At 64.5% G+C, this 54,262-nt stretch carries 40 protein-coding genes and 4 tRNA genes; 27 read left to right on the top strand and 17 right to left on the bottom strand.

Translation table 11 applies throughout. The features are described from left to right. Nucleotides 1-69: 69 nt before the first annotated feature. Nucleotides 70-1,890: a DUF885 domain-containing protein gene (locus ACODSP_RS24055; RefSeq protein WP_488968066.1), complete on the bottom strand. Its 1,821-nt coding sequence runs from the start codon at nucleotides 1,888-1,890 to the stop codon at nucleotides 70-72. Nucleotides 1,891-2,105: 215 nt separating this feature from the next. Between ACODSP_RS24055 and ACODSP_RS24050 the strand changes: the two genes are divergently transcribed. The 5 genes from ACODSP_RS24050 (at nucleotide 2,106) to ACODSP_RS24030 (ending at nucleotide 8,982) form a co-directional block, all read left to right on the top strand. After that, nucleotides 2,106-4,211, top strand: coding sequence for a winged helix-turn-helix domain-containing protein (locus ACODSP_RS24050; protein ID WP_488968065.1), 2,106 nt, complete (start codon nucleotides 2,106-2,108; stop codon nucleotides 4,209-4,211). 126 nt (nucleotides 4,212-4,337) lie between these two features. After that, nucleotides 4,338-4,796, top strand: a complete 459-nt coding sequence (locus ACODSP_RS24045) for a (2Fe-2S)-binding protein (RefSeq protein ID WP_488968064.1) — start codon at nucleotides 4,338-4,340, stop codon at nucleotides 4,794-4,796. A gap of 16 nt (nucleotides 4,797-4,812) precedes the next feature. After that, entirely contained in the window at nucleotides 4,813-6,996 is a 2,184-nt protein-coding gene (locus ACODSP_RS24040; RefSeq protein WP_488968063.1) for a xanthine dehydrogenase family protein molybdopterin-binding subunit, read from the top strand. A gap of 184 nt (nucleotides 6,997-7,180) precedes the next feature. Then, nucleotides 7,181-8,092, top strand: coding sequence for a CPBP family intramembrane glutamic endopeptidase (locus ACODSP_RS24035; protein ID WP_488968062.1), 912 nt, complete (start codon nucleotides 7,181-7,183; stop codon nucleotides 8,090-8,092). Beyond that, nucleotides 8,089-8,982, top strand: coding sequence for a CPBP family intramembrane glutamic endopeptidase (locus ACODSP_RS24030; RefSeq protein WP_488968061.1), 894 nt, complete (start codon nucleotides 8,089-8,091; stop codon nucleotides 8,980-8,982). The genes ACODSP_RS24035 and ACODSP_RS24030 overlap by 4 nt, the downstream gene beginning before the upstream one ends. Here ACODSP_RS24030 and ACODSP_RS24025 read toward each other — a convergent pair. The 4 genes from ACODSP_RS24025 to secA form a co-directional block, all read right to left on the bottom strand. Next, nucleotides 8,963-9,835, bottom strand: a complete 873-nt coding sequence (locus ACODSP_RS24025) for an EamA family transporter (RefSeq protein ID WP_488968060.1) — start codon at nucleotides 9,833-9,835, stop codon at nucleotides 8,963-8,965. The genes ACODSP_RS24030 and ACODSP_RS24025 overlap by 20 nt on opposite strands. Further along, nucleotides 9,832-10,539, bottom strand: coding sequence for a thiaminase II (gene tenA, locus ACODSP_RS24020; RefSeq protein WP_488968059.1), 708 nt, complete (start codon nucleotides 10,537-10,539; stop codon nucleotides 9,832-9,834). Before tenA ends, ACODSP_RS24025 begins: the two co-directional genes overlap by 4 nt. Nucleotides 10,540-10,551: 12 nt before the next feature. Further along, nucleotides 10,552-10,866, bottom strand: coding sequence for a ferredoxin family 2Fe-2S iron-sulfur cluster binding protein (locus ACODSP_RS24015; protein ID WP_054169451.1), 315 nt, complete (start codon nucleotides 10,864-10,866; stop codon nucleotides 10,552-10,554). Between the two features lie 197 nt (nucleotides 10,867-11,063). After that, nucleotides 11,064-13,817, bottom strand: coding sequence for a preprotein translocase subunit SecA (secA, locus tag ACODSP_RS24010; RefSeq protein ID WP_488968058.1), 2,754 nt, complete (start codon nucleotides 13,815-13,817; stop codon nucleotides 11,064-11,066). Between the two features lie 351 nt (nucleotides 13,818-14,168). On the opposite strand from secA, the gene ACODSP_RS24005 reads away from it, so the two are divergent. The 8 genes from ACODSP_RS24005 (at nucleotide 14,169) to ACODSP_RS23970 (ending at nucleotide 23,448) form a co-directional block, all read left to right on the top strand. After that, nucleotides 14,169-15,098: a peptidylprolyl isomerase gene (locus ACODSP_RS24005; RefSeq protein ID WP_488968057.1), complete on the top strand. Its 930-nt coding sequence runs from the start codon at nucleotides 14,169-14,171 to the stop codon at nucleotides 15,096-15,098. Nucleotides 15,099-15,306: 208 nt separating this feature from the next. Further along, nucleotides 15,307-15,840: an inorganic diphosphatase gene (ppa, locus tag ACODSP_RS24000; RefSeq protein WP_488968056.1), complete on the top strand. Its 534-nt coding sequence runs from the start codon at nucleotides 15,307-15,309 to the stop codon at nucleotides 15,838-15,840. A gap of 127 nt (nucleotides 15,841-15,967) precedes the next feature. Beyond that, nucleotides 15,968-16,312 carry a DUF4870 family protein gene (locus ACODSP_RS23995; protein WP_488968055.1) on the top strand — a complete coding sequence of 115 codons (345 nt, stop codon included), beginning with the start codon at nucleotides 15,968-15,970 and terminating at the stop codon, nucleotides 16,310-16,312. 118 nt (nucleotides 16,313-16,430) lie between these two features. After that, on the top strand, nucleotides 16,431-19,142 hold the full coding sequence (locus ACODSP_RS23990; RefSeq protein ID WP_488968054.1) for a bifunctional acetate--CoA ligase family protein/GNAT family N-acetyltransferase: 2,712 nt from the start codon (nucleotides 16,431-16,433) through the stop codon (nucleotides 19,140-19,142). Nucleotides 19,143-19,320: 178 nt separating this feature from the next. Further along, on the top strand, nucleotides 19,321-20,469 hold the full coding sequence (proB, locus tag ACODSP_RS23985) for a glutamate 5-kinase (protein WP_488968053.1): 1,149 nt from the start codon (nucleotides 19,321-19,323) through the stop codon (nucleotides 20,467-20,469). 237 nt (nucleotides 20,470-20,706) lie between these two features. Then, on the top strand, nucleotides 20,707-21,660 hold the full coding sequence (locus ACODSP_RS23980; protein WP_488968052.1) for an IS110 family transposase: 954 nt from the start codon (nucleotides 20,707-20,709) through the stop codon (nucleotides 21,658-21,660). 190 nt (nucleotides 21,661-21,850) lie between these two features. Then, on the top strand, nucleotides 21,851-22,618 hold the full coding sequence (locus tag ACODSP_RS23975; protein WP_488968051.1) for a competence/damage-inducible protein A: 768 nt from the start codon (nucleotides 21,851-21,853) through the stop codon (nucleotides 22,616-22,618). A 191-nt stretch (nucleotides 22,619-22,809) separates the two neighbouring features. Then, the gene (locus ACODSP_RS23970; protein WP_488968050.1) at nucleotides 22,810-23,448 is read left to right on the top strand and encodes a substrate-binding periplasmic protein; all 639 of its coding nucleotides are present in this window, start codon (nucleotides 22,810-22,812) and stop codon (nucleotides 23,446-23,448) included. Here the strand turns inward: ACODSP_RS23970 and ACODSP_RS23965 are convergent. From ACODSP_RS23965 to ACODSP_RS23945, 5 genes are all read right to left on the bottom strand, one after another. Then, a complete protein-coding gene (locus ACODSP_RS23965; RefSeq protein ID WP_488968049.1) occupies nucleotides 23,420-24,391 on the bottom strand; it encodes a tripartite tricarboxylate transporter substrate binding protein BugD in 972 nt (323 codons plus the stop codon). The two genes, ACODSP_RS23970 and ACODSP_RS23965, sit on opposite strands and share 29 nt — an antisense overlap. Nucleotides 24,392-24,442: 51 nt before the next feature. Then, nucleotides 24,443-25,951 carry a tripartite tricarboxylate transporter permease gene (locus ACODSP_RS23960; RefSeq protein WP_488968048.1) on the bottom strand — a complete coding sequence of 503 codons (1,509 nt, stop codon included), beginning with the start codon at nucleotides 25,949-25,951 and terminating at the stop codon, nucleotides 24,443-24,445. Between the two features lie 3 nt (nucleotides 25,952-25,954). Further along, nucleotides 25,955-26,401 (bottom strand): tripartite tricarboxylate transporter TctB family protein, encoded by a 447-nt coding sequence (locus ACODSP_RS23955; protein WP_054169439.1) that lies wholly within the window; start codon nucleotides 26,399-26,401, stop codon nucleotides 25,955-25,957. Between the two features lie 174 nt (nucleotides 26,402-26,575). Next, nucleotides 26,576-27,481, bottom strand: a complete 906-nt coding sequence (locus tag ACODSP_RS23950) for a hypothetical protein (protein WP_488968047.1) — start codon at nucleotides 27,479-27,481, stop codon at nucleotides 26,576-26,578. A 106-nt stretch (nucleotides 27,482-27,587) separates the two neighbouring features. Continuing rightward, complete coding sequence (locus ACODSP_RS23945) at nucleotides 27,588-28,484, bottom strand: LysR family transcriptional regulator (protein ID WP_488968046.1); 897 nt, start codon at nucleotides 28,482-28,484, stop codon at nucleotides 27,588-27,590. Nucleotides 28,485-28,596: 112 nt separating this feature from the next. Here ACODSP_RS23945 and ACODSP_RS23940 point away from each other — a divergent pair, with 112 nt between their 5' ends. After that, nucleotides 28,597-29,178 (top strand): HD domain-containing protein, encoded by a 582-nt coding sequence (locus tag ACODSP_RS23940; RefSeq protein WP_488968045.1) that lies wholly within the window; start codon nucleotides 28,597-28,599, stop codon nucleotides 29,176-29,178. A gap of 115 nt (nucleotides 29,179-29,293) precedes the next feature. Here ACODSP_RS23940 and ACODSP_RS23935 read toward each other — a convergent pair whose 3' ends face one another. Beyond that, nucleotides 29,294-30,508 (bottom strand): acyl-CoA dehydrogenase family protein, encoded by a 1,215-nt coding sequence (locus ACODSP_RS23935; protein WP_488968044.1) that lies wholly within the window; start codon nucleotides 30,506-30,508, stop codon nucleotides 29,294-29,296. Nucleotides 30,509-30,659: 151 nt separating this feature from the next. After that, the gene (locus ACODSP_RS23930) at nucleotides 30,660-32,765 is read right to left on the bottom strand and encodes a 3-hydroxyacyl-CoA dehydrogenase NAD-binding domain-containing protein (protein ID WP_488968043.1); all 2,106 of its coding nucleotides are present in this window, start codon (nucleotides 32,763-32,765) and stop codon (nucleotides 30,660-30,662) included. 254 nt (nucleotides 32,766-33,019) lie between these two features. Here ACODSP_RS23930 and ACODSP_RS23925 point away from each other — a divergent pair, with 254 nt between their 5' ends. Further along, nucleotides 33,020-33,700, top strand: coding sequence for a TetR/AcrR family transcriptional regulator (locus tag ACODSP_RS23925; RefSeq protein ID WP_054169434.1), 681 nt, complete (start codon nucleotides 33,020-33,022; stop codon nucleotides 33,698-33,700). 41 nt (nucleotides 33,701-33,741) lie between these two features. On the opposite strand, the gene ACODSP_RS23920 is transcribed toward ACODSP_RS23925, so the two are convergent. The 5 genes from ACODSP_RS23920 to rlmB form a co-directional block, all read right to left on the bottom strand. Next, nucleotides 33,742-35,772, bottom strand: a complete 2,031-nt coding sequence (locus ACODSP_RS23920; RefSeq protein WP_488968042.1) for an aminopeptidase P family protein — start codon at nucleotides 35,770-35,772, stop codon at nucleotides 33,742-33,744. Nucleotides 35,773-35,879: 107 nt separating this feature from the next. Continuing rightward, a complete protein-coding gene (locus ACODSP_RS23915) occupies nucleotides 35,880-37,568 on the bottom strand; it encodes a hypothetical protein (RefSeq protein ID WP_488968041.1) in 1,689 nt (562 codons plus the stop codon). Between the two features lie 205 nt (nucleotides 37,569-37,773). Beyond that, the gene (locus ACODSP_RS23910; protein WP_488968040.1) at nucleotides 37,774-37,977 is read right to left on the bottom strand and encodes a hypothetical protein; all 204 of its coding nucleotides are present in this window, start codon (nucleotides 37,975-37,977) and stop codon (nucleotides 37,774-37,776) included. Nucleotides 37,978-38,478: 501 nt separating this feature from the next. Continuing rightward, nucleotides 38,479-38,553, bottom strand: a tRNA-Thr gene (locus ACODSP_RS23905). Between the two features lie 52 nt (nucleotides 38,554-38,605). Then, nucleotides 38,606-39,811, bottom strand: a complete 1,206-nt coding sequence (gene rlmB, locus ACODSP_RS23900) for a 23S rRNA (guanosine(2251)-2'-O)-methyltransferase RlmB (RefSeq protein ID WP_488968039.1) — start codon at nucleotides 39,809-39,811, stop codon at nucleotides 38,606-38,608. A gap of 139 nt (nucleotides 39,812-39,950) precedes the next feature. Between rlmB and ACODSP_RS23895 the strand changes: the two genes are divergently transcribed. The 12 genes from ACODSP_RS23895 (at nucleotide 39,951) to rpoC (ending at nucleotide 54,219) form a co-directional block, all read left to right on the top strand. Further along, a tRNA-Tyr gene (locus ACODSP_RS23895) sits at nucleotides 39,951-40,035 on the top strand. A gap of 79 nt (nucleotides 40,036-40,114) precedes the next feature. Next, nucleotides 40,115-40,188, top strand: a tRNA-Gly gene (locus ACODSP_RS23890). Nucleotides 40,189-40,252: 64 nt separating this feature from the next. Next, the gene (tuf, locus tag ACODSP_RS23885) at nucleotides 40,253-41,440 is read left to right on the top strand and encodes an elongation factor Tu (RefSeq protein ID WP_102113007.1); all 1,188 of its coding nucleotides are present in this window, start codon (nucleotides 40,253-40,255) and stop codon (nucleotides 41,438-41,440) included. Nucleotides 41,441-41,773: 333 nt separating this feature from the next. After that, nucleotides 41,774-41,849: transfer RNA gene (locus ACODSP_RS23880), tRNA-Trp, on the top strand. Between the two features lie 105 nt (nucleotides 41,850-41,954). Next, nucleotides 41,955-42,152: a preprotein translocase subunit SecE gene (gene secE, locus ACODSP_RS23875; protein WP_054169740.1), complete on the top strand. Its 198-nt coding sequence runs from the start codon at nucleotides 41,955-41,957 to the stop codon at nucleotides 42,150-42,152. A 4-nt stretch (nucleotides 42,153-42,156) separates the two neighbouring features. After that, a complete protein-coding gene (gene nusG, locus ACODSP_RS23870; RefSeq protein ID WP_054169727.1) occupies nucleotides 42,157-42,687 on the top strand; it encodes a transcription termination/antitermination protein NusG in 531 nt (176 codons plus the stop codon). A gap of 133 nt (nucleotides 42,688-42,820) precedes the next feature. After that, nucleotides 42,821-43,255: a 50S ribosomal protein L11 gene (gene rplK / locus ACODSP_RS23865; RefSeq protein ID WP_488968038.1), complete on the top strand. Its 435-nt coding sequence runs from the start codon at nucleotides 42,821-42,823 to the stop codon at nucleotides 43,253-43,255. Continuing rightward, nucleotides 43,255-43,962: a 50S ribosomal protein L1 gene (gene rplA, locus ACODSP_RS23860; RefSeq protein ID WP_488968067.1), complete on the top strand. Its 708-nt coding sequence runs from the start codon at nucleotides 43,255-43,257 to the stop codon at nucleotides 43,960-43,962. The genes rplK and rplA overlap by 1 nt, the downstream gene beginning before the upstream one ends. 306 nt (nucleotides 43,963-44,268) lie before the next feature. After that, entirely contained in the window at nucleotides 44,269-44,787 is a 519-nt protein-coding gene (rplJ, locus tag ACODSP_RS23855) for a 50S ribosomal protein L10 (RefSeq protein WP_054169729.1), read from the top strand. Between the two features lie 45 nt (nucleotides 44,788-44,832). Beyond that, entirely contained in the window at nucleotides 44,833-45,210 is a 378-nt protein-coding gene (rplL, locus tag ACODSP_RS23850) for a 50S ribosomal protein L7/L12 (RefSeq protein WP_054169730.1), read from the top strand. A 378-nt stretch (nucleotides 45,211-45,588) separates the two neighbouring features. Continuing rightward, the gene (rpoB, locus tag ACODSP_RS23845) at nucleotides 45,589-49,782 is read left to right on the top strand and encodes a DNA-directed RNA polymerase subunit beta (RefSeq protein ID WP_488968037.1); all 4,194 of its coding nucleotides are present in this window, start codon (nucleotides 45,589-45,591) and stop codon (nucleotides 49,780-49,782) included. 150 nt (nucleotides 49,783-49,932) lie between these two features. Beyond that, the gene (rpoC, locus tag ACODSP_RS23840; RefSeq protein WP_488968036.1) at nucleotides 49,933-54,219 is read left to right on the top strand and encodes a DNA-directed RNA polymerase subunit beta'; all 4,287 of its coding nucleotides are present in this window, start codon (nucleotides 49,933-49,935) and stop codon (nucleotides 54,217-54,219) included. Nucleotides 54,220-54,262: the final 43 nt, after the last annotated feature.

Genomic DNA, 54,262 nt, shown 5'->3' with positions numbered 1-54,262 from the left:
CCCGCGGCGGCGGTCGCCGCCGGAGCTGTTTCCGGTCAACCGAAAACAGCTCTAATCCGCGCTACACCCTCACCCCTTAACCTGCTTCACCCACGCATCCACCTGCGCCTCCAGCACCGTCAGCGGCAGGCCGCCGGAGCCCAGGATGACGTCGTGGAAGCCCTTGATGTCGAACTTGTCGCCAAGGGCCGTCTTGGCCTTTTCGCGCAGGTCGAGGATTTTCAGCTGGCCTAGCTTATAGGCACAGGCCTGGCCGGGTAGCACGATGTAGCGGTCGATCTCGATGGTGACCGCTTCCTCGCTCATGCCCGTGGTGTCGCGCATATAGGTGATGGCCTGTTCACGGGTCCAGCGCTTGGCATGGATGCCGGTATCCACGACCAGACGGACGGAGCGGAACAGTTCGGCCTGTAACCGGCCCAGGTCGCCGTAAGGGTCGTTCTCATACATCCCCATTTCCACGGCCAGCCGCTCTGCATAAAGCGCCCAGCCCTCGGCATAGGAGGTGAAGGGATAGACCTTGCGGAAGGTGGGTACATCCTCAATCGTCTGGGCCAGGGCTAGCTGGAAATGATGGCCGGGCACGGCCTCGTGATAGACCAGGGTCGGCAGGCTGAACTTCGGCGCGCGCGCCTTTTCGCCCAGGTTGATATAGAAGATGCCAGGGCGGGAGCCGTCCAGCGCCGGCGGGTTGTAGTAGCCGCCGGGGGAGGTTTCCTCGGCATATTCCGGCACGGCCTGGATATCGACCGGCTGCTTGGGCAGCTTGTTGAACCATTGCGGGGCCTTGGCCATGACCGTGTCGGTCATGCGCTTCAGATCGGCCAGTTCCTGCTCATAGCTTTCGCGACCGGGCGCATACTTCTGGGCAGGGTCCTGTTCCAGGGCGCGCACACGCTCGCCCACGGTGCCCTCTGTCCGGCCAAGCTTTTGCAGCAGCGTGTCCATTTCGGCGGTGATGCGGGCCACTTCCGACAGGCCGATATCGTGGATCGCTTCCGGTTCGGTATCGACCGTGGTGTTGGCCCGCAGCGCCAGCTTGTAATAGCGCGCGCCGTCCGGCAGGCGCCAGACGCCGGCATCCGACGTGGCCTTGGGCCGGATTTCCTCGCGCAGCAGCTTGCCCAGCGCCTGATAGGCCGGATAGACATCCTTTTCCACGGCGGTGGTGGCGGCGGCGATCAGGCGGGTGCGGTCTGCTTCCGGGACGCCGGCCTTTTCCAGGCGCGTCTTGAAGGTGGTGATCAGCGGATTGTCGGCGACCGGGTCCTTGGTGAAACTGTCGATCACCACCAAGCTTTTATCGACCACGAAATCGGGCGGCACCACACCGGCCTTGGCCTGATTGCGCACGGAGTCCGCCAGTTGCCCGAACTTGGTGGAGACGGCATGCAGGCGGCTGATATAGCGCTCTGCCGATTTCACATCCTTGACCACATGCGCGTTGGTCAGGAATTGCGGCAGGCTGACAGGGGCGGAGAATAGCTGGTCAACGGGATAGAGGCCGCCGCCCGGCACCACCCAGGGGAAATCCAGCTGCGCCAGATTAGTGGAATAGAATTCCAGCATCACCTGCTGCGAGATGGCCTGCTGCCCGGTCAGGCCGGCATAGCCTTTGATCTCCGCAATATAGCGGGTCATGTCCCGGCGGGCCTTTTCCAGGTCCTCCGGCTTGATCTCGTCCAGCTTGCCGGAATGGAAATCCAGGAAGGTGCCGTCGATCATGCCCAGCTGGGTCAGCGTCTCCGGACTGTCCAGAACCTGAAGGATGGTCTGACGCTCAATGGTCGGGTGGATGGGCAGCGGGCCCCACAGCCCGTAACCAACGGCCACAGCGGCCAGACCAACGACACCCCCCACGGTGCCCAGCAGGATCTTTTTCAGCTTCACTGTTGTAACCCCCTCTGTTGACGCCGCCCTGTCGTCCGTAGGCATGGCGGTCGCAGGCGACGAGGCTACATCCTGGTTAATTTTCGCGCCAGGGGAGGGATGAGGGGGCGGGGCACCATTCGTCGGCTTGATAAGGGAACCAAGTTTGCCAAACGCGCCGGTTCACGGCACTCTGCCGCCCTTCTTGATCCGGCATGGCAGGGGATGGGTGCGGCATGGGCGTGGCGATGGGCAGCATCGATCTGGCGGTGGAGCCGGATTTCCGCCTGGGCCCCTGGCTGGTGCGCCCCTCGCTGGGCATGGCGTCGCGCGATCGCGCGGTGGTGAAGCTGGAACCCCGCGTCCTGCAAACCCTGATCGTGCTGGTCCGGGCCGAGGGGCGGACGGTGTCGCGCGCCGAACTGATGCGCACGGCCTGGGGGCTGGAGGTCGGGGATGACGCCATTGGCCGCTGTATCGGGCGGCTGCGCGCCGTCCTGGCCATCGATGGGGTGATTGGATTCGAAACCATCCCCAAGATCGGCTACCGCCTGAATGTGGCGGGGCAGGGGGCGGAAACGGTGGAGGAGGAGCCGGCGGCGGTCGCTGCGGTCCCCGCACACGCCCGGCGGTCCAGGCCCTATCTCTGGGCCGGTTTGTCCCTGCTGCTGACCCTGTCCATTGCGGGCACCGCTCTGCTGCTGACCCGCGCGGATGATGCGCCGCCCGTGGCGCAGGTCACCCCCGTCACCACCGATCCGGGGCAGGAGGTGCAGCCGGCGATCAGTCCGGGCGGCGGCCAGATCGCCTATGCGTCCGACCGCGCCGGCCAGGGATTTGATATCTGGGTGCAGTCGCTGTCGGGCGGCACGCCCGTCCGCCTGACCGATGATCCGGCCCATGATCTGTCGCCTGCATGGTCGCCCGATGGCGGGCGCATCGCCTTTGTCCGGGTCCCGGCATCGGGTCCGTGTCAGCTGTTTGTGCGGCCTGTTCCGTCGGGGCCGGAGCGGCTGGTGGCCAGTTGCACGATTTTTCGGGAGGTGAAACCCACCTGGGCCGATGCTGACCATCTGGTCTTCGCCGACAAGGCCAGCGCTGCCGAACCCGCCCGCCTCTGGTCCGTTGCTCTGTCCGGGGCCGATGCCGGCACGCCGGTGCCGCTGACCAGTCCGCCTGCCGGCATCAATGGCGATGGTGATCCGGCGGTGTCGCCCGATGGCCGGCGTTTGGCCTTCATGCGCCACCGGGCCGTTGGTGTGTCGGATGTCATCGTGCGCGATCTGGCCACCGGCGAAGAGCGGCAGGTCACGGATGACGGGCGAAAGCTGCACGGGCTGGAATGGTCGGGCGACGGGCGCTGGCTTTACACATCCTCCAGCCGGGCCGGCGATTTCGGCCTGTGGCGGGTCGATCCCGAGGGCAAGGCCCAGCCCCTGCGCATCGCCCCCGGCCTGAACCAGCTGGGCCGCATCGGGGCCGGTGGCGACCGGGTGGCGGCAGAGGTGCGGACCAACCGCTCCACCCTGCTGCGTCTGCTGCCGGATGGCGGGACCGACCCCGTGGTGCCGCCCAGCAACCGTCTGGACTGGGACCCCGATGTCAGCCGCCAGGGGGCCGTGGCCTTCGCGTCCGACCGGTCCGGCATGTTCGAGATCTGGGTGGCCGATCCCGGACAGGCCCCGTCCCCCGTGACACAGTTGCTTGGCCCCTTCACCCAGTCCCCCCGTTGGGCACCCGACGGGCGGCGGCTGGCGCTGGTCTCGGTGGTCGATGGTTTGCCCGGCCTGTTCATCCTGGATCGCGGGTCGGGCCGGTTGCGCCGTGTGGCCGCCGATCCGGGGGCGGAGGATCGGGCACCCGCCTGGTCGCGCGACGGGCAGCGGCTGTATTTCGCATCCAACCGGCTGGAGGGCTGGCGCATCTGGATCACCCGCCCGCCCTATGAACAGGCCATGCCGATCAGTGAGGCCGGGTGGCGCGTGGCCAAGGAAAGTGCCGATGGCCGCTGGCTCTACATGGTGCGCGACGGGGAGGATGGGCTGTGGCGGCAACCCGCCGATGGCGGGCAGGTGGAAAAGGTGGCCGACCTGCCCAGCGCCTATGACAATGAAAGCTGGGTGGCGGGGCCGGACGGCGTCTATCTGATCGACCGGCCCGGCAATGGGCAGGCGCGCATCATGCTACTGCCCGCCGATGGCGGCCCGCTGCGCGCCGTGGCCGACCTTCCCGACGCGCTCTACAAATCCTCCCTGGCCCTGGACCCGCAGGGGCGCCTGATCATCGGCAAATATCTGGGCACCCTGGTCGATATTGTCGATGTGCGGATGGTAGAGCGCTGATCGGCACAATATCGGCGTTCCATCGGGATGCTGTCGGACCATCGGACTTCCCGGTTTGCCTGGCTTTCGCCACCTTCCATCCCGACCCGCCGGGCCTGCCGGCGATGATGTGACCGGGTGGTTGGAATGCGATATGAGATCGATGTGAATGGGCAGCGGCAAGGCGTGGACGCCCCCGCCGACATGCCGCTGCTATGGGTGCTGCGCGACCTGCTGGGCCTGACGGGGACGAAATACGGGTGCGGTGTGGCGGCATGCGGCGCCTGTACAATCCTGCTGGACGGACAGGCGGTCCGCTCCTGTCAGTTTCCCATGGAGCAATATGCGGGACAGAGGGTGGCGACGGTGGAGGGGCTGTCGCCCGACCGCACCCACCTGCTGCAACAGGCCTGGATCGCCGAACAGGTGCCGCAATGCGGCTATTGCCAGTCCGGCATGCTGATGGCCGCCGACGCCCTGCTGCGCGAAACCCCGCGCCCAACCAATGCGCAGATCGACGCCGCCATGACCAACCTGTGCCGCTGCGGCACCCTGCCCCGCGTGCGCCGCGCCATCCGCCGCGCCGCTGGCATGGCACCGGCCTGAGACGGGGGAGGAGACCATGGCTGTTTCACTTTCGCGCCGCGCGCTGCTTTCCGCCACCGGGGCCGGTCTGACCCTGGGGCTTATGCCGTTCAGCATCGTGGCCGTCGCCGCCCCCGGACAGGGGGCAACCGTCAACAATTGGCTGCATGTCGGCACGGACGGAGTCATCACCCTGTTCTCCAACGCCCAGGAAATGGGCCAGGGCGGGTTCAGCGGCGTGGCGCAGTTGCTGGCCAATGAGCTTTGCGTGGAATGGGACAGGGTTTCGGTGAAGACCGCCCCCCTGATCGACGCCATGGGCATGGCCGATGGCAAAAGCCATTGGACGGGCGGCAGTTCGTCGATCCGCAGCCAGTGGGACAAGCTGCGCCGTGCCGGTGCCGCCGCGCGGGAGATGCTGGTGATGGCCGGTGCCCGCATGCTGGGCGTGCCGGCGGCTGAATGCCGGGCGGTTGCGGGTCATGTCGAACATCGGCCCAGCGGGCGCCGCGTCGCCTATGGTGCCGTGGCCGACATGGCGGCGCGCCTGCCGGTTCCCGCCGATCCCGCGCCCCTGTCGCGTGCCGACTGGACCCTGATGGGGCAGGGGGTGATGCGCAAGGATATTGCCGCCAAGGTGGATGGCAGTGCCGTCTATGCCACGGATGTGAGGCTGCCGGGCCTGCTGTCCGCCACCTTGATGCAATGCCCGGTCTTCGGGGGAACGCTGGTCAGTGTCGATCCCGCTCCGGCCATGGCCATTCCCGGTGTGCGTCATGTGGTGGTGATGAAGGATACCGCCATCCCCATTCCCGGCTCCGACCGGCCCCTGCGTCTGGTCGATGCGGTGGCGGTGGTGGCCGAGCATTGGTGGGCGGCGCGCCAGGGGCTGCTGGCCCTGTCCCCGGTCTGGGATGCCCACGGCAAGGATAATCTCGACACTGACACCATGATCGGCACGATCACGGGCAAGCTGTCCGACCCCGGTAGCATCCGCAAGGGAGAGAAGGAGGATGAGGCCGCGATCCGTGCCGGCCACGATGCCGCCATGGCGGGGGCGGCCAGGGTGCTCTCCTGGGACTATGTCGTGCCGGCCCTGGCCCATGCCCAGATGGAGCCGATGTCGGCCACCATCGACCTCAGCCCCGGTAAGGCGCGGGCCTGGACGGGGAGCCAGTTCCCCACTTCCGTCCGCCGCATCCTGGCGGGCCTGTCCGGCATGGCGGAGGACAAGGTGGAGGTGGAAACGCTGCTGTCCGGCGGCGGCTTTGGCCGGCGCTATCTGAATGACTATGTCGGCTATGCCGCCTTCCTGTCGAAGCAGGTGGCGGCCCCGGTAAAGCTGATCTTTTCGCGGGAGGAGGATCTGTGCCAGGGCCGCTACCGTCCCGCCACGGCCTGCCGCATCACCGCCGGTGTGGGAGCCGATGGGTTGCCGGTCGCCGTTCGCACCCATACGGTCCCGGCGTCCGGTAATGTCTGGGTTTCCATGGCGACGGGCGGGCCGGCACAGCCCGACCATCAACCCAGCTATTCCCTGCCATCCCCCCTGACGACGATGACGGACGGCGGCCTGCCTGTGCCCAATGGTCCCTGGCGCGCGCCGGGCAGCACGCAGGGCGCCTTCTTCTTCGAATGTTTCGTGGATGAACTGGCGCAGGCCGCCGGGCGGGACCCGCTCACCTATCGTCGCCGGCTGCTAGCCAGCAATCCCCGCGCGCTGCGTGTGTTGGATGCTGCCGCCCATGCCGCCGGCTGGGGCCGGCCCCTTCCACCGGGGAGCGGCTTGGGCATCGCCATCTGGAACAGTTTTCAGTCGATTGCAGCGCAGGTGGTGCAGGTGTCGGTCACCGGCACCCGCGTGCGGGTGGACAAGGTCTGGTGCGCCTTCGACTGCGGCACAATCGTCAATCCCGACAGCGTGCGGGCGCAGGGCGAAGGGTCCATCCTGATGGCCCTGTCGGCCAGTCTGGCGGAGAAGGTGACCCTGGAGAAAGGGGCGGTCAGCAGCCGCAATTTCGATCAGTACCACCTGATCCAGATGGATCGCATCCCGCAGATTGAGGTGATCCTGATCGACAGCCCGGACGCACCCGTGGGCGGGGCGGGGGAGCCGATGACCCCACCTCTGCCGCCTGCCCTGGTCAACGCCCTGTTCGCGGCAACCGGCAAGCGGGTGCGCTCACTCCCCCTCACCGACCACGGCTTCACGGTGAGTTGAGGTTCGGTATCCGCACCATTCGTAGCGCGGATTAGCGAAGCGTAATCCGCGGAGAACCCCAGGCGGTGGACCGCGGATTACGCTGACGCTAATCCGCGCTACGAATACCGGTTGATCCAACCCCGCTTGCGCCGCCCCGCCGCCAGGGGGTACACCGGCTGTTGCAACAGCGACGGATGACACCATGCGGCAGGGGGGCGAAGGTCGGGGCTGGGTGCCTGTGCCGGTGCATATGGTGGGGGTGCATCTGGGCCTGTCCTTCTGGCATTACGCCGCGGGCATGGTGGCGCTGGGCCTGCTGGTCTTTCCGGTGGCTTGGGCTGCTGGCGGCATCTCCGAAACCGTCAGCCTGTCGCTGGGCTGGATGGAGGGTGATCCGGCCATCCGCCGCATCACCAATCTGCTGGCGCTGGCTGCCATCATCCTGCTGCTGACCGCCGTGCTGAACATGCAGGGCCGCTCACTGATGAGCGTGGTGGCCCCCGAACAGCATCTGGACCTGGGCATGATGGCCCGGTCGGCCGCCACCTATGCCCTGGCCTTCACGCCCGTGATCATCATGGCGGTGATGAGTGGTCAGTTGGGCCTGGGCGATTGGCGGGCGGCCCTGGCGCTGCTGCCCATGATGCTGGTGCTGGTGGCGTTGCAGGCCACGGCGGAAGAGATGGTGTGCCGGGGCTATCTGGCGCAGGGTTTCCAGGTCCTGTTTGGCCATGCGCTGCTGGCGGCATTGCCGGTGGCTGTCATTTTCCTGTCGCTGCATGACACGGGCGGTTTTGATACCGGCTGGGACCGCAAGATCAATATCCTGACGATCAGCCTGGCACTGTCCTGGCTGACCACGCGGGCCGGGCGGCTGGAGCCCGCCATGGGCGTGCATTTCGCCCATAACATTATCGTCTTCACCCTGGCCGCCCGCCCCGACCATGGATTGCCTGCGGTCAGCGGCTTCCAGGAAGATTTCCGCGACAGCAGTTTCGACATCAATGCCGTGCTGGCCCAGATGCTGATCTATGGCGCCGTCTGCGCCAATTACTGGTTCATCGGCCTGCGCACCGGCTTTGTCGCGGGCCACGCACAGGGGCAGCCGGAATGACGGGTGAAGAGACGCCGGTCCACATGGCAGGCGTGGCGACGGGGCAGTCGCGTGGGGCCTATCTGTTCGGCACCGTTGTGATTGTCGTGCTGATGCTGCTGGCGGGCATCGCCATCTTCATGATGGTGACGGGGCTGGCGCGCGTGCTGCCGGGCACTCCCTACTTGCAGACCTATGGGCTGCTGACCATCAACTCCATCGCCATCCCGGTTATGGCCCTGGTGCTGCATTGGCTGCACCGGCTGCGCCTGTCCGACCTGATCGCGCCGGGGCGGCGGCTGGATTGGGGGATGATGGGGCGGGCGGCCCTGATCTTCGCGCTGCCCATGCTGGTGCAGGTGGGGATCGGGTTATGGGCCGGCGAATTGCGCCTGTCGCAGACCAGTCTGATGACCTTCCTGATGCTGGCGCCCCTGTCCATTCTGCTGTTCGGTCTGCAGGCCTCGGCGGAAGAGCTGCTGTTCCGGGGCTATCTGGCGCAGGGCGCGCAATTGCTGTTTCGCCATGCTGTGCCCGCCTCGTTGTTGACGGCTGTGCTGTTCACGCTGGTGCATGAAGGGTCGGACGCGCAGGCCGTATGGGCCATGCGGGCGGAGATTTTCTGCATGGCCCTGTTCTTGTCCTGGATCACCACCCGCTTCGGTCGGCTGGAGGCCGCGATGGGCGTGCATATCATCAATAATGTGCTGTTTTCCTTCTTCGTGGGCGGTGCCGATCTGTCCTTCCCCGACCTGACCACGCGTGTGGACCTCGACCCGCCCGACCTGTCGGGCTGGGCCGACTGGGGCGAGTTCGCCCTTTATCAGGCGGTGCATGTCGGGTTCTTCTGGCTGGCCGGGATCAGGACCGGCTTTATCGAGAAGGGCTGGATCAGCCGCCGCGCCGCGTAAGGTTGGACCCCAGTGCGGCCAGACAGATCAGGATGATGGCCGCCATCGCCGACAGCGATAAGACCTCACCCAGCAAGAACAGGCCGACAACGGCGGACAAGGCCGGCTCCATGGCCATCATGATGCCGAACAGCGCCGTGGAGACCCGGCGCAACGCCACGAATTCCAATGCATAGGGCAGCAGGGTGGACAGCATCGCCACCGCCACCACCTTGGCCATCATCTCCGGGCTGGACAGGTAGGGGGCGGAGACGGGAAGGCCGACCGGGGCCGTGAACAGGGTGGCGAACAACAGCGCCAGGGCCAGCCCCGTCATGCCCGGTATCTGTCGCCCCGCATGCCGCGACATCAGGATATAGGCGGCCCAGCCCACGGCGGTGACGATGGCGAAGAACAGACCCAGCGGGTCCAGCCGTTCCGCCCCCGCCAGCGGCGTCAGCAGCAGCACACCCGCCAGCGCCAGCAGCGGCCAGAGATAATCCACCACCCGCCGGGCACCGACCATGGCAACGGCCAGCGGCCCCAGAAACTCGATCGCCACCGCCACACCCAGCGGCAGCCGCGCCAGCGCCAGATAGAAGCACGCGTTCATGGCCGCCAGCGATGCGCCAAGTGCCGCCGCCGCCCGCCATTGCGCGCCCGTCAGATTGCGCAAGGAAGGCCGGACGATGGCCAGCATGATGGCGGCGGAGATGGCGTTGCGCAGAAAGGCCAGCGCCAGAATGTCATGCCCTTGCGCCACATCCTTGGCCAGCCCACCCCCCAGCGGCGGCATGGAGACGGACAGGACCAGCAGCAGCGGCGCCAGCAAGGTCAGGCGGTCGGCGCGCGCGGGGTGCGCCGCCTTGTTCATGGCAGCAGCCCCAGCCCCATGTCCCAGAACCCGGCTTCCAGCCGGCTGGCGGCATCGAAGCTGCGGGTCAGGTCGTTGAACCGGGCTTCACCGCCGCGCGTTGCCGACAGCCGGTCCAGCAGGGCCACCTGTGCCGCCGCTACGGCCCGATATTCAGGGTCGGCATACATGGCGATCCAGTCGCCATAGGGATTGCCGTCCAGCTTTGTCGCCGGATCGGTCAGCAGGTTGGCCGCAATCTCGGCATAGCCGATGATGCAGGGGGTCAGCGCCACATGCAGGTCCAGCAGATCACCGGCCAGCCCGCGTTCCAGCACGAAGCGCGTATAGGCCAGCGTGCCCTGCGCCTCGGGTGCGGCCTGCATTGCCGCCTCATCCAGGCCCCAGCCCGCGCAATATTTGACGTGCAGCCCCATTTCAAGATCCAGGATCGCCGCCATGGACCGCGCCGCCGCCCGCATATCGGCCAGATTGTCGGCCTTGAAGGCGGCCAGCGCATAGGCACGGGCGAAATGGATCAGGAACAGGTAATCCTGGATCAGGTAATGCCGGAAGCAGGCTTCCGGCAGGGTGCCATCGCCCATGCCCGCCACGAACGGGTGGCGGACATAGCGGTCCCAGGCGGGGCGCGTGGCCCCGCGCAGCCGGTCGAACAGGCCGCCCGGCGTGGCAATGTCCGGCAGGGTCTGACGGATCAGCGCCATGACGTGTCTATCTTACTTGGCGCCCGGCAGCTTGACCGTCAGCCCGTCCAGTTCCGGGGTGATGCGGATCTGGCAGCCCAGGCGGGAGGTCTTGGTCAGGCCGAAGGCCAGATCCAGCATATCCTCTTCATCTTCCTGCGCGTCGGGCAGCAGGTCGTACCATTCCGGTGCGACCACGACATGGCAGGTGGAACAGGCCAGCGAGCCTTCGCACGCGCCTTCCAGGTCGATATCGTGGCGGCGGGCCACTTCCAGGATCGACAGGCCCAGGGGGGCATCCACCTCGCGGCGGGTGCCGTCGGTTTCAATGAACACCATCTTCGGCATGACGCCAGAACTCCTAACAAACGTGCCGCTTCTATGATGCGGCGGATGGTAGAGCGGATTAGACGTAAGCCGTAATCCGCGGGACAAGATTAACGGGGTCTCCGCGGATTACGGCTTGCGCCTAATCCGCGCTACGCAAGCGCCCAACTGTTCAGCCGCCGTCAGCCGGCGGCACTTCGGCTTAGTGCGTGCCGCCGTTAACCGGCGGCACCGTGGCAATGCTTGAACTTCTTGCCGCTGCCGCAGGGGCAGGGGGCGTTGCGCGGGGTGTTCACCCAGGCTTCGCCATCGGTCAGGTCGGTTTCCTGCGCCACCGGCAAGGCGGCGGCACCCATGCCGAAATTCGGGATGGAAGCGCGGCGCACCATGCCCTCGGGCAGGGGGGCATCGGCGGGCGGCTGGCCGCCGAAGGCCGGGTCCATGCGGGTTTCCTGGCCGAATTCCGGCATCGGCATGGGCATCGGCTCCGGCTCGTTGACGCGGACCTGGATCAGCATCAGCATCTGGGTCACCTGCTCACGCAGGTTATCCAGCAGGCCGGAGAACAGCTCGAACGCTTCCTTCTTGTACTCGTTCAGCGGATCACGCTGCGCATAGGCGCGCAGATTGATGCCTTGGCGCAGATGGTCGAGCGAGAGCAGATGATCCTTCCAGACCTGATCCAGGATCTGGAGCAGCAGGCTCTTCTCGATATTGCGCAACAGTTCGGCGCCATAGGCGGCTTCCTTTTCCGCCATCTTGTCGTCGGCGAACTTCAGCAGACGCTCGCTGATCTCCTCATCCGCGATGCCTTCCTCCTTGGCCCATTCCCGGACCGGCAGGTCGGCACCCAGCAGGCGCAGGCATTCCTCGTGCAGCAGGTTGACGTTCCACTGCTCGGCATAGGCATTTTCCGGGATGGCGCGGCGCACCATGTCGGTGATCACTTCATGGCGCATGGACACCACCATCTCCTGGATGTCCTCGGCCTCCATGATCTCTTTGCGCTGCTCATAAATGACCTTGCGCTGGTCATTCATGACATTGTCGTATTTCAGCAGGTTCTTGCGGATTTCGAAGTTATGGGCTTCGACGCGCTGCTGCGCCTTTTCCAGGGCCTTGTTGATCCAGGGATGGATGATCGCTTCACCCTCCTGTAGGCCCAGCTTCTGGAGCATGCCGTCCAGACGCTGGCTGCCGAAGATGCGCATCAGATCGTCATCCAGCGACAGGAAGAACTTGGACGCACCCGGATCGCCCTGACGGCCCGAACGGCCACGCAGCTGGTTGTCGATACGGCGGCTCTCATGGCGCTCGGTACCAACCACATACAGGCCGCCGGCCTTCAGCACGACATCCTTGGCCGCCGCGATCTCGTCGCGGATGGTCTGGATGCGGCGGTCGCGCTCCTCACCCTCCGGCACGTCGGCCAGTTCGAACTCCACCCGCATCTCAAAATTGCCGCCCAGCTGGATATCGGTGCCGCGACCGGCCATGTTGGTGGCAATCGTTACGGCACCGGGACGACCCGCCTGCGAAACGATATAGGCTTCCTGCTCGTGATAGCGGGCGTTCAGCACATTATGCGGAATGCCCCGCTTCTTCAGCAATGCAGCCAGGGTTTCTGATTTCTCAATCGAAACGGTACCAACCAGCATGGGCTGCTGCCGCGCGCGGCATTCCTCGACCAGCTTGACGATGGCCTCGTACTTCTCCGCCGCAGAGCGGTAGACCTCGTCGTCATTATCCGTGCGGGCCACGGGCAGGTTGGTGGGGATGTCCACCACCTCCAGACCATAAATCTCCGCAAACTCGGCGGCTTCGGTCATGGCAGTACCGGTCATGCCCGACAGCTTCGGATACAGGCGGAAATAATTCTGGAACGTGATGCTGGCCAGCGTCTGGTTCTCGCGCTGGATCGACACGCCTTCCTTGGCTTCCAGCGCCTGATGCAGGCCTTCGGAATAGCGGCGGCCTTCCATCATGCGGCCCGTGAACTCGTCGATGATGATGACCTTGTCATCCTTGACGATGTAATCCACGTCGCGCGTGAAAAGCTGGTGGGCCTTCAGCGCCTGGTTCATGTGATGGACCAGGGAGATATTATGGATGTCGTACAGGTCGCCGGTCTTCAGCAGTTCCATGTCCTTCAGGATCTGGGCCACCTTCTCGGTGCCCGACTCGGTCATGGAGACGGCCTTGGCCTTCTCGTCCTTTTCGAAATCGCCCTCGCCGATATGCGCCATCACCTTATTGATGGCGATATAGAGTTCGGAACCGTCGGTTGACGGGCCGGAGATGATCAGCGGCGTGCGAGCCTCATCCACCAGGATGCTATCCACCTCGTCGACGATGGCGTAATTGAAGGGCCGCTGCACCATGTCGGTCAGGCGGTACTTCATATTGTCGCGCAGATAATCGAAGCCGAATTCGTTGTTGGTGCCATAGGTGATGTCGCAGGCATAGGCGGCGCGGCGTTCCTCGTCATCCAGCCCATGCACGATGACGCCCGTCGTCAGGCCCAGGAAGCTGTATAGCTTGCCCATATGCGTGGCGTCGCGGCGGGCCAGATAGTCGTTCACGGTGACGACATGCACGCCCTTGCCCTGCAGCGCGTTCAGATAGACAGCCAGGGTGCCGACCAGGGTCTTGCCTTCGCCCGTGCGCATTTCGGCGATCTTGCCAGAATGCAGCACCATGCCGCCGATCATCTGTACGTCGAAATGCCGCATGCCCATGACGCGCTTGGACGCTTCGCGCACGGTCGCAAAGGCATCGGACAGGATGGCGTCCAGCGTCTCGCCCTTTTCCAGCCGGTCGCGCAGCCAGTCGGTGCGCATCTGCAGCTCGGCGTCGGACAGGCCGGACAGCTTCGGCTCCAACGCGTTGATGGCTTCCACCCGCTTGCGCAGACCCTTGACCACCCGCTCATTGGCGCTGCCGAACAGCTTGCGGGCGATGGAACCGAACATAGAGGCACTCCAGAAAAGGAACAGGCGCGAAGGACACCGGACATGACGATATCCCGGTTACGGCCGGTCGGGCCGCCGGGAAGGCTGTTTGTACCGGAACAGGCCTCGCCCATTCCAGCGCCCGTCACAGATAAGACCGCGCATCGCATCGGTCAATGCGGCAATGCCACATCAACGCGCCTTTCCGGGGCGTTGCAGCCATGAAATGGCCACGCGGATGGGTTCTGTACTGGCCTTAAGGCCATGTGCGTGGCCCCTTGCCTGCCCATGGCCTGTCATGCTTTATGCCGGTGCGGTCTGCTGGGGATGTTCCTGCCGACCGACCAGATTGTTTGCAGGGAACCCCCACAGATGTCGTTCAAGACCATGCGTGCCGCTCTGGTTGTCGCCGCCCTCGGGTCGGTCGCCGCCGTTGCCCTTTCTCCGGCCATGGCCCAGGACGCGGCCAAGCCCGCAGCACCCGCCGCCAAGCCCGCCGCCGCTGGTTCCACCCTGGCTGACGACCCGGTCGTCGCCCGCGCCAACGGCAAGGAATTCAAGCGTTCCGACGTGATCGCCCTGTTGCAGCAGCTGGACCCGCAGGTACAGCAGATGCCCCTGCAGATGATCTATCCGCAGCTGGTCGATCAGCTGATCCAGGCCCAGCTGGTGACCGAGGCCGGTTACAAGGCCAAGTTGCAGGACAGCGCCGACGTCAAGAAGCGCCTGAAGCAGGCCGAGGAGCAGTTCGTCCAGCAGGCCTGGCTGAAGGCCGAGATCGACAAGAAGATGAGCCCTGAGAAGATCAAGGCCGCCTACGACAAGTGGATCAAGGAAAACCCGCCGCAGGACGAAGTGCGCGCCAGCCACATTCTGGTGAAGACCAAGGAAGAGGCCGACGCTATCATCAAGCAGCTGAAGGGCGGCGCCGACTTTGCCAAGCTGGCGGCGGAGAAGGGCACCGACGGGACCAAGGACCGTGGCGGCGACCTGGATTATTTCACCAAGGACCGCATGGTGCCCGAGTTTGCCAACGCCGCTTTCGCCATGAAGGTTGGTGACGTGAGCACCACCCCGGTGCAGAGCGAATTCGGCTTCCATGTCATCAAGCTGACCGACAAGCGCAAGCAGGTCCCCCCGACGCTGGACCAGGCCACGCCGCAGCTGCGCCAGATGGTGGCCCAGGAGATCGCCGAGGACGTGGTGAAGGGTCTGGAGAAGACCGCCAAGGTTGAGAAGTTCAACATTGACGGTTCGCCCATGCCCGCCGCCCCGGCTGCCCCGGCGCCGCAGAAGAAGTAAGCAGGGATCAGACCCAGCCCTAAGGAAAGGGCCGCCGGGGCAACCCGGCGGCCCTTTGCCGTTCCAGTGCCGGGTTTGACCTACGACCTTGGTAGATGCGGCGGAAATGCACAGCGGGTCATCCTTCCGCAAACTTCATTTCGCACGTGCACTCGGCTAGGATCGCGCCGGTAATTCACTCTGTTCAGTTGCCAAGAAGGCCGTAACCATGGACATCACCAAGATCCCCGTCGGCAAGAACGCGCCCTGGGACATCAACGTCGTCATCGAGATCCCGCAGGGCGGCCAGCCCGTGAAGTACGAGCTGGACAAGGATAGCGGCGCGCTCTACGTCGATCGTTTCCTGCACACGGCGATGTTCTATCCGGCCAATTACGGCTTCGTCCCGCACACGCTGGCGCTGGATGGCGATCCGATCGACGTGATGGTGGTGGGTACGACCCCCGTGGTCCCCGGCGTCGTCCTGCGCTCCCGCCCCATCGGCGTGCTGATCATGGAAGATGACGCGGGCATGGATGAGAAGATCCTGGCCGTGCCGGTGGACAAGCTGCATCCGTTCTACAAGGACATCACCAGCTACCGTCAGCTGCCGCAGATCCTGGTCGAGCAGATCGCCCACTTCTTCGAGCACTATAAGGACCTGGAACATGGCAAGTGGGTCCGCATCGTCCGCTGGGACGAGGCGGATGTGGCCGCCAAGCTGATCCAGGAAAGCATTGAGCGGGCTGCTGCCCAGGGCTGATACAAAAACCGTGTCGGTTGGAAAAAAGGCCACGCCGGTTCAGCCCGGCGTGGCCTTTTTGTTGTCGTTCTGTCCGCAATGCCGGCATGGTTTGGTTTCCATACGGAACAAAGGGGGGAGACATAGGATGACCGATTACGGTAGGCACAGAAGCAACAGTTCCCTGCGCATGATCGTGGTGATCTGCAATCTGCTGACCATTGTCGGGTTCGGCCTGATCGGCGTCATCATCGCCTACCTGAAGCGGGGCGAGGCCTATGGCACGATGTGGGAAACGCACATCACTTATATCATTCGCACCTTCTGGATGGGGGTGGTGGGGATCGTGGTTGCAGCCCTGACCAGTTTCATCGGCATCGGTATCCTGCTGGGTTTCGTGGTGGCCCTCTGGTGGCTGGTCCGGTCCATCGTCGGCCTGCTGCGCGCCATTGACGACCGGCCGATCCTCAATCCGGAAACCTGGTGGATCTGATCGCTGTTTCCGGGTGAATGATTGACCCATGTCATCGCCCGCCCATGGTCGTGGTTTATGGTGACCGCCGTTTGCGGCATGCTGCCGTGACGCGTGATCCCGGACGCCAGGAGCCGCCATGACCATCCGTAATCTGAACAGCCTGTTCAAGCCCGCCTCCGTCGCCCTGATCGGGGCCAGCCGGCGGGACAAGTCGGTGGGCAAGGTGGTGGCCCGCAACCTGTTCAATGCCGGGTTCGACGGGCCGATCATGCCCGTCAATCCGCGCGAACGCTCGATTGAGGGGGTGCTGGCCTATCCGTCGGTCTCCGACCTGCCCATCACCCCGGAACTGGCTGTCATCGCCACCCCGCCCGCCACCGTGCCGGGCCTGATCGCCGAACTGGGTGCGCGCGGCACCAAGGCCGCCGTGATCATCACCGCCGGCTTCGCTGAAATGGGGGAGGAGGGCCGCAAGCTTCAGCAGGCGGTGCTGGACGCCGCCCGCCCGCATCTTCTGCGTATCATCGGGCCGAACTGCCTGGGCATCATGGTGCCCGGCCAGGGGCTGAATGCCAGCTTCTGCCATGTGCCGCCGCTGAAAGGTGATATCGCCCTGGTGGCGCAGTCGGGCGCGGTGGTCACCTCCATCGTCGATTGGGCCACACCGCGTGGCATCGGCTTCTCCCACCTGATCTCGCTGGGTTCCAAGGCCGATGTCGATTTTGGCGACATGCTGGATTATCTGGGGCAGGACGGGTCGGTGCGGGCCATCCTGCTTTATGTGGAGGCCATCACCTCTGCGCGCAAATTCATGTCGGCGGCCCGCACCGCCGCGCGTGCGAAGCCCGTGATCGTCATCAAGGCGGGCCGCAGCGAGGAAGGGTCGCGCGCTGCCAGTTCGCATACCGGCGCCCTGGCTGGCGCCGACGCCGTCTATGACGCCGCCTTCCGCCGTGCCGGCATGCTGCGCGTGGGTGAGCTGGACGAGCTGTTCGCGGCGGTGGAAACGCTTGCCACCGGCGTGCAGATCGGCGGCGACCGGCTGGCCATCCTCACCAATGGCGGTGGGGTGGGCGTGCTGGCCACCGATACCCTGATCGCCGGCGGCGGGCGGCTGGCGCAATTGTCGCCGGAAACGCTGGCCCAGCTGGACAAGGTGCTGCCGCCGACCTGGAGCCATGGCAACCCCGTGGACATTATCGGCGACGCGGATGGCAGGCGCTATGCCGACGCCCTGAAAATCGTGATGGCGGACAAGAATATCGACGCCGTCCTGGTCATGAATTGTCCCACGGCGGTGGCCGACGGCGCCGACGCTGCCCAGGCCGTGGCCGATATCGTGCGGGAACAGAACAGCCGGGCCGGCGGTGGCCGCCGCCTGCCGGTGCTGGGCTGCTGGCTGGGGGAGCAGCAGGCGGCCCCGTCGCGCCGTCTTCTGGACCAGTCACGCATCCCGCATTACCAGACGCCGAACCAGGCCATCCGCGCCTTCCTGCATCTGGTGCAGTATCGCCGCAACCAGGAACTGTTGATGGAAACGCCGGTCAGCGCGCCGGAACAGTTCGATGTGGATATGGGGGCCGTGCGCCCCGTCATTGATACCGCGCTGGCCGACGGGCGCGGCTGGCTGTCGGAGTTTGAGGCGAAGGAGGTCCTGCGCGCCTATGGCATTCCGTGCGTCCAGACCGTCACCGCCGCCGCCCCGGCAGAGGCGGAACGGGCGGCCAAGCGGCTGGGCGGGCGTATCGCGCTGAAAATCCTGTCGCCCGACATCACGCATAAATCCGACCTGGGCGGCGTCTCGCTGAACCTGCTGCCAACGCAGGTCTGGGCGGAGGCGGAGGCCATGCTGGAACGTATCCGCACCGCCATGCCCGACGCCCGGATCGAGGGTTTCACGGTACAGGAAATGGCGCACCGGCCCGGCGCGCAGGAACTGATCCTGGGCATGGTGGATGATCCGCTGTTCGGGCCGGTCATCCTGTTCGGGGCCGGTGGCGTGGCGGTGGAGGTGCTGGACGACAAGGCCCTGGCCCTGGCGCCGTTGAACCTGAACCTGGCGCGCGACGCCATGGCCCGCACCCGTATCCATAAGCTGTTGCAGGGTTTCCGCCACATGGCGCGGGCCGACCTGGACGCCGTGGCCCTGACCATGACCAAGGTCAGCCAGCTGATCACCGATTTCCCGGAAATCGCGGAGCTGGATATCAACCCGCTCTATGCCGATGAGGCCGGCGTGCTGGCCCTGGATGCCCGCATCAAGGTGACGCCGCTGACCGAGCGGTCGCTAAAACGGCTGGCCATCCGCGCCTACCCCAAGAAGCTGGAACATACGCTGACCTTGCGGTCGGGCCGCGAATTCCTGGTCCGGCCCATAAGGCCGGAGGATGAGCCGGCGATCCATGACATGATCGCGGCCACCAGCGTGGAGGATATGCGCCTGCGCTTCTTCGCGCCCATGCGCCGCCTGTCGCATCAGATGGCGGCCCGCCTGACCCAGATCGACTATGACCGCGAAATGGCCCTGGTCGCCATCCCGCAGGATTTGAGCGACCCGGACAAGCCCGGCCCCATCTTCGGCGTGGTCCGCATCACCGCCGACCCGGACAATGAGCGGGCCGAATATGCCGTGCTGGTCCGGTCCGACATGAAGGGCAAGGGCCTGGGCTCCCGCCTGATGAAAGAAATCCTGGCCTATGCCGACAGCCGGGGCATCCAGGAGGTGTTTGGCGAGGTCCTACGCGAAAATGCCGGCATGCTGGGCCTGTGCCGCGACCTGGGCTTCACTTTCCATGACAGCCAAGACGATCACGGGATCGTGGAGGTCAGCTACCGGTTCAAGCGCTGATCGCTAATCCGCGCTACGCTCCATCCCATGCTTGAAATTGTAGCGCGGATTAGGCGTAGCCGTAATCCGCGGAACCACCCCGCCGCCAAAGCATACCGGCAATATTCCTTCGTGCATTGACCCCGATGCTTGCCGAAAAGCATAAGCGAGGCAGGTTTCTTGGGGCGGGATGATTGCCATGGGTGCGTTGTTGGCGGGTTCGCAGGATCTGGGTTCGGCGCGGCGGCTGATCGTGAAGATCGGGTCGGCCCTGATGGTCGATCCCGACACCCACAAAATCCGCACCGAATGGCTGGATACCGTGGCCGACGATGTCGCCGCCCTGCGCGCACGCGGGGTGGAGGTGGTGATCGTCACCTCCGGTGCCGTTGCCTGCGGGCGGGAGCATCTGGGTCTGGTGGGCCGTCCCCTGCGGCTGGAGGAAAAACAGGCCGCCGCCGCGACGGGGCAAATTCGTCTGGCGCACGCCTATCAGGAAACGCTGGCCCGCCATGGCATCACCGTCGCGCAGGTGCTGCTGACCCTGGACGATACGGAGGATCGCCGCCGCCACCTGAATGGCCGCGCCACCATTGAAACCCTGCTGAAACTGGGTGCGGTGCCGGTCATCAACGAGAATGACACGGTGGCCACCGCCGAAATCCGCTTTGGCGATAATGACCGGCTGGCCGCCCGCGTGGCGCAGATGATCAGCGCCGATACGTTGATCCTGCTGTCTGACATTGACGGGCTCTACACCGCCGATCCGCGCAAGGACCCGGACGCAAAGCACATCCCCATCGTCCAGGAAATCACGCCGGAGATTGTGGGCATGGCCGGTGAGCCGCCGCCGGGTTACAGCAGCGGCGGCATGGTGACCAAGATCGTGGCTGGGCGCATCGCGCTGTCCGCTGGCTGCCGCATGGCCATCGCCATGGGCAAGCGCCCCAATCCGCTGTCGGCCCTGCTGACGCCGGTGGACCAGGGCGGAGCGCTGGCCACCTGGTTCGTGCCAGGGTCGGAGCCGCGCACGGCCCGCAAGCGTTGGATCGCGGGCAGCCTGAAGCCGCTGGGCACCCTGGCGCTGGATGCTGGTGCCGTCGCCGCCCTCCTGAAGGGCGGGTCGCTGTTGCCCGCCGGGGTGCGTGGGGTGGAAGGAGAGTTTGAACGCGGCGATCTGGTCCTGATCCAGGGACCGGACGGGCGCACCGTCGGGCGCGGCCTGTCGGCCTATGGCGCTGCTGACGCCCGCGCCATCGCCGGGCGGCGCAGTGCGGAGATCGAGGCCGTCCTGGGCTATCGCGGTCGGGACGAGATGGTGCATCGCGACGATCTGGTGCTGGGGTAAGGGAGGCGGGGTTACCCTCACCCTTGTGTGTGGAGATTCGTGATTAAGTAGGTGTTGTCGGGGTTGGGGCGCGCCCCCCCCCCCCCGACAGCGGCTGTCCGACCGTTCACCCTTAGATGCCCTTCGTTTTGGCTGCGAACCATCGTATGGGAGCCTGGTCAGCACCGTTTTTCGCCCCACCCGAACAGTTGCCCGGGCATACGACGCCCGTACAGGCAAGGCAGGGAGACGCGGATTATGGCACTTTCTCTGATGTTTGTCGGCATCGACGTTTCAAAGGCATGGCTTGATATCTGGTTTGACGCGGAGAAACGGTTCGAGCGTTTCAGCAATGACGAAGCAGGCTGGTCGGGCCTGATCGGGCATCTTGCAGCGGGTCCTGGCCCGTTGTCGGGGGTTGTGGTTGCTTTTGAGGCGAGCGGTCACCACGAACTCGGGGTGCGTCGCCGGTTGCTGGAGGCGGGGCTTGACGTGCGGCGGGTCAATCCGTTGCGCGTGCGCCTTTATGCTCGCAGCCTTGGCCGGTTAGCCAAGAACGACCGGATTGATGCGCGGATCATCGCCCGATATGCCCAGGCAGCGGAGATCCATCCGGAGACCCTCGACCCCGCGCGCGAGGCGTTGGCCGAACTGGTGAGCCACCGGACACGGCTGGTGGCGGAGAGGACGGCCAACACCAATCAGACCGGCATGACACGCAACCCGGTGCTGCGCGAGCAGAACACCCAGCGCCTGTCCCTGATCAACCGGCAGATCAAGGCCACGGAGGCGCTGATCCTCCAGACCCTGCCGATACTCGACGGGGCCGCGGAGAAGCTGGCATTGCTCAAGTCCGTCAAAGGGGTCAAGCAGGTGGTGGCCACCACCTTGCTGGCCTTGCTACCCGAACTCGGCACCCTCAACCGACGCGCCATCGCCGCCCTGGTCGGCGTGGCTCCTTTCGACCGTGACAGCGGGGCCGGAAAGGGAAAACGAGCCATCGCCGGCGGTCGAGCCCCCGTGCGTACCGCTCTCTACATGGCCGCCCGCGCCGCAGCTCGAAGCAAATCCACCCTCGGGGAATTCTACCAACGCATGCTTCAAAACGGCAAATCCAAGAAAGTTGCCACAGTCGCACTCATGCGAAAAATCATTGTGACTCTCAACGCTATCCTGCGTGACCGCAAAACTTGGAAACAAGCTCCATCCTAAAACAACACAGTTGCTCCCATTGGCTGGCGCCAACGGGCCCCTCCCTCTCCCACCTTCGTGGGCGAGGGGTGAAAGTTAAGTCCCTCGCCCGCTTGCGGGAGAGGGAGGGTGAGGGTGCAACCCATGCCTTCCCCTCGCCAACCAGGCCCCCTGGCGTTATGATCCCCGCGCCCTGAACTCGGAGCCCTGAATGACCGACACCGCCCCCACGGCAGCCCTGCTGATCATCGGCAATGAGATTCTGTCCGGCCGGACCCAGGATGCCAACATGGCCTTCATCGCCAAGCATCTGGGGACGCTGGGCATCCGGTTCCGGGAAGCGCGCGTGGTGCCGGATGAAGAGGCGGAGATCGTGGCGGCGGTGAATGCGCTGCGCACCCGTTACACCTATGTCTTCACGACGGGCGGTATCGGCCCCACCCATGATGACATCACGGCGGAATGCATCGCCAAGGCCTTCGACCTGCCCCTGATCCGCAATCCGGAGGCTGTGCGCCGGCTGGAGCTTCATTATGCCGGCACCGGCATGTTGAACGAGGCGCGGCTGCGCATGGCCAACACGCCGGAAGGGGCGATCCTGATCGACAACCCCGTCTCCACCGCTCCCGGCTTTCAGATCGGCAATGTCTTCGTTATGGCCGGCGTGCCCATGATCATGCAGGCCATGCTGACCGGTATCGGTGACCGGCTGGTGGGCGGGCCGGTGGTGAAGACCAAGTCGGTGGCCTCTGCCATCCCGGAGGGCAGCTTCGCCGACACGCTGCGCGCCATCGCCGCCGATTATCCCGGCGTCGATATCGGCTCCTACCCCGCCTTCCGGCAGGGCAAGGTCTCCACCGCCCTGGTCCTGCGCTGCACCGACCCGGCCCTGCTGGAAACGGTGACGGCGCTGGTGGCCGACATGCTGCGCGGTCTAGGCGGCGATCCGATCATCATGGACGGGTATGGGGATCAATAGGCCGGCATAGTCGTCTTGGGTGAGGGTGGCCTATGATCAGGGTTCCGCGCCGTACGATGCTTGGAACGATATTGGCCGCCGCCGCAACGGGCCTGCCGGCGCAAGCCCTGGCAAGAACCTTGACCTGTGGAGTTATGGAGGCACCGCCCTGGCATTTGCCGGAGGACCCTCAACAGGGAATTGCCAACGAGGTGATCGCGGATCTGTCCCGGCATAGCGGCTTTGACATTCAAAGCCGGCCCGGCCCGCCGATCCGCCTGATCATGGGCATCAAGTCCGGTCAACTTGACCTGATCATCTTCTTCGAACTGCCGGAATTGCGGGGCGCTGCGGTACCCGTTGGTATCTTCGGCTATGCCGACATGGGGTTGGTCACAAGACCGGGCCTACGTCCGCAATCCCCGGATGACCTGGCGGAATGCCGTATTGGCGTGCTGCGCGGGAATAATCGGAAGGATGTTACGGACAAGCTGCCACCCTCGGTTACGCTGGTGGAGCTTCGCGACCTTTCCCTGGGGCTATCCATGATCATGGGCGGGCGGCTGGACGCGCTGATCGGCACCCGCTTGGCCCTGGGCTGGCATCTGAAGCAGGGCGGATTCAGACCGGAAGCCGTGGGGGCCTTTTTCTCGCTGCTGCGGGAACCGATCTATCTCTATCTCAGCACGGTCCGCCAGTATGAGGATGGCACGTTGGCAAAGCTACAGGCCGGTATGCGTGGGATGGACCGTAGCCTGTCACGGGTCACCGACTATTACTGGAAGGGGGCGGGCTATGTGGACCCGCCCCCTTCCGATCCCATCAATCCGCGTAGACCCCCGCCGCCGTGATGATCGGCTTCCAGCGGTCAATCTCCGCCACCACGAAATCGCCCAGAACCTTGGGCGTGGCGCGGTCGTCGCTGACCGGCTCCGTCCCCAGTTCGTTGAAGCGCTGCTTCACGGTCGCGTCCTTCAGCGCCACTTTCAGGGCGTCGGACAGTTTCTTGGTCACGGCGTCGGGCGTGCCCTTCGGCGCATAGATGCCGTGCCAGACGGCGACCTGCACCGCCGGCAGGCCGGCTTCCTTGGTGGTCGGCAGGTCGGGCAGGGAGGGGACGCGGGTCGCCGTCGTCACGGCATAGGCCTTGATGGCCCCGCCCTTGATCTGACCCGTGGTGTTGGTGGTCTGGTCGCACATCAGGTCGACCTGACCGCCGACCAGATCATTCATGGCCGGACCTGTGCCCTTGTACGGCACGGTGGTCAGGGCGGTGCCCAGCGCCTGCATGAACAGCATGCCGCACAGATGGGACGCCGCGCCCACGCCGGCATTGGCCAGCGTCACCTTGTCCGGGTTGGCCTTCACATAGGCGACCAGTTCCTTCAGGTCCTTGGCCGGGAAATCCTTCTTGGCCACGATGGTCATGGGCACATCGGTGACCAGGCCCACGGGCGCGAAATCGGCCTTGGGATCATAGGGCAGCTTGCGATACAGGGTGGCCGCCGTCGCCTGCCCGATATGGTGCAGCAGGATGGTGTAGCCATCGGGATCGGCCTTGGCCACGCGTGCCGCCCCGATGGTGCCGCCGGCCCCGCCGACATTCTCCACGATCACCTGCTGGCCCAGCGTCTTGCTCATCGACTGCGCGACGAGGCGGGCCACCGTATCCGTCGGGCCGCCCGCCGCGAAGGGGACGACCATGGTCACGGGACGGGTCGGGTAATCCTGTGCCTGGGCCGTGCCGGCCCCGATCAGCAGGGCCGCCGCGAGGGCGATGGGTGCAAAGCGCATGGATCCTCCTGGTTTGGTCTTGTGTGATTTGTTTCGGGGACAGGGGTGGGGTCAATCCTCTTCCTGGAAAACCTCCTCGCGCCGCTTGCGCACCGAGGGCAGCAGCACGATGGCGATCAGGATCAGGGCAATGACCAGCAGGCTGGCCGACAGGGGCCGCGTGACAAAGATCGACGGATCACCGCGCGCGATCAGGAAGGACCGGCGCAGATTCTCCTCCATCAGCGGCCCCAGAACGAAGGCCAGCAGCAGGGGTGCGGGTTCAAAACCATGCTTCAGCAGGAAGTAGCCGACACCCCCGAACAGGGCGACCAGCATCACCTCCACCCCCGATGAGTTGATGGAATAGACCCCGATGCAGCAGAACATCAGGATGGCCGGGAACAGGATACGGTAGGGCACCTTCAGCAGCCGGACCCAGACGCCGACCAGCGGCAGGTTGATGATGACCAGCATGGCATTGCCGATCCACATGCTGGCGATCATGCCCCAGAATAGCGTCGGGTTCTCATTCATCACCTGCGGGCCGGGGACGATGCCCTGGATGGTCATGGCGCCGACCATCATCGCCATCACGGCATTGGGCGGAATGCCCAGGGTCAGTAGGGGGATGAAGCTGGTCTGTGCGCCGGCATTGTTGGCACTTTCCGGTCCCGCCACCCCCTCAATCGCGCCCTTGCCGAATCGCGACGGGGTCTTGGAGATTTTCTTTTCCAGCGTGTAGCTGGCATAGGGCGCCAGGACGGCCCCATTGCCGGGCAGGATACCCAGGACCGACCCGATGCCGGTGCCGCGCAGGATGGGCATGGCGCTTTGCTTGATATCGGCCCAGGTCGGCATCAGGCCCGTGATCTTGGCGCCTAGGACGGAGCGGTCGGCGGTCTTCTCCAGATTGCGCAGGATTTCCGCCACCCCGAACAGGCCCACGGCCAGGGTCGTGAAATTGATCCCCTCCGCGATCTGCGGGATGCCGAAGGTCATGCGCGGTTCGCCCGTTTCGATATCCGACCCGACACAGCCCAGCAGCAGCCCGACAATGATCATAGCCACCGCCTTCACCACCGACCCGCTGGCCAGGACCGTGGCGCCGATCAGACCCACCAGCATCAGCGCGAAATATTCCGGTGGCCCGAAATTCTGGGCAAAGGCGGCCAGTACGGGGCCGAACAGGGCCACGATGAAGGTGGCGACACAGCCCGCAAAGAATGAGCCCAGCGCCGCGATTGCCAGGGCCGGCCCGGCCCGGCCCTTTCGCGCCATCTGATGCCCGTCCAGGGTCGTGACGACGGACGAGGTTTCGCCCGGCATATTGACCAGGATGGCCGTGGTGCTGCCGCCATATTGCGCGCCGTAATAGATGCCGGCCAGCATGATCAGCGCACCCAGCGGGTCCAGGTAGAAGGTGATAGGCAGCAGGATGGCGATGGTGGCGATGGGCCCCAGGCCCGGCAACACGCCGATCAGCGTGCCGACCAGGGCGCCGATGAAGCACAGGCCCAGATTGATGGGCGTGGCCGCCGCCCCGAACCCCATGGCGAGGTTGGAAAAGACATTATCCATGGATCAGAACCTCGGCCAGAGGGGGAAGGGCAGGCCCAGGGCCAGCACGAACAGCCCGACCGCGAACAGGATCAGGGCGGCGCTGACCACCAGCAATTCCCGCCATTTCGTGTCGGACGAGGCAAACGCCGCGATCCCGAACAGCAGTGCCGACGCGATGACCAGCCCCAGTGGCCGGATGGCCAGCCCGAAGGCCAGAATGGCCCCCAGGATGGGCAGGGCCTGACGCCAATGCAACTGGTCCAGCGCCGGCCCGTCCAGCACCAATGACCGGCCCGCGATGATCACGCCCATCAGGCCCGTCAGACCGGCCAGCACGGTTGGGAAATATCCCGGCCCCATGCGCGACGCTGTGCCGAATTTCAGATCGCCGATCTGGCTGAAGGCCAGCAGGGACAGGAGGATGAGGGCGATGCCGCCCACCAGATCCTGGGGGCTACGCACACGCATTGCGGCCCTCCCCAGCATGACGGTTGAAGCCGGTCGCGGGTCGCCGCATGCGTCCATCCCTCCCCTGCTGTAACCCCCGGCTTTACCGGGTTCTCCGGGCGCCGGGTGGTGGGCTTTTCGCCATGTGTGCAGAGTAAACCGGCCATGAACAGGGCGCAATGCCCGCCCGGAAGCTTACGACCTTGGTCGTGGGGTCATCTCCGCCTCCACCTCCAGCCACAGGGCCTTGTCGGTCAGGGGCGTCTGGGCGGGCAGGTCGGGATTGGGCAGATGGAAGATGCGGGCGCCCTGGAACCGGGTCAGGGGGAAGATCATGGAGGTTGCGGGATGCTGCTCCATAAAACGGCGCAAGTCCCCGCCATAGGCCATCCGCTCCAGACCGACCCGCATGCGTTCGGCCAGTTCCGGCTGGTTAGGCGCCACGAACAGATACATGGGCAGCGGGTAGGTCAGCAGCAGCCGGTCATAGACGATGACATTCTTGTCGCCGATGGCGTCTACTTCGCCGTCAATCTCGTTCAAGGCGCGGGGAAGATAGTCGCAGCGGCCATCATGCAGGCCGGGATAGGCCATATCGATCCAGTTGAATTCCACCACCCGCAATCCCGCTGCGCGCAGCACGACCGTATCGGGCCAGTAGGAACCCTGGCAGGCCTTCAGTTGCGACAGTTCCTCCAGCTTGGTGATCTTGTCGAATTCCGCCTTGCGGTCGGCGCGGATGACCAGGGCGCGCTGTCCCGTCAGGCCCATATCCAAGGGGATGCGGATGGGGGTGACGATCCCTTCGCGCAGATTGCTGGTGGTGGTCCAGAGCAGGTCCAGCTTGTTATGCGCCAGCTGCGCCAGAAGCCGGGCCTGGGGCACATCCTCCGGTACCTTCTGCAACCGTGCGGGCCCATATTCCGCCTCCGTATCGGCCAGGATTTTCTCGATCAGATCCAGGTAATAGGAACGGACGCTGTGACCGGCGGGGGAGGCGTTATGTTCGATGCGATAGGTGCGAATCTCATTATCCGCCGCCCGGCCCTCGGACGGCGTCAGCATCACCAATGACAGCAGCAGTGCCCCTAGCCACCGCATGCAGTTCCTCCCGTTCGTCCGTTTACCGGACTTTTTGCATGCCAACGTATGACTAACAGCACACATCGGATTCGCCCAAGGGGCAAGTGGAAAACGCCACCTGTTTTCAACCGCTCGTCAAAGCGAAACCGGCGGTTACATGGTCCAGGAAGGCCCTGATCCGGGGTGACAGATGGCGTCCGGCGGGCCACAGCAGATGAAATTGTCCCGCGGCCATGACATGGTCGCCAAGCATATCCACCAGCCGCCCCGCATCCAGCAGCGGGCGGGCCACGAAGTCCGGAACGCAGGCAATGCCCAACCCATCGGCGGCCAGCATGGCGCGTGCCTGGGCTGTGCCGGCGATCCCGGCGACGGGAAGGTCGGGTGGTGGGGCGTCATCATGCGCGATCAGGGGCCAGGGTTCCGGCTTGCCCGTCACCGGGTGGCGATGGTGCAGACAGGCATGCCGGCACAGGTCCGCCGGCGTCTGCGGTCTGCCCCGTTCCGCCAGATAGGCAGGCGCCGCCACGATCTGATGACGGAAGCCACCCAGCCGCCGGCCCATCAGCCGCGAATCGGCCTGGGCGCCGGTACGGATGGCGGCGTCAAACCCCTCTTCGATCAGGTCGACCAGCCGGTCGCTGGCGTCGATCTCCAGCATGATGTCGGGATAGGTCCGCATGAAGCCGGACAGCAGCGGCAGCAATGCCGCCTCCGCCACCGCCGGGATAGCGATGCGCAGGGGGCCGGCGGGGGTGGTGCGTGCGCCGGCCAGGGCCGCCTCCGCTGCCGCCATTTCCGCCTGGATGCGCTGGCAATGGTCCAGGAACAGTTTGCCTTCTGGCGTCAGGGTGATGCTGCGGGTGGAGCGGTGGAACAGCCGCACGCCCAGCCGTTCCTCCAGCCGTGCCACCGCCTTGCCCACGGCGGAGGCAGAGACGCCCGACAGCCGCCCCGCCTCCACGAAGCTGCGCGTCTGGGCCGCCTGCATGAACAGATGAATGCCGCCGAACCGGTCCATGATCTGCTCCTATTGCGGACCAATCCGTCCGTAGTGTCGCGAACCATAGCCGGTTTTGTCCGGCCCCGCCCGCCCTTATCCTGTTGTGCAGACAAGGCACAGGAAGGGTGTGATGGAACAGGTGGTGGCGTTCATTCTGGAACTGGACCGGTTGAAGGCGGTGACGCGCAAGGTGAAACCGCTGGGCCAGGATCGGTATGAGAATTCAGCCGAACATAGCTGGCACCTCGCCATGCTGGCCCTGGCCATGGCACCCCATGCCGAACCCGGCACCGACATGGACCAGGTGATCCGCATGCTGCTGGTCCATGATATCGGGGAGATTGAGACGGGCGACACGCTGTTCTTCATCGAAGCGGGCCGGCAGGTACGCAAGGCTGCGGAGGAACAGGCGGTGGCGCGTATCCTGGGGCTGCTGCCGGACGGGCAGGGGGCGCCGCTGTTGGACCTGTGGCGGGAATTCGAGGCGGGGCAGAGCCGGGAGGCGCGGTTCGCCCAGGCCATGGACCGCGCTGCCCCCGTCCTGCTGAACCTTGCCAATAATGGCCAGAGCTGGTGGGAGAACGGGGTGCGCTATGAACAGGTGGTGTCCCGCGTCGGTCCGCCCATCGCGGCGGGGTGCCCGGCGCTTTGGGACCATATCGCAGACCGCCTGAATGCGGCCCGCGATGCGGGGTGGTTCGGGATGGGGTGAATTATACCGGCGCTCATTGAAAATGACCGCCGGAGGTCGGCGACTGCCGGCCCGGCACCCCGTGGTGCCGCAAGCCAAGCCGCCGGATGGCGGCGCCCGGCGCTTGAGGGAACAATCAACGATACTTGCCCAGTTCCATCTTGCCGATCTGGTTGCGGTGGACCTCGTCCGGGCCGTCGGCGATGCGCAGGGTACGGGCACTGGCGTAGGCCCAGGCCAGGGGGAAATCATCGCAGACGCCGCCGCCGCCATGGGCCTGGATGGCCATGTCGATGACCTGACAGGCGACGTTGGGGGCTACGACCTTGATCATGGCGATCTGGGCCTTGGCCACCTTGTTGCCCACCGTATCCATCATATGGGCTGCCTGCAGGGTCAGCAGGCGGGCCTGATCGATGGCGATGCGGGCGTCCGCAATACGTTCCAGCCAGATCGACTGCGCCGCCACCGGCTTGCCAAAGGCCACACGGCTGGAAAGCCGCTGGCACATCAGCTCCAAGGCGCGTTCGGATGCCCCGATCAGGCGCATGCAATGATGGATGCGGCCGGGACCCAGGCGGCCCTGCGCAATCTCAAACCCCCGCCCCTCCCCCAGCAGCAGGTTGCTGGCCGGCACGCGCACATTCTCAAACAGTACCTCTGAATGACCATGCGGCGCGTCGTCATAGCCGAAGACGGGCAGGGGCCGCTTGACCGTGACGCCCGGCGTATCGGTGGGGACCAGGATCATGGATTGCTGGCGATGCCGGTCGGTGCCGTCCGGGTCGGTCTTGCCCATGACGATCATGATCTTGCAGCGCGTGTCGCTGGCCCCGCTGATCCACCATTTGCGGCCATTGATCACATAATCATCGCCGTCGCGGATGATGCGGGTGGCGATGTTGGTGGCATCCGATGACGCCACCTCCGGTTCCGTCATGGCAAAGGCAGAGCGGATTTCACCGGCCAGCAGCGGTTTCAGCCAGCGTTCCTTGTGTTCTTCCGTGCCATAGCGAACCAACACTTCCATATTGCCGGTATCAGGGGCTGAGCAGTTGAACACTTCCGGCGCCCAATGGCTGCGCCCCATGATCTCGCACAGCGGTGCATATTCCAGGTTGGTCAGGCCGGCGCCCAGGTCACTTTCCGGCAGAAACAGGTTCCAGAGGCCGGCCTGTTTGGCCTTGGCCTTCAGTTCCTCCAGCAACGGCACCGGCTTCCACCGTGTCGGACCTTCGGCCACCTGCGCGGCCAGCGCCTTTTCGTTGGGGTAGATATAGGCATCCATGAAGGCCGTGACCCGCTCATGCAGGTCACGGGCGCGGGGCGACATCTCGAATATGGCGGTCATGGCGGGGGCTTTCATTCAGGTGAAGCTCCTTCCCGTCATCCCGGCGAAAGCCGGGACCCAGGGTCAGGGGCGAGACGGTTGGATGGAAACGCGCGGACCTTGTGGCCCCTGGGTCCCGGCTTTCGCCGGGATGACGATCAAGCAAACCCCGTCACCCAAAGCCCTTCTTCCCCTCCGCCACCAGCCGTTGCAGCAGTGGTGCCGGCTCCCAATAGCCGCCATCGGCATCGCCCGCCGCGACCGCATCATTGTGGTAGCGGGTGATGTCGGCCAGGACATTGTCCAGCCCCGACAGTTCCGCGAACTTCATCGGGCCGCCGCGCCAGGCGGGGAAGCCGTAGCCATAGATATAGACAATGTCGATATCGCCGGCCCGTAGTGCCATGCCGTCTTCCAGGATTTTCGCGCCCTCATTCACCAGCGAATAGATCAGGCGCTTTGCGATCTCATCGTTGCTGAACGTCCGGGGCGTGATGCCACGTTCGGCGCGATAGGCGTCGATCACGGCTGTCACGTCGGGGTCGGGCAGGGGGGTGCGGTTGCCCGGCTCATACCGGTACCAGCCGCGCCCGTTCTTCTGCCCCTTGCGCGCCGGATCGATCCGGTCGGACAGCGGCGTGCCATAGATCAGGCCGGCGGCCACACGACGGGCGCGGATGAAGCCCATGACGTCCAGCCCGGCCAGATCGCCCATGGCGAACGGCCCCATGGCCAGACCGAATTCCAGGGCCGCCTGATCCACCTGTTCGATGGACGCCCCCTCAATCACCAGACGCTGCGCCTCGGTCGCGTAATACTGCACCATGCGGTTGCCGACGAAGCCGTCGCAATTGCCGACCAGCACGCTGACCTTGCCGATCTGCTTGCCCACGGCCATGGCGGTGGCGATGACATCCGGCGCCGTATGCGTGCCGCGCACCACCTCCAGCAGCTTCATCACATTGGCCGGGCTGAAGAAATGCATGCCGATGACATCGGCGGGCCGGCCCGTGTTGGCGGCGATGGCGTCGAGGTCCAGGGTGGAGGTGTTGGACGCCAGGATGGCACCTTGCTTTGCCACCTCATCCAGGCGGCGGAAGACCTTGGCCTTCACATCCGCATCCTCAAACACCGCCTCCACGATCAGGTCGGCATCGGCCAGATCGGCATAGTCGGTGGTGGGCTGGATCAGGGACAGGCGCTTGTCCATGTCGGCCTGGGACAGCTTGCCCTTGGCGACGGTGCCGGCATAATTCTTGGCGATCACACCAATGCCACGGTCCAGGGCCGCCTGATCCAGGTCCAGCAGGCGCACGGGAATGCCGGCATTGACGAAGTTCATGGCGATGCCGCCGCCCATGGTGCCGCTGCCCAGCACCGCGACTTGGCCGATCTTGCGCGCGGGCACGCTGGGCGGCACATCGGGGATCTTGGTCACGGCGCGTTCGGCAAAGAACACATGGATCAGGGCCTTGGCCTGATCATGCGCCATGCATTGCATGAACAGGGCACGCTCCCGCGTCAGCCCCTGATCAAACGGCAGGGTAAAGGCCGCTTCCACGGCATCGACGCAGCGCTGGGGCGCGAACTGGTTACGGGCGGATTTGGCCAGGGCCGCCCGCGCCTCATCAAACACGCTGCTGCCCCGGTCGGCGGCCAGCCTTTCCTCGCGGTCGCGGGTGCGCTTATGCGGGCCAGCTTGCAGGGATGCGGCGAAGGACAGGGCGACGGAAAGCGGGTCCGACCCCTCGCCGACATGATCGACGATACCCAGCGCCTGGGCCTTGGCGGCGGGGATGAAGGCGCCGCTGGTGATCATTTCGATCGCGGTCTTAGCCCCCACCAGTCGCGACAGCCGCTGTGTGCCGCCGCCGCCGGGCAGGATGCCCAGCTTCACTTCCGGCAATCCGACCAGCGCCTTGGGCACGGCAACGCGGTAGTGGCAGGACAAGGCCACTTCCAGCCCGCCGCCCAGCGCCGTGCCGTGCAGGGCGGCGATCACCGGCTTCGGGCCCGATTCGATCAGGTCGTTGACGTCGTTCAGGTCCGGCTCGCCCATGCCGCCCTTGATGAACTCGGCAATGTCGGCCCCGGCGATGAAGGTGCGGCCCGCACCGACGATGATCAGTGCCGTCACGGCGGGATCGTTGAACCCTTCCGTCACCCGGTCCCACAGGCCCTGACGTACGGCCTGCGACAGGGCATTTACGGGCGGGCTGTCCACGGTGACGATGCCGACCGCACCCTGGCGGTCATAACGGACGGGCGACTGGGTCATCTGGCCTTCCCCCTGCTGACGGCATCCAACCATGATGCCGCGTTGTTCCTTTGACAGCATGCTAAATTCAAACGCCCGTTTAAGTCAATGCATGCGGGGGCATGGACCTTCCGTTACGTCAGCCATGCGGAATGATGGGGTTACAGGACGGTTGGCGCGGCCGCATCCGCCCGGTAAAGTATGAACAGCCGTTTGATACGGACTCAATATGCCCCGGCAAGGGGTGGTTCAGGGCAAACTGGGGACGAAGCAGGATGAAGGCAGGGGCCGATATCGCCGCCGACATGGAATCGACCGGCGGGCGTCAGGATACCAAGGAGGTGATCCTGGACGCGGCGGAAAAGCTGTTTGCGGAGAAGACCTACTCGGCGGTGTCGCTGCGGGAGCTGACGCAGGCGGCGGGCGTCAATCTGGCCGCCGTGAATTACCATTTCGGGTCCAAGGATGCGCTGCTGATCGCCCTGTTCCGGCGCGGCGCCATCGAGCTGAACCGCGCCCGCGCCCGCCTTCTGCGGGAGGCGGAGGAGAGGGCCGGCGGCGGCACCCCGCCCGTGCGGGAGATTGTGGCGGCCCTGGTCCTTCCCGCCATCCGCTATTCCTTCACCTCCACCCGGCTGGCGCTTTACAACCAGTTCGTGGCCTTTGCGCGCGGCGATGGCCCGGCAGAGGCGCGCGAGATGCTGGACAAGGAGGTGGGGCATTTGCAGCGCTTCGCCCTGTCGCTCGCCCGCGCCCTGCCGCATTTGCCGCAGCATGAGGTCTATTGGCGGCTGCATTTCGCCATGGGCGTGCAGCACTCGCTCTACACCGACATGAAGCGTCTGGAAACGCTGTCGGGCGGCCTGTGCCAGCTGGATGATCTGGACGCCGTGGCCGCCCGCGTCATCGATTATGTGACGGCGGGCCTGGAGGCGCCGTACACAGCCAAGGGGTGATGGGTTTTGTCGCATAAGCGCAAGCGCATGCGACAGCCCTGTTACAGCAACGGCGCCGTCGCCTGTTCCAGCCAGGCCAGATCATCGCCCGAGACCAGCGGCGACAATTCCGCCTTCACCCGCGCATGATAGGCGTTGACCCAATCCCGCTCTTCCCCGGTCAGCAGGTCGCGGTCGACCATGCGGCGGTCGATGGGGCAGACGGTCAGCGTCTCAAAGCCCAGCATGGGCCGCTCCGCACCCTGGATCGCCACCGGCACCACCAGCTCCAGATTCTCCATGCGCAGGCCATAGGACCCGGTCAGGTAATAGCCCGGCTCGTTGGAGAAGATCATGCCGGGCAGGATGGTGACGCTGTTCAGCTGTTTGCCGATACGCTGCGGCCCTTCATGCACCGACAGGTAGGAACCGATGCCATGGCCCGTGCCATGGTCGTAATCCAGCCCGTACTGCCACAGGAACTGGCGGGCCAGACTGTCCAACTGGCTGCCGGCGGTGCCGGCGGGGAACCGGGCGCGGTTCAGCGCGATATGGCCCTTCAGCACCAGGGTGAAATGCCGGCGCGCCTGCGGCCCGACATCGCCGACGGCCAGGGTGCGGGTAATGTCGGTGGTGCCGTCCAGATACTGCCCGCCGCTATCCAGCAGGAAGACGCTGTTATTCTCGATCCGGCGGTTGGTGGCCGGGGTCGCGCGGTAATGCACGATGGCGCCGTTGGGGCCGGCCCCGCTGATCGTCTCAAAGCTGGGACCCCGGAAATCGGCAGCCCCCTGACGGGCCTTGTGCAGCCTGTCCACCACGGTCAGCTCGTCCAGCCCACCCTTCGGCGCCTCTTCATCGAACCAGCGCAGGAAGCGGACCAGGGCCGCACCATCGCGGCGATGGGCGGCCCTGGCGCCCTCGATCTCGGTCTGGTTCTTCACGGCCTTGGGCAGGACACAAGGGTCGCCGCCCTGGTCCAGCTTCGCCCCCGCCTTGGCCAGACGATCCACCACCCACAGGGCGGCGGTGCCGCCATCCAGGCGGACCTTGGCACCCGCCGCCCCCAGGGTGTCCAGCGCGCCGGCCAGCTCATCAGGTGCGCGGATGGAAACCTGATTGCCCAGATGCTCCTCCAGGCCCGGTGCCAGCTTGCGGCGATCCACGAACCAGTCGACATTGCCGTCGGCACGGATAGTGGCAAAGGACAGCGGCAGCGGCGTGCAGGGCACATCGGCCCCGCGCACATTCAACAGCCAGGCAATGCTGTCCGGCTGGGTCAGCACGGTGGCATCGGCTTTCAGCTTGGCCAGGGCTTGGGCAATATCGGCGCGCTTGTCCGACGCGGAACGACCGGCGGCGGACAGCGGCTGGATGTTGACCACGCCCAGCGGGGCGGGCGGCTGATCGGCCCAAACGGCGTCAACCGGGCTGCCCTCTGTCGCCACCAGTTCCACGCCGGCGGGCGTTAGGCTGGCACGCATCTTGTCGGCCCAGGCACCCGTATGCATCCAGGGATCAAAGCCCAGCTTGGCGCCGGCCGGCAGGTTGGCCGCTGCCCAGTCGCCGTGAAACTCCTCTATCAGATGGTGATAGCTGAACAGGCCCGGCGACACTTCCTGGCGCGCCTGGATCGTGTAGCGGCCATCGATGAAGATGGCGGCCCTGTCCAGCAGCACGACGACGGCGCCCGCCGACCCTGTGAAGCCGCTGATCCAGGCCAGACGGCTGCCGCGCAGCGGCACATATTCGCCCTGATACTCATCGGCGCGCGGCACGACGAAACCGTCCAGCCCCCGGCGCTTCAACTCGGCGCGCAATGCGGCCAGACGGGCGGCATGGTCGCCCGTGGCCGGGTCGGCGGGCCGGTCGATGGTGGCACGCAGGGCCGTCAACTGCTCCGACGTCGCATCCGACCGCCGGGCCGACACAAGATCCAGCCAGGCATGGGGCAATTCCCCATCCGGCGCAGCATTGACCCCGGCGATCAGGTCCCGGACGGACGCGACCGACCGGTCAATCCCGTCGGCACGCAACAGATCGGCCAGGACGGCGTCACCCTGGTAGGGAACGGTATGGAGGCTGACAGACACTTTATGGCTCCCGCGAGCTTTATTGGTGCCGCCACGCTAGTGCGCTGGGCGCGGGTGCGCAAGGGGTGGGGTGCCCCCGGCGATATTGCCGCCGGGGGCACGTCCTCTCAGGCTGTCACCACTTCGGCGCCAACCACGAACTGCGGCGCCGCCGTATAGGTGCCGCCGGCGGCGGTCACCTGTGCGGTGGTGTTGTTCATCGCAGCGGTTGCGCCGGATATGCGGACGCGGGCACCAACCACGTTGATCTGATAGCGGATGCCGTAATCCTGAGTCGCGGCACCACCATTGACCGCCAGCACCCCCGTATAGAGGTGGACATCCGCCGCCGCCGCGATCAGGCCGAAAATGCCGCAATCATTGGAACCCGCTCCGCTATTGTAGGAATAGGAGCCGCCGACCACGTTCAACGTGGTGCAGCGTTCCGTATGCATACCGCGGAACCGGTTGCCGTTGGCGATCAGGCCGGTATAGCAGACAGTGTCGCCCGCCGTTTCATTATAGGCGCCGTACCAGAAGTTCCGGACCCGCCCACCCGTGATCGACACGGTGCCGCTATTGTTGATGACGGCAATGCCTTTGTTGCTGCTGGGCGTGCCGTCATAGACCTCGGCCTGGAAATTCTCCACCAGCACGCCGGAAGCCGCTTCGATGCGCAGACCGTCGGCATTGCCATACATCTTGGCACTGCAATTGGTAAGCTGCGTCCATGGCGTGTTGACCAGCCAATAGCCCAATGTAAGGAACTGGCCTTCCACGGCGCAGTTGATGATCTGGGCCTTGGTCGTGGTTCCTGTCACCACGATGCCCAGGCCGCCCGACTGCGCCTGATCACGGCCCACGACGCGGACATTGTCCATCACCGTGATGCCCTGATTATCCTGATGCTCGATGATGATGGCGTTGCCGCAGAGGAAAACCTCACCATCGCTGACGGTCGTGCCGCCGCGCTGTACACGCAGGCCCTCAGAGCAATGCTCGACCACGAAATTGCGGGCGAACTGGTCCGTGCTGTCCAGTCGCAGGCCCGTGGAGAAGCCGCTGATCCAGACATCCCGTACCTGGGCGCCATTGGCATAGACCATCAGCCCGTTGCAGCTGAAGGCGCCCCCGATCTCCGCGACCAGCATGAAGCCGCCCACTTCCGATGGCGGACCCTGCGTGTTGGGGGCGCCGACGGAGATGACGTTGCCGCTGCTGGTATTGCCGACGATGATGGTGCAACTGTCCCAGCCTTCACCCGTCATGCAGTCACCGGGATAGAGCTGCAGCAGCCCGGCTGCGGCCAGCCCCGGCACTGCCGCCGCCGCCGGCCCCTCGATCAACCAGCGACCGGCGGGCACGAACACGCGCGCCGCCACGCTGTCGGAACGGTGGCGGGCCCGCAGGCATTCCTGGAAAGCCTTCAGATTATTCGTTCCGGAACCGTTGGGGTGACCGTTCGGCACCGCCCCCCACCAGCCTGGGGAGATGCTGCTGTTGCCAAAGGTGCCGACGACGCTGGCATTGGATGCGCTCGTATCGAAAATCTGCTGGTACCAGTCGGCATCGATATGCGCGTTGATTGTCAGCGTGACACCGGAAGCGATGACAAGCCGCGCTCCGATGCAGAATTGCAGCGGCTGCGTGATCGTGACGTTCGAGGTGATGGGGTAGGAACCCGCCCCCACCTGAAACGGCCCGGGCATTCCCGACAGGATGGGGCCATAGTTCGATGTGGTGCCGCCGGGTGTCTGGTCGAGCACGGTCAGCGGCGCACCGGCGATGGTGCGCGGATACATGACGGTCAAAGGCATAGGATTCGCTCCGATATGGGTCTGGAACGCGCCGTTCCTGTCGAATGGCGATGACGCAAGGATTCAAGGCCGCGTTCGGGCGGCTGTCAGCCTCTACCGACCGGTAAGGCGCAGCACCGGCGGGATATGCGTCGAGGGTGCAGGTCGCGCTGATTGTCCGGGCGCCAGAGCCCGGAAGGGGGGCGCTCCCCCGTGGGGCGCTAAGTCACGACAGGTTTCGCCAGCAAATCTGCGCGTTGTTCGGCGGTGCGCTGGTATAGGTGATCGTCGTGCCGCTGATCGTATAGGCCGTGGGCGGGACACAGGCGCCGTCCTGGAAAGACAGGAAAAGCAGAGGATTGGAAACCGTCCAGGGCATGGTAAAGGCCGTGGTCGATCCATTACCGGTTGCATAGGCAACAGCAGGCATTTCTATGCTCCATCAAGTCATTGTTATTTAGGATCTCCGAATACCGCCTTCCGCGGTTGCTTGGGGCAGGGCGCACGTCGCCTCGCCCGCCGATATGCCGGGGCAAACCATTCTGTCGGTGCTTGTGAAAGCCGCAGGCTGATCTGTCAGCAGCCCGAAAGGTCACTGGAGTTCTGTTCCTGGCCGTTCCTTTCAGCAAGGACAAAACGGCAGTCGGCGTATCCATTTACGAGAATATCTGTTGGTTATATGACTCTTCAACGTTTAAATTGGTGTAGCTCTAACGTATAGAGAGAATATTGAATATATTCACTCAACGAACCAAATTCGGGCGGGCGGATGCATAGGCGCGCGCCTGCACGATCCGTCTGGATCAGCGGCGGCGGAAGACGGATCGGGACAGCCGAAAGGGCCCCGTGGGTTCCGTAACGAATTTCGGAAAAGATGCTGCGGCGTCCGCAGCTTGAAAGCCGCCTGCAACCCTTTGGTCAGACGGGGCACTGGTGCCGGCTGTCAGGATTGAACTGACGACCTACCGCTTACAAGGCGGTTGCTCTACCACTGAGCTAAGCCGGCGATCCAGGCGAGTTGCCGGAGGGAGGACCCCTCCGGCGAACGGGCGGGGACATTAGCGTCGCCGCGCGACCTCGTAAAGAGCCACGGCGGCTGCCGTGGAAACATTCAGGCTGCCGACGGGGCCGCCGGTGGGCAGCTTGACGATTTCATCGGCCCGTTCGCCCGTCAGACGACGGATGCCGTCGCCTTCGGAGCCGAGAATCAGGGCCGTGCGGCCTGACAGATCGACCTCATGCAGGTGACGGGCACCCGATTCGGCCAAGGCGACGGTCCAGAAGCTGGCGGCTTTCAACTGATCGATGGCGCGGGCCAGGTTGGTGACGCGCACCAGCGGCACCGCCTCCACCGCGCCCGATGCCGTCTTGGCCAGGGTGCCGGTGACGGGCGGGGCGTGGCGGTCCTGCACGATCACGGCCTTGGCGCCAAAGGCGGCGGCGGAACGCAGGACGGCGCCGACATTGTGCGGGTCCGTCACCTGATCCAGCACGACCACCAGGGCCAGCGGATCGTCGGCGGCGGCATCGACGACATCCTCGATCTCCACCTCGGCCAGCGGGGCGCAGGACAGGGCCACGCCCTGGTGCACGGCGCCGGGCGGCAGCAGCTTGTCGATCTCTTCCTTTTCCACCAGGCGCGGCTCGGGCCGGTCCAGCTCGGCATCGGACGCCTTCTGGAACGCCTCTTCCAGCGCCTCCAGGCCTGATTCGGTGACGAACAGGTCGCGGATCTTGCGGCGCGGGTTCATCCAGGCCGCCGAGGCGGCATGCACGCCATATAGCAGATTGTGCTTGTTCAGCGCCGGGCCGGTGGTGGCGCGCAGGGGCGTGGGTTCGAAACCCAGCTCCTCGGCCGCACTCATCGGGCGGCGGCGTTCGGCGCCGCTTCGGTCCTGGCCGGCAGCGGGCCGGCGGTCATCGCGGCGATCGTCACGCCGATCATCCCGGCGGTCATCGTTCCGCTCGGGGCGCCGATCGGGACGCGGGCCACGGGGCGGACGGCTGTCGCCGCCGGTACGCGCGCCGCGCGTATCATCCTCACGGCGGGGGCCGCGCGGCGGGCGCGCGTCACCATCGCGGGCGGGCTTGGCAAAGCCGGGCTTGCCCCCGGCCTTGGGGCCACGCGCCGCGCGGGGATTGTCATCATCACGACGGGTATCGCGCGAGGGGGAGCGGGCGCCGGGGCGTCCGGCGCCGCTACCGCTGGCGCCGCCTTTACCACCGGGGCGACCGGATTTAGGGGAGGGGGGTCGGTTTCTCATTTACGCACTTTCGTTCAAACCCAGGATTTCCGCCAGCGGATAGAAAGAATGAAGACGCATGTCAGATTGGCGTTGACAGGGGCGATTTAATCCTTATAACCCGCACTCCGTTCAGGCCGCTGGCCGAGAACGGCACCGCGGAAGGGTGGCCGAGTGGTTAAAGGCAGCAGACTGTAAATCTGCCCGCATAGCGTACGCTGGTTCGAATCCAGCCCCTTCCACCAGTTCAGGCGCGCCCCAGAATATGGGGCGCGCCGTTCTGCTTGTGGTGACGTTAGTCGGTTGAGTGGGCGAACGACCCGTGCGGGTGTAGCTCAATGGTAGAGCAGAAGCCTTCCAAGCTTACGACGAGGGTTCGATTCCCTTCACCCGCTCCAGACAATCCGTTTTCCACGACCCGGCGTCTTCTAGAGATCGCAGCAGGCAAGGGCACAGGATACCATGGCTAAGGCAAAGTTTGAGCGGACGAAGCCGCACTGCAACATCGGCACCATCGGTCACGTTGACCATGGCAAGACGTCTCTGACGGCCGCCATCACGAAGGTGCTGGCCGAAAAGGGCGGCGCCACGTTCACGGCGTACGACCAGATCGACAAGGCGCCGGAAGAGAAGGCCCGCGGCATCACGATCTCGACCGCTCACGTCGAGTACGAGACGGACAACCGTCACTATGCCCACGTGGACTGCCCCGGCCACGCCGATTATGTGAAGAACATGATCACCGGCGCGGCGCAGATGGACGGCGCGATCCTGGTGTGCTCGGCCGCTGACGGCCCGATGCCGCAGACGCGGGAGCACATTCTGCTGGCCCGTCAGGTCGGCGTGCCGGCCCTGGTCGTGTTCCTGAACAAGATGGATCTGGCCGATCCGGACCTGGTTGAGCTGGTGGAGCTGGAGCTGCGCGAGCTGCTGACCTCCTACGGCTTCCCCGGCGACGACATTCCCATCGTCCCCGGCTCCGCCGTCTGCGCCCTGAACGACACGAACCCGGAAATCGGTCGTGAAGCCGTGCTGAAGCTGATGGCCGAGGTTGACCGGTACATCCCGCAGCCGGAGCGTCCGATCGACAAGCCGTTCCTGATGCCGATCGAAGACGTGTTCTCGATCTCGGGCCGCGGCACCGTGGTGACGGGCCGCGTCGAGAAGGGCATCGTCAAGGTCGGTGAGGAAGTCGAGATCGTGGGCCTGAAGGCCACCGTGAAGACGACCGTGACCGGCGTTGAAATGTTCCGCAAGCTGCTGGACCAGGGCCAGGCTGGCGACAATATCGGCGCGCTGCTGCGTGGTACGAAGCGTGAGGACGTCGAGCGTGGTCAGGTTCTGGCCAAGCCGGGCTCGATCAACCCGCACACGGACTTCGAGGCTGAGACCTACATCCTGACGAAGGAAGAGGGTGGCCGTCACACGCCGTTCTTCGCCAACTATCGTCCGCAGTTCTACTTCCGCACCACGGACGTCACCGGTTCGGTGACCCTGCCGGAAGGTACGGAAATGGTGATGCCCGGCGACAACATCCGCTTCGCCGTGAAGCTGATCGCCCCGATCGCCATGGACGAAGGCCTGCGCTTCGCCATCCGTGAAGGCGGTCGTACCGTCGGCGCCGGCGTTGTGTCGAAGATCGTCAAGTAAGGTCCCCCCAGGTCAGCGACTGCTGACCCGGCACCGTGTGGTGCCGTAAGCCAAGGCGGCGGATGCCGCCGCCCGGCGCTTGAGGAACAAAGTAAAGGACAGGGCCGCTGGTGACAGCGGCCCTTTTCCTTTTGTAGGAAGGCTTTGCCGGCAACGGCGACGTTTTTCCGGGAATGCGGTGGGTGCAATGATCCCCTGCAACGGGTATCAGCAATCAGTGCAAACTGGTTGTTGCGTTGCGGGCGCAACTGCGCTATCAACCCGCACTCCCCGGGACCGCTCGGGGCGATGGTGATGTTTTGTCACTGGCGCCCGGATTGGAACCGACGGTGTAGGAGTGTAGCTCAACTGGTAGAGCACCGGTCTCCAAAACCGGGGGTTGGGGGTTCGAGCCCCTCCACTCCTGCCATCCCTTAAATAAGGATGGCCCCCTGCCGAAGTCCGGCCCCCAGCCGGTGCCAGTGCCAGGGTGACAACACGGTATGTGCATTCAGGAATGATGGCCAACGCCGACATGGCTAAAACCAATCCCGCAGAATTCTTGCGCGAGGTGCGCCGTGAGGTCGCCAAGGTCACTTGGCCGACGCGGAAGGAGACTCTTGTCTCGACCGCCATGGTCTTCGTGATGGTGATCCTGGCCTCTGTCTTCTTCCTGACGGTGGACCAGATCCTCGGATTCGGCATTCGCCTCATTCTTGGTATCGGGGGCTGATCCCATGGCCATGCGTTGGTACGTCGTCCACGTCTATTCCGGCTTCGAAAAGAAGGTCGCGCAGGCGGTTCGTGAGAAGGCTGCGCAGAAGGGCTTGGAAGAGCTGTTCGGCGACATCCTTGTCCCGACCGAAGAGGTCGTGGAAGTGCGCCGCGGCGCCAAGATCAATTCCGAGCGCAAATTCTTCCCCGGCTATGTGCTGGTGAAGATGGAGCTGACGGATGACACTTGGCATCTGGTGAAGAATGCGCCGAAGGTGACTGGTTTCCTGGGCGGCGGCGGCAAGCCGCAGGCCATTTCGGAAACCGAGGCGCTGCGCATCATGAACCAGGTGCAGGAAGGTGTGGAGCGGCCCAAGCCCTCCATCACCTTCGAGGTGGGCGAGAATGTCCGCGTCACGGACGGTCCCTTCACCTCCTTCACCGGTCTGGTGGAAGAAGTGGACGAGGACAAGTCCCGCCTCAAGGTCGCGGTCTCCATCTTCGGTCGCGCCACCCCGGTGGAACTGGAATATACCCAGGTCGAGAAGATCTGACGAATTTCCGGTCGGTGGTCTCCACCGGTCGGCTCCCGCGTGGGAGGCTTCAGCCCGCAAGTCCAAGGGCGGCCGCACCACGCAAATCCCATGACGGAACGGCCCGGCCCTCCGTCAGACTATGAGGATCATCATGGCGAAGAAAATCGTCGGCTATATCAAGCTGCAGGTTCCGGCCGGCAAGGCCAACCCCAGCCCGCCCATTGGTCCGGCGCTGGGTCAGCGCGGTCTGAACATCATGGAGTTCGTCAAGCAGTTCAATGCGAAGACGGCCCAGCTGGAACAGGGCATGCCCATTCCGGTCGTGATCACCGCCTATGGTGACCGTACCTTCACGTTCGTGACCAAGACCCCGCCGGTGACCTACTTCCTGAAGAAGGCCTCGGGCATCACCAAGGGCTCTCCCACGGTCGGCAAGTCCGCCACCGTCGGCAAGGTGACCACCAGCCAGGTCCGCGCCATCGCCGAACAGAAGATGGTCGATCTGAACGCGAACGACGTCGAAGCCGCGATGACCATGATCGTCGGCTCCGCTCGTTCCATGGGTCTCGAAGTGGTGGAGGGCTGATCATGGCCATCGGTAAGCGTCTGAAGAAGGCCAACGGCAACGTTGACCGCGCCAAGTTCTATGACCTGGGCGACGCCGTCGCCACGGTGAAGAGCAACGCCACCGCCAAGTTCGACGAGACCGTCGAAATCGCGATGAACCTGGGCATCGACCCGCGTCACGCCGACCAGCAGGTCCGTGGCATGGTGGTTCTGCCGAACGGTACCGGCAAGACCGTCCGCGTCGCCGTGTTTGCCCGCGCCGCCAAGGCCGAAGAAGCCAAGGCCGCTGGTGCCGATCTGGTCGGTGCCGACGATCTGGCCGAGCAGATCCTGGCCGGCAACATGGATTTCGACCGCTGCATCGCCACCCCGGACATGATGGGCGTGGTTGGTAAGCTGGGTAAGGTCCTGGGCCCCCGCGGTCTGATGCCGAACCCGAAGCTGGGCACCGTGACCCCGAACGTCGCTGACGCCGTCAAGGCGGCAAAGGGCGGTTCGGTTGAGTTCCGCGCCGAGAAGACCGGTATCATCCATGCCGGCGTCGGCAAGGCCAGCTTCTCTGCCGAAGCTCTGGAAGAGAACGTCAAGGCCTTCGTTTCCGCGATCAATCGCGCCAAGCCCTCGGGCGCCAAGGGCACCTATGTCGAGAAGGTCTCGCTGTCCTCCTCGATGGGCCCGGGCCTGAAGCTGGACGTGGCCGCTCTGGTCGCCGCGCTGAACGCCTAAGTTCAAACGAGTTTCCCGTTCCGGTCTCGGCCGGAACGGGACCGGGTCTCCAAGAGTTGGAGACCCACCCTGTCCGAGACCGCCGCGCGCCGATGGGACCTGTCCCTGACGCTTAATAGACCAGCCGGCGCAGACAGGAGCGAAAGCATTGATACGCCGGGACGGCGACAGCCGCCCTGGACATGATGGCTTGAAGCTTCTGGGACAGGTAACCCCGTCTGGGCTGGTTCGTTTGAACCGGCCTGGATGTGTTGTAACCGGGCGGAACGGCCTTTTTGGCTGTCCTGTCCCAAATGGAGGCGAACCGTGGATCGTTCACAGAAGGAAGCTACGATCGCGGCCCTTAATCTTGAGCTGCAGTCGGCAGCCCTCGTCGTCGTGACTAAGCAGTCCGGCATGACGGTGGCTGAAGTGACCGACCTGCGCCGCAAGATGCGGGCTGCGGGCGCTAGCTACAAAGTGACCAAGAACTCGCTCGCCGTCATCGCCCTCAAGGGCACGCAGTTCGAGAAGACCGAGGGCCTGTTTAAGGGCCCGACCGCCATGGCCTGGTCCAAGGACCCGGTTGCGGCGGCCAAGGTTGCCATCGATTACGCCAAGACCAACGACAAGTTCAAGGTCATTGGTGGCTCCATCGGCGCTGTCACGCTGGACGCTTCGGGTGTTGATGCCCTGTCCAAGCTGCCGTCGCTGACGGAACTGCGTGCTGGCCTGCTCGGCATGATCCAGACCCCGGCGACCCGTATCGCTGGTATTCTGCAGGCACCGGGTGGCCAAGTGGCCCGCGTTCTCGCGGCCTACGCCAAGAAGGACGAGGCGGCCTGAGCCGCATCAAACTCAACGTTTATCTAGTTCCCTTAGGAGAGCATCATGTCCAAGCTGGAAAAGCTGGTTGAAGAACTGTCGGCCCTGACCGTCCTGGAAGCCGCCGAACTGTCGAAGCTGCTGGAAGAGAAGTGGGGCGTTTCCGCCGCTGCTCCGGTCGCTGCTGCCGCTCCGGTGGCCGCTGCTGCCGCTGCTCCGGCTGCTGAAGAGCAGACCGAGTTCACGGTTGAGCTGGTCGACGGTGGCGACAAGAAGATCAACGTCATCAAGGAAGTCCGCGCCATCACCGGCCTGGGCCTGAAGGAAGCCAAGGACCTGGTCGAAGGCGCTCCGAAGGTCGTCAAGGAGGCCGTGTCGAAGGACGAGGCCGCCAAGATCAAGAAGCTGCTGGAAGACGCCGGCGCCAAGGTCGCCGTCAAGTAATAGTGGCGATCTTCGCTGCATAAGAGGGCGCTGGACGGTGGCCCCCGGAAACGGGGGGCGCCGCCCGGCGTCGTCTGTCTTTTCTGAACCGGAACGTTCCGCTATCATGGCGGGCTTTTCCGGGACGGGACCATGGCGGTTCCGGAAGGGGTGGGGTCGAACCCTGCTTCGGACGGGAAAAACCAAGGCAGATCCTGGCTTCCACCGGCAGCGGAAGTGGGTGACGCTGATGATAACGACGTGGCTAAGCGCCTATCCGAACTGGATTTGCGCCCGCGTCGATTCGTGTTTTGGGGCGGCGGGTTTCGGCCCGATGCCTTGAATTTGGGCATTGACTAGAGCGCGCATTGCACCGGGCGAGTTCACGAGAGGCACTCTATGGCCAAGTCGTTCACGGGACGTAAGCGTATCCGCAAGAGCTTCGGGCGTATCCCCGAGGTGACCCGCATGCCGAACCTGATCGAGGTTCAGCGCAGTTCCTATGACCACTTCCTGCAAATGGATGTGGCGCCGGAAAAGCGGGCGGTCCTCGGTCTCCAGGAAGTCTTCAAGTCGGTATTTCCGATCCGGGACTTCTCCGAGCGCGCCGTGCTGGACTTCGTCCGGTACGAGCTTGAGCAGCCGAAATATGATGTCGAGGAATGCCAGCAGCGCGGCATGACCTTCGCCGCGCCGCTGAAGGTGACGCTGCGTCTCACCGTGTTCGATGTTGATGAGGATACGGGCCTGCGCTCGATCCGCGACATCAAGGAGCAGGACGTCTACATGGGCGACATGCCCCTGATGACGGCCAACGGCACCTTCATCATCAACGGCACCGAGCGCGTGATCGTCAGCCAGATGCACCGCAGCCCCGGTGTGTTCTTCGACCACGACAAGGGCAAGACCCACAGCTCGGGCAAGTACCTGTTCGCCGCCCGTGTCATCCCCTATCGCGGCTCGTGGCTGGATTTCGAGTTCGATGCCAAGGACATTGTCTATGTCCGCATCGACCGCCGCCGCAAGCTGCCGGCCACCACGCTGCTCTACGCGCTGGATGGCCTGGACACGGAAGCCTCCCGCGCCGCCCGCAAGGCGCTAGGCAAGGACCTGCAGCCGTACGAGGCGCAGGGCATGACCAAGGAGGAAATCCTTGGCGCCTTCTATGAGACCGTGACCTACACCCGTTCCGGCGCCGGCTGGAAGACCGCCTTTGAGCCGGAGCGTCTGAAGGGTCAGAAGCTCGCGACCGATCTGGTGGATGCCCGCACGGGCGAGATCCTGGTCCAGCGCGAGACCAAGATGACCCCGCGCGTCCTGAAGCGCCTGGTCGAGCAGGGCCTGACGGAAGTATCCGCCCCCATCGAAGAGATCATCAGCCGCTATCTGGCCGTCGATATCATTGATGAGCGCACCGGTGAGGTCCTGTACGAGGCTGGCGACGAGATCAGCAGCGCGTCGCTGGACAAGCTGGAGAAGCAGGGCGTACAGGAACTGCCCGTTCTGGCCATCGACCATCTGAATGTCGGTCCCTATATCCGCAATACCATGGCCGCCGACCGCAACGCGTCCCGTGAGGATGCGCTGGTCGATATCTACCGCGTCATGCGTCCGGGTGAGCCGCCGACGCTGGAAAGCGCGGAAGCGCTGTTCCAGGGCCTGTTCTTCGACCAGGAACGCTACGACCTGTCGGCCGTGGGTCGCGTGAAGATGAACGCCCGTCTGAATTTTCAGACGGACGATCAGGTGCGCGTGCTCCGCAAGGAAGACATCCTGAAGATCCTGAAGATCCTGGTGGAACTGAAGGATGGCCGCGGCGAGATCGACGATATCGACCATCTGGGCAACCGTCGCGTCCGCTCCGTCGGCGAGCTGATGGAAAACCAGTACCGTGTCGGCCTGCTGCGCATGGAACGTGCGATCCGCGAGCGTATGAGCTCCGTCGAGATCGACACGGTCATGCCGCATGACCTGATCAATGCCAAGCCGGCGGCCGCTGCCGTCCGTGAATTCTTCGGCTCCTCGCAGCTGTCGCAGTTCATGGATCAGACGAACCCGCTGTCGGAAATCACGCATAAGCGTCGCCTTTCGGCCCTGGGGCCGGGCGGTCTGACGCGTGAGCGCGCGGGCTTCGAAGTCCGCGACGTGCATCCGACCCATTATGGCCGTATCTGCCCGATTGAGACGCCGGAAGGCCCGAACATCGGTCTGATCAACAGCCTCGCGACCTATGCCCGCGTGAACCAGTACGGCTTCATCGAAAGCCCCTACCGCAAGGTGGTGGACCAGAAGGTGACGTCGGAAGTGGTGTACCTGTCGGCCATGGAAGAAGGCCGCTATATGGTGGCCCAGGCCAACGCTCCCTTGCAGGGCGATGGCAAGTTCGCCGAGTTGCTGGTGTCCTGCCGTAAGGGTGGTGAATATCTGCTGGCCCGTCCGGACATGATCGACCTGATCGACGTGTCGCCCAAGCAGGTTGTGTCCGTCGCCGCCGCGCTGATCCCGTTCCTGGAGAACGACGACGCGAACCGCGCGCTGATGGGTTCCAACATGCAGCGTCAGGCCGTGCCGCTGATCAAGGCGGATAGCCCGCTGGTCGGTACCGGCATGGAAGCGACGGTTGCCCGTGATTCGGGCGTGACCATCGTTGCCCGCCGCGCCGGCATCGTCGACCAGGTGGACGCTACCCGTATCGTGGTCCGCGCGACCGAGAATACGGACCCGGCGGCTCCCGGTGTCGACATCTACAACCTGCTGAAGTTCCAGCGTTCCAACCAGAACACCTGTATCAACCAGAAGCCGCTGGTGAAGGTGGGCGACCGGGTGATCAAGGGCGATATCATCGCCGATGGTCCCTCGACCGACCTGGGTGAACTGGCCCTGGGACGTAACGTGCTCGTCGCGTTCATGCCCTGGAATGGCTACAACTTCGAAGATTCGATCCTGATTTCCGAGCGGATCGTGCGCGATGACGTCTTCACCTCGATCCATATCGAGGAATTCGAGGTCATGGCCCGCGATACCAAGCTGGGCCAGGAAGAAATCACCCGCGACATTCCGAATGTCGGCGAAGAGGCTCTGAAGAACCTCGACGAAGCCGGCATCGTCTATATCGGCGCCGAAGTCCGTCCGGGCGACATCCTGGTCGGCAAGGTCACGCCGAAGGGCGAAAGCCCGATGACGCCGGAAGAAAAGCTGCTGCGCGCCATCTTCGGCGAAAAGGCTTCCGACGTGCGTGACACGTCGCTGCGTCTGCCGCCGGGCGTTGTCGGTACCGTCGTGGAAGTGCGCGTCTTCTCCCGCCGTGGCGTGGACAAGGACGAACGCGCCCTGGCGATCGAGCGGGCCGAGATCGAGAAGCTGGCCAAGGACCGCGACGACGAGAAGGGCATTCTGGAACGCTCCTTCTACACCCGTCTGAAGGAACTGCTGATCGGTCAGACCGTCGTGTCGGGTCCCAAGGGCCTGAAGGGTGGCGAGGCGATCAGTGCCGAGCTGCTGTCGGGTCTCAGCCGCAATCAGTGGCGCCATGTTTCCGTCGCCGATGACGGCGTGATGGAGTTCATCGAGCAGACCGGCAAGGTGTTTGACGACAGCGTCCAGCGCCTGCAGGAGAAGTTCGAGAACAAGGTCGAGAAGCTGCAGCGCGGTGACGAGCTGCCGCCCGGCGTGATGAAGATGGTCAAGGTCTTCGTGGCTGTGAAGCGCAAGCTGCAGCCCGGTGACAAGATGGCCGGTCGTCACGGCAACAAGGGTGTTATCTCGCGCATCACCCCGATCGAAGACATGCCGTACCTGGAAGATGGCCGGAATGTCGACATCGTGCTGAACCCGCTCGGCGTGCCGTCGCGCATGAATGTCGGTCAGATCCTGGAGACCCACCTTGGGTGGGCCGCTGCGGGTCTGGGCCGTCAGATCGGCGAGATGCTGGACAAGATGCGGGCCAAGGCGACCGATGCCGCCATCAAGTCCAAGACCCTGGATGAGCTGCGGGCCCGCCTGCGCCACATCTATGGTGAGGATGTGTGGGGCAGCGACATCTCCGACATGGGCGATGCTGAGCTGATCGAGCTGGCTAATAACCTGCGTCGCGGCATCCCCTTCGCCACCCCCGTCTTCGACGGTGCGCGCGAAGAGGATATCTGCCGCATGCTGGAAGATGCCGGCATCGACCGTTCGGGTCAGATGCAGCTGATCGACGGGCGTACGGGCGAGCCGTTCGACCGCCGCGTCACGGTCGGCTACATCTACATGCTGAAGCTGCACCACCTGGTCGACGACAAGATCCACGCCCGTTCCATCGGCCCCTACAGCCTTGTGACCCAGCAGCCGCTGGGTGGTAAGGCCCAGTTCGGCGGCCAGCGCTTCGGTGAAATGGAAGTGTGGGCACTGGAAGCTTACGGCGCTGCCTACACGCTGCAGGAAATGCTGACGGTGAAGTCGGACGACGTGTCCGGCCGTACCAAGGTTTACGAAGCCATCGTCCGTGGCGACGACAATTTCGAAGCCGGCATTCCCGAAAGCTTCAACGTTCTGGTCAAGGAACTGCGTTCTCTGGGCCTGAATGTCGAGCTGAACGAGCGCGATTATTGACGGAAGCTTGGCCGCTTGTCGGGGTGAGCGCCAAGCGAACCCCGACAAGCGGCGCTTCCGACGTAACGTTGGGGTTCGGCTTTGCCTCACCCCAACCTACGGCGCCTGCCATTGTTGACGACGAAGCCACACCCCCAGGGGAGACGGCACATGAATACCGAATTGATGAACATCTTCGGCGCTCCGCAGGGCCCGCAGAGCTTCGACCAGATCCGCATCTCGATCGCCAGCCCGGAGCGTATCCGCTCCTGGTCGTTCGGCGAAATCAAGAAGCCCGAGACGATCAACTACCGGACCTTCAAGCCGGAGCGCGACGGCCTGTTCTGCGCCCGCATCTTTGGTCCGATCAAGGATTACGAGTGCTTGTGCGGCAAGTACAAGCGCATGAAATATCGCGGCATCATCTGCGAAAAGTGCGGCGTGGAAGTGACCTTGTCCAAGGTCCGCCGCGAGCGCATGGGCCATATCGAACTGGCCTCGCCCGTTGCCCATATCTGGTTCCTGAAGTCGCTTCCCAGCCGTATCGGCCTGTTGCTGGACAACACGCTGAAGGATCTGGAGCGCATCCTTTACTTCGAGAACTATGTCGTTATCGAGCCGGGCCTGACCGAGCTGAAGCAGGGTCAGTTGCTGTCCGAAGACGAGTTGATCGACTTCCAGGACAAGTACGGCGAAGACACCTTTACCGCCAAGATCGGCGCCGAGGCCCTGAAGGACATGCTGTCCTCCCTGGACCTGGTGACCGAGAAGGCGAACTGCCGCGACGACCTGCGCGAGACCGCATCCGAGGCCAAGCGCAAGAAGCTCGTCAAGCGTCTGAAGATGCTGGAAGCCTTCTTGGGCAACCCGGTCGAGGTTGAGACGGTCGCCGATTACGAGCGGTTCGAAGGTTATAAGGAGCGCATTGAGCGCCCCGATGGCCCGACCATCTACAAGACCTACCCGGAGGCCACGCGCCCGGAATGGATGATCCTGGAAGTCGTTCCGGTCATCCCGCCGGAACTGCGTCCGCTGGTGCCGCTGGATGGTGGTCGTTTCGCGACGTCGGATCTGAACGATCTGTACCGCCGCGTGATCAACCGTAACAACCGTCTGAAGCGCCTGATCGAGCTGAAGGCCCCAGACATCATCGTCCGTAACGAAAAGCGCATGCTGCAGGAAGCTGTGGACGCGCTGTTCGACAATGGCCGTCGCGGTCGCGTGATCACCGGTGCCAACAAGCGTCCGCTGAAGTCCATCAGCGACATGCTGAAGGGCAAGCAGGGGCGCTTCCGTCAGAACCTGCTGGGTAAGCGCGTCGATTATTCCGGTCGTTCGGTTATCGTCGTGGGTCCTGAGCTGAAGCTGCACCAGTGCGGCCTACCGAAGAAGATGGCGCTTGAGCTGTTCAAGCCCTTCATCTACGCCAAGCTGGAACTGTACGGTCTGGCCAGCACGATCAAGGCCGCCAAGCGCATGGTGGAAAAGGAACGTCCCGAGGTCTGGGACATCCTGGAAGAGGTCATCCGCGAGCATCCCGTGATGCTGAACCGTGCGCCGACCCTGCACCGTCTTGGCATCCAGGCGTTCGAGCCGACCCTGATCGAAGGCAAGGCCATCCAGCTGCACCCGCTGGTCTGCACCGCCTTCAACGCTGACTTTGACGGCGACCAGATGGCCGTGCACGTCCCCCTGAGCCTTGAGGCTCAGCTGGAAGCGCGCGTCCTGATGATGTCGACCAACAACATCCTGTCGCCCGCCTCTGGCCGTCCCATCATCGTGCCGTCCCAGGACATCATCCTGGGTCTGTACTACATCACGATGGAACTGCCGGGTGCCGTGGGTGAAGGCATGGTCTTCGGCTCCATCGGCGAGATCGAGCATGCGCTGGCGGCGAAGGTCGTCACGCTGCATTCCAAGGTGCAGGCGCGCTATCACACGGTGGACGCCGACAACAAGCCGATCACCGTCCGCGTCACCTCGACGCCGGGCCGCATGCTGCTGTCGGAGATTCTGCCGCGCCACCCGGCCATCAAGTTCGACCTGATCAACCGCCTTCTGACCAAGAAGGAAATCGGCAACATCATCGACGTCGTCTACCGCCATTGCGGTCAGAAGGAGACGGTGATTTTCGCTGACCGGATGATGCGTCTGGGCTTCACCAACGCGTTCAAGGCCGGCATCTCCTTCGGCAAGGATGACATGGTCATCCCGGCGGAGAAGCAGACACTGGTCAAGGAAGCCCAGGATCGCGTCAAGGAGTTCGAGCAGCAGTATCTGGACGGCCTGATCACCCAGGGCGAAAAGTACAACAAGGTGGTCGACGTCTGGTCGGAAACCACCGAAAAGGTCGCCGGCGCGATGATGAAGGTCATCGAGCAGCCGCGTCCGGGTCTGGGCGTGAATTCGGTCTACATGATGGCCCATTCCGGTGCCCGTGGTTCGCCGGCCCAGATCAAGCAGCTGGCGGGTATGCGCGGTCTGATGGCCAAGCCCTCGGGCGAAATCATCGAGACGCCGATCATCTCCAACTTCAAGGAAGGCCTGTCGGTTCTGGAGTACTTCAACTCCACCCACGGTGCCCGTAAGGGTCTGGCCGACACCGCCTTGAAGACGGCGAATTCCGGTTACCTCACCCGCCGTCTGGTGGACGTGGCGCAGGACGCCATTATCACCACGGTGGATTGCGGTACGAAGAACGGCCTGACCGTGAAGGCGGTTATCGATGGTGGCGACGTTATCGTTCCGCTGTCGGAGCGTATCCTGGGCCGTACCTCGACCGCCGATCTGGTCAACACCCTGACCGGTGAGATGATCGTTCCGGCCGGCGAGCTGATCACCGAGCGCGAGCTGGAGCTGATCGACGCCGCTGGTATCGATACGGTTCATATCCGTTCGGTGCTGACCTGCGAGACCGAAGACGGCGTGTGCGCCCACTGCTATGGCCGCGATCTGGCCCGTGGCACGCGGGTGAACATGGGCGAGGCGGTCGGCGTCATCGCCGCGCAGTCGATCGGTGAGCCGGGCACGCAGCTGACGATGCGTACGTTCCACATCGGTGGTGCGGCACAGCGTGGTGCGGAGCAGAGCTTCATCGAGGCAACGCTCGACGCCAAGGTCATTGTCCGCAACCGCAACCTCGTCATGAACAGCGAGGGTGTGCCCGTGGTGATGGGCCGCAACTGCGAACTGGCGCTGCTGGACGACCAGGGCCGCGAGCGCGCCAAGCATCGCGTGCCCTATGGTGCCAAGCTGAACAAGGCGCTGGCGGTTGATGGCGCGTCCATTAAGCGCGGTGACCGTCTGGCCGAATGGGACCCGTATACCCTGCCGATCCTGACGGAACGCGAGGGTACGGCCACCTATGTCGATCTGGTGGAGGGCCTGTCCGTCCGCGAAGTGATGGACGAGGCCACCGGCATCTCCGCGAAGGTCGTGGTCGATTGGCGCCAGCAGCCGCGCGGCGCCGACCTGCGTCCGCGCATCGCTCTGCTGGATAGCAATGGCGAAGTCTTGAAGCTGCCGAACGGTGCGGAAGCCCGCTACTTCATGAGCGTGGATGCCATCCTGTCGGTGGAGAACGGTGGGAAGGTCCAGGCCGGTGACGTGCTGGCCCGTATCCCGCGCGAAAGCTCCAAGACGCGTGACATCACCGGCGGTCTGCCCCGCGTGGCCGAGTTGTTCGAAGCCCGCCGTCCCAAGGACTTCGCGATCATCGCGGAGATCGAGGGCCGGGTGGAGTTCGGCAAGGACTACAAGACCAAGCGCCGTATCGTCGTGAAGAATGACGAGACGGGGGAAGAGCGTGAGTACCTGATCCCGAAGGGCAAGCATATTGCCGTTCAGGAGGGCGACTATGTCCAGAAGGGTGACAGCCTGATGGATGGTAGCCCGGTGCCGCACGACATCCTGTCGGTTATGGGCGTCGAAGCGCTGGCTAACTACCTGATCAATGAGATCCAGGACGTCTATCGTCTGCAGGGCGTGAAGATCAACGACAAGCATATCGAAGTGATCGTCCGTCAGATGCTGCAGAAGATCGAAGTCTCCGATCCGGGTGATACCACCCTGCTGATCGGTGATCAGGTTGATCGTGTGGAGTTCGAGCAGGAAAACCGCGCCGTTCAGCAGCGGATCAAGGAAGGCGAAGTCGATCTGCGCTTTGCGGTCGGCAAGCCGGTTCTGCAGGGCATCACCAAGGCTTCGCTGCAGACCCGTTCCTTCATCTCTGCCGCGTCGTTCCAGGAAACGACCCGCGTCCTGACGGAAGCTGCCGTCCAGGGCAAGGTCGACAATCTGGAAGGCCTGAAGGAGAACGTGATCGTCGGTCGTCTGATCCCGGCTGGTACCGGTTCGGTCGTCAACCGTCTGAAGGCCATCGCTGCCGAGCGCGACCGCGCCATGCAGCTGGGCGAAGACGGCGAAACGCCGGCCCTGCCGGAAGCGGCTGCCGAGTAAGGTCGACGCGTGCTGAGTTGAGTAGGGAAGGGGCGCCCCCGGC

It is taken from the genome of Niveispirillum sp. FG156 (assembly GCF_057809555.1).
This window is presented reverse-complemented; position numbering and strand designations above follow the sequence as displayed.

What these genes read in the sequence shown, in the direction of transcription:
- ACODSP_RS23955 (WP_054169439.1), bottom strand. Translation starts at nt 26,401, where the DNA reads ATGCGTGTGCGTAGCCCCCAGGATCTGGTGGGCGGCATCGCCCTCATC.
- ACODSP_RS23915 (WP_488968041.1), bottom strand. Translation starts at nt 37,568, where the DNA reads ATGCCTTTGACCGTCATGTATCCGCGCACCATCGCCGGTGCGCCGCTG.
- rplK (WP_488968038.1), top strand. Translation starts at nt 42,821, where the DNA reads ATGGCGAAGAAAATCGTCGGCTATATCAAGCTGCAGGTTCCGGCCGGC.
- ACODSP_RS23990 (WP_488968054.1), top strand. Translation starts at nt 16,431, where the DNA reads ATGACCATCCGTAATCTGAACAGCCTGTTCAAGCCCGCCTCCGTCGCC.
- ACODSP_RS23975 (WP_488968051.1), top strand. Translation starts at nt 21,851, where the DNA reads ATGACCGACACCGCCCCCACGGCAGCCCTGCTGATCATCGGCAATGAG.
- ACODSP_RS23965 (WP_488968049.1), bottom strand. Translation starts at nt 24,391, where the DNA reads ATGCGCTTTGCACCCATCGCCCTCGCGGCGGCCCTGCTGATCGGGGCC.
- ACODSP_RS23995 (WP_488968055.1), top strand. Translation starts at nt 15,968, where the DNA reads ATGACCGATTACGGTAGGCACAGAAGCAACAGTTCCCTGCGCATGATC.
- ACODSP_RS24035 (WP_488968062.1), top strand. Translation starts at nt 7,181, where the DNA reads ATGCGGCAGGGGGGCGAAGGTCGGGGCTGGGTGCCTGTGCCGGTGCAT.
- ACODSP_RS23930 (WP_488968043.1), bottom strand. Translation starts at nt 32,765, where the DNA reads ATGACCCAGTCGCCCGTCCGTTATGACCGCCAGGGTGCGGTCGGCATC.
- ACODSP_RS23910 (WP_488968040.1), bottom strand. Translation starts at nt 37,977, where the DNA reads ATGCCTGCTGTTGCCTATGCAACCGGTAATGGATCGACCACGGCCTTT.
- ACODSP_RS24025 (WP_488968060.1), bottom strand. Translation starts at nt 9,835, where the DNA reads ATGAACAAGGCGGCGCACCCCGCGCGCGCCGACCGCCTGACCTTGCTG.
- ACODSP_RS23950 (WP_488968047.1), bottom strand. Translation starts at nt 27,481, where the DNA reads ATGCGGTGGCTAGGGGCACTGCTGCTGTCATTGGTGATGCTGACGCCG.
- ACODSP_RS23945 (WP_488968046.1), bottom strand. Translation starts at nt 28,484, where the DNA reads ATGGACCGGTTCGGCGGCATTCATCTGTTCATGCAGGCGGCCCAGACG.
- proB (WP_488968053.1), top strand. Translation starts at nt 19,321, where the DNA reads ATGGGTGCGTTGTTGGCGGGTTCGCAGGATCTGGGTTCGGCGCGGCGG.
- nusG (WP_054169727.1), top strand. Translation starts at nt 42,157, where the DNA reads ATGGCCATGCGTTGGTACGTCGTCCACGTCTATTCCGGCTTCGAAAAG.
- ACODSP_RS24030 (WP_488968061.1), top strand. Translation starts at nt 8,089, where the DNA reads ATGACGGGTGAAGAGACGCCGGTCCACATGGCAGGCGTGGCGACGGGG.
- rplL (WP_054169730.1), top strand. Translation starts at nt 44,833, where the DNA reads ATGTCCAAGCTGGAAAAGCTGGTTGAAGAACTGTCGGCCCTGACCGTC.
- secE (WP_054169740.1), top strand. Translation starts at nt 41,955, where the DNA reads ATGGCTAAAACCAATCCCGCAGAATTCTTGCGCGAGGTGCGCCGTGAG.
- ACODSP_RS23980 (WP_488968052.1), top strand. Translation starts at nt 20,707, where the DNA reads ATGGCACTTTCTCTGATGTTTGTCGGCATCGACGTTTCAAAGGCATGG.
- tuf (WP_102113007.1), top strand. Translation starts at nt 40,253, where the DNA reads ATGGCTAAGGCAAAGTTTGAGCGGACGAAGCCGCACTGCAACATCGGC.
- rlmB (WP_488968039.1), bottom strand. Translation starts at nt 39,811, where the DNA reads ATGAGAAACCGACCCCCCTCCCCTAAATCCGGTCGCCCCGGTGGTAAA.
- secA (WP_488968058.1), bottom strand. Translation starts at nt 13,817, where the DNA reads ATGTTCGGTTCCATCGCCCGCAAGCTGTTCGGCAGCGCCAATGAGCGG.
- ACODSP_RS24015 (WP_054169451.1), bottom strand. Translation starts at nt 10,866, where the DNA reads ATGCCGAAGATGGTGTTCATTGAAACCGACGGCACCCGCCGCGAGGTG.
- ppa (WP_488968056.1), top strand. Translation starts at nt 15,307, where the DNA reads ATGGACATCACCAAGATCCCCGTCGGCAAGAACGCGCCCTGGGACATC.
- rpoB (WP_488968037.1), top strand. Translation starts at nt 45,589, where the DNA reads ATGGCCAAGTCGTTCACGGGACGTAAGCGTATCCGCAAGAGCTTCGGG.
- ACODSP_RS23935 (WP_488968044.1), bottom strand. Translation starts at nt 30,508, where the DNA reads ATGACCGCCATATTCGAGATGTCGCCCCGCGCCCGTGACCTGCATGAG.
- ACODSP_RS23925 (WP_054169434.1), top strand. Translation starts at nt 33,020, where the DNA reads ATGAAGGCAGGGGCCGATATCGCCGCCGACATGGAATCGACCGGCGGG.
- ACODSP_RS24040 (WP_488968063.1), top strand. Translation starts at nt 4,813, where the DNA reads ATGGCTGTTTCACTTTCGCGCCGCGCGCTGCTTTCCGCCACCGGGGCC.
- ACODSP_RS24045 (WP_488968064.1), top strand. Translation starts at nt 4,338, where the DNA reads ATGCGATATGAGATCGATGTGAATGGGCAGCGGCAAGGCGTGGACGCC.
- ACODSP_RS24050 (WP_488968065.1), top strand. Translation starts at nt 2,106, where the DNA reads ATGGGCGTGGCGATGGGCAGCATCGATCTGGCGGTGGAGCCGGATTTC.
- ACODSP_RS23940 (WP_488968045.1), top strand. Translation starts at nt 28,597, where the DNA reads ATGGAACAGGTGGTGGCGTTCATTCTGGAACTGGACCGGTTGAAGGCG.
- tenA (WP_488968059.1), bottom strand. Translation starts at nt 10,539, where the DNA reads ATGGCGCTGATCCGTCAGACCCTGCCGGACATTGCCACGCCGGGCGGC.
- ACODSP_RS24005 (WP_488968057.1), top strand. Translation starts at nt 14,169, where the DNA reads ATGTCGTTCAAGACCATGCGTGCCGCTCTGGTTGTCGCCGCCCTCGGG.
- rpoC (WP_488968036.1), top strand. Translation starts at nt 49,933, where the DNA reads ATGAATACCGAATTGATGAACATCTTCGGCGCTCCGCAGGGCCCGCAG.
- ACODSP_RS23960 (WP_488968048.1), bottom strand. Translation starts at nt 25,951, where the DNA reads ATGGATAATGTCTTTTCCAACCTCGCCATGGGGTTCGGGGCGGCGGCC.